General features: G+C 66.4%; 56 protein-coding genes (2 of these 56 running past the window's edge). 27 read left to right on the forward strand and 29 right to left on the reverse strand.

Annotation, left to right across the window (positions count from 1 at the left end):
• From LJ725_RS18680 to LJ725_RS18705, 6 genes are all read right to left on the reverse strand, one after another.
• Positions 1-1,932 carry the 5' portion of a DUF4114 domain-containing protein gene (locus LJ725_RS18680; protein ID WP_230552167.1) on the reverse strand. The gene continues 996 nt to the left of window position 1, outside the view, so only the first 1,932 of its 2,928 coding nucleotides appear in the window; the start codon lies at positions 1,930-1,932; the stop codon falls past the left edge of the window.
• A gap of 140 nt (positions 1,933-2,072) precedes the next feature.
• Positions 2,073-2,660 (reverse strand): DedA family protein, encoded by a 588-nt coding sequence (locus LJ725_RS18685; RefSeq protein WP_230552168.1) that lies wholly within the window; start codon positions 2,658-2,660, stop codon positions 2,073-2,075.
• 70 nt (positions 2,661-2,730) lie between these two features.
• Positions 2,731-3,402 carry an OmpA family protein gene (locus tag LJ725_RS18690; protein ID WP_230552169.1) on the reverse strand — a complete coding sequence of 224 codons (672 nt, stop codon included), beginning with the start codon at positions 3,400-3,402 and terminating at the stop codon, positions 2,731-2,733.
• A 137-nt stretch (positions 3,403-3,539) separates the two neighbouring features.
• Positions 3,540-7,559 carry a translocation/assembly module TamB domain-containing protein gene (locus LJ725_RS18695; RefSeq protein WP_230552170.1) on the reverse strand — a complete coding sequence of 1,340 codons (4,020 nt, stop codon included), beginning with the start codon at positions 7,557-7,559 and terminating at the stop codon, positions 3,540-3,542.
• A complete protein-coding gene (locus tag LJ725_RS18700; RefSeq protein ID WP_230552171.1) occupies positions 7,559-9,433 on the reverse strand; it encodes an autotransporter assembly complex protein TamA in 1,875 nt (624 codons plus the stop codon). The genes LJ725_RS18695 and LJ725_RS18700 overlap by 1 nt, the downstream gene beginning before the upstream one ends.
• Positions 9,434-9,520: 87 nt before the next feature.
• Entirely contained in the window at positions 9,521-10,090 is a 570-nt protein-coding gene (locus tag LJ725_RS18705; RefSeq protein ID WP_230552172.1) for a hypothetical protein, read from the reverse strand.
• Between the two features lie 316 nt (positions 10,091-10,406).
• Here LJ725_RS18705 and LJ725_RS18710 point away from each other — a divergent pair, with 316 nt between their 5' ends.
• The 4 genes from LJ725_RS18710 to LJ725_RS18725 are packed head-to-tail and all read left to right on the forward strand — an operon-like array spanning position 10,407 to position 13,417.
• Entirely contained in the window at positions 10,407-11,183 is a 777-nt protein-coding gene (locus tag LJ725_RS18710; RefSeq protein ID WP_068199917.1) for an SDR family NAD(P)-dependent oxidoreductase, read from the forward strand.
• Positions 11,184-11,237: 54 nt separating this feature from the next.
• On the forward strand, positions 11,238-12,227 hold the full coding sequence (locus LJ725_RS18715) for a Bug family tripartite tricarboxylate transporter substrate binding protein (protein WP_230552173.1): 990 nt from the start codon (positions 11,238-11,240) through the stop codon (positions 12,225-12,227).
• Between the two features lie 12 nt (positions 12,228-12,239).
• Positions 12,240-12,593, forward strand: a complete 354-nt coding sequence (locus LJ725_RS18720; protein WP_230552174.1) for a hypothetical protein — start codon at positions 12,240-12,242, stop codon at positions 12,591-12,593.
• Entirely contained in the window at positions 12,593-13,417 is an 825-nt protein-coding gene (locus tag LJ725_RS18725; RefSeq protein WP_230552175.1) for a DODA-type extradiol aromatic ring-opening family dioxygenase, read from the forward strand. Before LJ725_RS18720 ends, LJ725_RS18725 begins: the two co-directional genes overlap by 1 nt.
• Before the next feature lie 51 nt (positions 13,418-13,468).
• Here LJ725_RS18725 and LJ725_RS18730 read toward each other — a convergent pair whose 3' ends face one another.
• Positions 13,469-14,209: a 2OG-Fe dioxygenase family protein gene (locus LJ725_RS18730; protein WP_230552176.1), complete on the reverse strand. Its 741-nt coding sequence runs from the start codon at positions 14,207-14,209 to the stop codon at positions 13,469-13,471.
• 206 nt (positions 14,210-14,415) lie between these two features.
• Here LJ725_RS18730 and LJ725_RS18735 point away from each other — a divergent pair, with 206 nt between their 5' ends.
• The gene (locus LJ725_RS18735; protein ID WP_230552177.1) at positions 14,416-15,300 is read left to right on the forward strand and encodes an alpha/beta fold hydrolase; all 885 of its coding nucleotides are present in this window, start codon (positions 14,416-14,418) and stop codon (positions 15,298-15,300) included.
• Positions 15,301-15,377: 77 nt separating this feature from the next.
• Here LJ725_RS18735 and LJ725_RS18740 read toward each other — a convergent pair whose 3' ends face one another.
• Together LJ725_RS18740 and LJ725_RS18745 are read right to left on the reverse strand one after the other, a co-directional pair.
• A complete protein-coding gene (locus tag LJ725_RS18740) occupies positions 15,378-16,136 on the reverse strand; it encodes a glucose 1-dehydrogenase (protein ID WP_230552178.1) in 759 nt (252 codons plus the stop codon).
• Complete coding sequence (locus LJ725_RS18745) at positions 16,123-16,893, reverse strand: SDR family oxidoreductase (RefSeq protein ID WP_230552179.1); 771 nt, start codon at positions 16,891-16,893, stop codon at positions 16,123-16,125. Before LJ725_RS18745 ends, LJ725_RS18740 begins: the two co-directional genes overlap by 14 nt.
• An 83-nt stretch (positions 16,894-16,976) precedes the next feature.
• Here LJ725_RS18745 and LJ725_RS18750 point away from each other — a divergent pair, with 83 nt between their 5' ends.
• On the forward strand, positions 16,977-17,294 hold the full coding sequence (locus tag LJ725_RS18750; protein ID WP_230552180.1) for a hypothetical protein: 318 nt from the start codon (positions 16,977-16,979) through the stop codon (positions 17,292-17,294).
• Positions 17,295-17,302: 8 nt separating this feature from the next.
• On the forward strand, positions 17,303-17,629 hold the full coding sequence (locus LJ725_RS18755; protein WP_230552181.1) for a transporter family protein: 327 nt from the start codon (positions 17,303-17,305) through the stop codon (positions 17,627-17,629).
• Between the two features lie 76 nt (positions 17,630-17,705).
• Here the strand turns inward: LJ725_RS18755 and LJ725_RS18760 are convergent, their stop codons facing one another.
• The 7 genes from LJ725_RS18760 to LJ725_RS18790 all read right to left on the reverse strand — a co-directional run bounded on the left by LJ725_RS18760 (position 17,706) and on the right by LJ725_RS18790 (position 25,798).
• On the reverse strand, positions 17,706-18,902 hold the full coding sequence (locus LJ725_RS18760) for an ABC transporter substrate-binding protein (protein ID WP_230552182.1): 1,197 nt from the start codon (positions 18,900-18,902) through the stop codon (positions 17,706-17,708).
• Positions 18,903-19,100: 198 nt separating this feature from the next.
• The gene (locus LJ725_RS18765) at positions 19,101-20,303 is read right to left on the reverse strand and encodes an ABC transporter substrate-binding protein (protein ID WP_230552183.1); all 1,203 of its coding nucleotides are present in this window, start codon (positions 20,301-20,303) and stop codon (positions 19,101-19,103) included.
• Between the two features lie 59 nt (positions 20,304-20,362).
• A complete protein-coding gene (locus LJ725_RS18770) occupies positions 20,363-22,207 on the reverse strand; it encodes an AMP-dependent synthetase/ligase (protein WP_230552184.1) in 1,845 nt (614 codons plus the stop codon).
• Between the two features lie 16 nt (positions 22,208-22,223).
• Positions 22,224-23,000 (reverse strand): ABC transporter ATP-binding protein, encoded by a 777-nt coding sequence (locus tag LJ725_RS18775; protein ID WP_230552185.1) that lies wholly within the window; start codon positions 22,998-23,000, stop codon positions 22,224-22,226.
• Positions 23,001-23,011: 11 nt separating this feature from the next.
• Entirely contained in the window at positions 23,012-23,770 is a 759-nt protein-coding gene (locus LJ725_RS18780; protein ID WP_230552186.1) for an ABC transporter ATP-binding protein, read from the reverse strand.
• Positions 23,767-24,918, reverse strand: a complete 1,152-nt coding sequence (locus LJ725_RS18785) for a branched-chain amino acid ABC transporter permease (RefSeq protein ID WP_230552187.1) — start codon at positions 24,916-24,918, stop codon at positions 23,767-23,769. Before LJ725_RS18785 ends, LJ725_RS18780 begins: the two co-directional genes overlap by 4 nt.
• 4 nt (positions 24,919-24,922) lie before the next feature.
• Positions 24,923-25,798, reverse strand: coding sequence for a branched-chain amino acid ABC transporter permease (locus LJ725_RS18790; RefSeq protein ID WP_230552188.1), 876 nt, complete (start codon positions 25,796-25,798; stop codon positions 24,923-24,925).
• 141 nt (positions 25,799-25,939) lie between these two features.
• Between LJ725_RS18790 and LJ725_RS18795 the strand changes: the two genes are divergently transcribed.
• From LJ725_RS18795 to LJ725_RS18805, 3 genes are read left to right on the forward strand one after another with little or no spacing between them, the layout of a single operon-like run.
• Positions 25,940-27,112: an acyl-CoA dehydrogenase family protein gene (locus tag LJ725_RS18795; RefSeq protein ID WP_230552189.1), complete on the forward strand. Its 1,173-nt coding sequence runs from the start codon at positions 25,940-25,942 to the stop codon at positions 27,110-27,112.
• Positions 27,113-27,577 carry a PaaI family thioesterase gene (locus LJ725_RS18800; RefSeq protein WP_230552190.1) on the forward strand — a complete coding sequence of 155 codons (465 nt, stop codon included), beginning with the start codon at positions 27,113-27,115 and terminating at the stop codon, positions 27,575-27,577.
• Positions 27,574-28,035, forward strand: a complete 462-nt coding sequence (locus LJ725_RS18805; protein WP_068199910.1) for a PaaI family thioesterase — start codon at positions 27,574-27,576, stop codon at positions 28,033-28,035. The genes LJ725_RS18800 and LJ725_RS18805 overlap by 4 nt, the downstream gene beginning before the upstream one ends.
• 126 nt (positions 28,036-28,161) lie before the next feature.
• On the opposite strand, the gene LJ725_RS18810 is transcribed toward LJ725_RS18805, so the two are convergent.
• Entirely contained in the window at positions 28,162-28,659 is a 498-nt protein-coding gene (locus LJ725_RS18810) for an SRPBCC domain-containing protein (protein WP_230552191.1), read from the reverse strand.
• 38 nt (positions 28,660-28,697) lie between these two features.
• Between LJ725_RS18810 and LJ725_RS18815 the strand changes: the two genes are divergently transcribed.
• The 4 genes from LJ725_RS18815 to LJ725_RS18830 all read left to right on the forward strand — a co-directional run bounded on the left by LJ725_RS18815 (position 28,698) and on the right by LJ725_RS18830 (position 32,830).
• Positions 28,698-29,438 (forward strand): transglutaminase-like domain-containing protein, encoded by a 741-nt coding sequence (locus tag LJ725_RS18815; protein ID WP_230552192.1) that lies wholly within the window; start codon positions 28,698-28,700, stop codon positions 29,436-29,438.
• Positions 29,435-30,649 carry a multidrug effflux MFS transporter gene (locus tag LJ725_RS18820; RefSeq protein ID WP_230552193.1) on the forward strand — a complete coding sequence of 405 codons (1,215 nt, stop codon included), beginning with the start codon at positions 29,435-29,437 and terminating at the stop codon, positions 30,647-30,649. Before LJ725_RS18815 ends, LJ725_RS18820 begins: the two co-directional genes overlap by 4 nt.
• Positions 30,650-30,668: 19 nt before the next feature.
• Complete coding sequence (locus tag LJ725_RS18825) at positions 30,669-31,592, forward strand: SDR family NAD(P)-dependent oxidoreductase (RefSeq protein WP_230552194.1); 924 nt, start codon at positions 30,669-30,671, stop codon at positions 31,590-31,592.
• A gap of 77 nt (positions 31,593-31,669) precedes the next feature.
• Positions 31,670-32,830 carry a M20 family metallopeptidase gene (locus LJ725_RS18830; protein ID WP_230552195.1) on the forward strand — a complete coding sequence of 387 codons (1,161 nt, stop codon included), beginning with the start codon at positions 31,670-31,672 and terminating at the stop codon, positions 32,828-32,830.
• Positions 32,831-32,933: 103 nt separating this feature from the next.
• Here LJ725_RS18830 and LJ725_RS18835 read toward each other — a convergent pair whose 3' ends face one another.
• Together LJ725_RS18835 and LJ725_RS18840 are read right to left on the reverse strand one after the other, a co-directional pair.
• Entirely contained in the window at positions 32,934-33,548 is a 615-nt protein-coding gene (locus LJ725_RS18835) for an NAD(P)-dependent oxidoreductase (RefSeq protein WP_230552196.1), read from the reverse strand.
• Entirely contained in the window at positions 33,545-34,444 is a 900-nt protein-coding gene (locus tag LJ725_RS18840; RefSeq protein WP_230552197.1) for an alpha/beta fold hydrolase, read from the reverse strand. The genes LJ725_RS18835 and LJ725_RS18840 overlap by 4 nt, the downstream gene beginning before the upstream one ends.
• Positions 34,445-34,509: 65 nt before the next feature.
• On the opposite strand from LJ725_RS18840, the gene LJ725_RS18845 reads away from it, so the two are divergent.
• A complete protein-coding gene (locus LJ725_RS18845) occupies positions 34,510-35,475 on the forward strand; it encodes a fatty acid desaturase family protein (protein ID WP_230552198.1) in 966 nt (321 codons plus the stop codon).
• A 69-nt stretch (positions 35,476-35,544) separates the two neighbouring features.
• Here the strand turns inward: LJ725_RS18845 and LJ725_RS18850 are convergent, their stop codons facing one another.
• The 3 genes from LJ725_RS18850 to LJ725_RS18860 all read right to left on the reverse strand — a co-directional run bounded on the left by LJ725_RS18850 (position 35,545) and on the right by LJ725_RS18860 (position 38,119).
• Positions 35,545-36,102 carry a hypothetical protein gene (locus tag LJ725_RS18850; protein ID WP_230552199.1) on the reverse strand — a complete coding sequence of 186 codons (558 nt, stop codon included), beginning with the start codon at positions 36,100-36,102 and terminating at the stop codon, positions 35,545-35,547.
• Between the two features lie 113 nt (positions 36,103-36,215).
• Positions 36,216-37,517: an aspartate aminotransferase family protein gene (locus tag LJ725_RS18855; protein ID WP_230552200.1), complete on the reverse strand. Its 1,302-nt coding sequence runs from the start codon at positions 37,515-37,517 to the stop codon at positions 36,216-36,218.
• Positions 37,514-38,119, reverse strand: coding sequence for a 2-hydroxychromene-2-carboxylate isomerase (locus LJ725_RS18860; RefSeq protein ID WP_230552201.1), 606 nt, complete (start codon positions 38,117-38,119; stop codon positions 37,514-37,516). Before LJ725_RS18860 ends, LJ725_RS18855 begins: the two co-directional genes overlap by 4 nt.
• A gap of 92 nt (positions 38,120-38,211) precedes the next feature.
• Between LJ725_RS18860 and LJ725_RS18865 the strand changes: the two genes are divergently transcribed.
• The 4 genes from LJ725_RS18865 to LJ725_RS18880 all read left to right on the forward strand — a co-directional run bounded on the left by LJ725_RS18865 (position 38,212) and on the right by LJ725_RS18880 (position 41,424).
• Complete coding sequence (locus LJ725_RS18865; protein ID WP_230552202.1) at positions 38,212-38,976, forward strand: glutamine amidotransferase-related protein; 765 nt, start codon at positions 38,212-38,214, stop codon at positions 38,974-38,976.
• A gap of 79 nt (positions 38,977-39,055) precedes the next feature.
• Positions 39,056-40,015: an SPFH domain-containing protein gene (locus LJ725_RS18870; protein ID WP_230552409.1), complete on the forward strand. Its 960-nt coding sequence runs from the start codon at positions 39,056-39,058 to the stop codon at positions 40,013-40,015.
• 6 nt (positions 40,016-40,021) lie between these two features.
• The gene (locus LJ725_RS18875) at positions 40,022-40,465 is read left to right on the forward strand and encodes an NfeD family protein (RefSeq protein WP_230552203.1); all 444 of its coding nucleotides are present in this window, start codon (positions 40,022-40,024) and stop codon (positions 40,463-40,465) included.
• A complete protein-coding gene (locus LJ725_RS18880) occupies positions 40,462-41,424 on the forward strand; it encodes a Bug family tripartite tricarboxylate transporter substrate binding protein (protein WP_230552204.1) in 963 nt (320 codons plus the stop codon). Before LJ725_RS18875 ends, LJ725_RS18880 begins: the two co-directional genes overlap by 4 nt.
• Positions 41,425-41,502: 78 nt before the next feature.
• Here LJ725_RS18880 and LJ725_RS18885 read toward each other — a convergent pair whose 3' ends face one another.
• Positions 41,503-42,213 (reverse strand): hypothetical protein, encoded by a 711-nt coding sequence (locus LJ725_RS18885; protein ID WP_230552205.1) that lies wholly within the window; start codon positions 42,211-42,213, stop codon positions 41,503-41,505.
• Positions 42,214-42,315: 102 nt separating this feature from the next.
• Between LJ725_RS18885 and LJ725_RS18890 the strand changes: the two genes are divergently transcribed.
• Positions 42,316-43,524, forward strand: coding sequence for an MFS transporter (locus LJ725_RS18890; RefSeq protein WP_230552410.1), 1,209 nt, complete (start codon positions 42,316-42,318; stop codon positions 43,522-43,524).
• A gap of 83 nt (positions 43,525-43,607) precedes the next feature.
• The gene (locus tag LJ725_RS18895) at positions 43,608-43,892 is read left to right on the forward strand and encodes a hypothetical protein (RefSeq protein WP_230552206.1); all 285 of its coding nucleotides are present in this window, start codon (positions 43,608-43,610) and stop codon (positions 43,890-43,892) included.
• Between the two features lie 2 nt (positions 43,893-43,894).
• Here the strand turns inward: LJ725_RS18895 and LJ725_RS18900 are convergent, their stop codons facing one another.
• The 3 genes from LJ725_RS18900 to LJ725_RS18910 all read right to left on the reverse strand — a co-directional run bounded on the left by LJ725_RS18900 (position 43,895) and on the right by LJ725_RS18910 (position 46,456).
• Complete coding sequence (locus tag LJ725_RS18900) at positions 43,895-45,001, reverse strand: PLP-dependent cysteine synthase family protein (protein WP_230552207.1); 1,107 nt, start codon at positions 44,999-45,001, stop codon at positions 43,895-43,897.
• A gap of 69 nt (positions 45,002-45,070) precedes the next feature.
• Positions 45,071-45,517, reverse strand: coding sequence for a hypothetical protein (locus tag LJ725_RS18905; protein WP_230552208.1), 447 nt, complete (start codon positions 45,515-45,517; stop codon positions 45,071-45,073).
• Positions 45,518-46,456: an acetamidase/formamidase family protein gene (locus tag LJ725_RS18910; protein ID WP_230552209.1), complete on the reverse strand. Its 939-nt coding sequence runs from the start codon at positions 46,454-46,456 to the stop codon at positions 45,518-45,520. It lies immediately after the preceding gene.
• Between the two features lie 81 nt (positions 46,457-46,537).
• Between LJ725_RS18910 and LJ725_RS18915 the strand changes: the two genes are divergently transcribed.
• Complete coding sequence (locus LJ725_RS18915; protein ID WP_230552210.1) at positions 46,538-47,398, forward strand: 23S rRNA (adenine(2030)-N(6))-methyltransferase RlmJ; 861 nt, start codon at positions 46,538-46,540, stop codon at positions 47,396-47,398.
• A gap of 24 nt (positions 47,399-47,422) precedes the next feature.
• Here the strand turns inward: LJ725_RS18915 and LJ725_RS18920 are convergent, their stop codons facing one another.
• The gene (locus LJ725_RS18920) at positions 47,423-48,244 is read right to left on the reverse strand and encodes a polyphosphate kinase 2 family protein (protein WP_230552211.1); all 822 of its coding nucleotides are present in this window, start codon (positions 48,242-48,244) and stop codon (positions 47,423-47,425) included.
• Between the two features lie 95 nt (positions 48,245-48,339).
• Here LJ725_RS18920 and LJ725_RS18925 point away from each other — a divergent pair, with 95 nt between their 5' ends.
• The 4 genes from LJ725_RS18925 to LJ725_RS18940 all read left to right on the forward strand — a co-directional run bounded on the left by LJ725_RS18925 (position 48,340) and on the right by LJ725_RS18940 (position 52,092).
• Positions 48,340-49,470 carry an ABC transporter permease gene (locus LJ725_RS18925; RefSeq protein WP_230552212.1) on the forward strand — a complete coding sequence of 377 codons (1,131 nt, stop codon included), beginning with the start codon at positions 48,340-48,342 and terminating at the stop codon, positions 49,468-49,470.
• A gap of 98 nt (positions 49,471-49,568) precedes the next feature.
• Positions 49,569-50,321, forward strand: a complete 753-nt coding sequence (locus tag LJ725_RS18930; RefSeq protein ID WP_230552213.1) for an ABC transporter ATP-binding protein — start codon at positions 49,569-49,571, stop codon at positions 50,319-50,321.
• Between the two features lie 5 nt (positions 50,322-50,326).
• On the forward strand, positions 50,327-51,361 hold the full coding sequence (locus tag LJ725_RS18935; RefSeq protein WP_230552214.1) for an MlaD family protein: 1,035 nt from the start codon (positions 50,327-50,329) through the stop codon (positions 51,359-51,361).
• On the forward strand, positions 51,358-52,092 hold the full coding sequence (locus LJ725_RS18940; protein ID WP_230552215.1) for an ABC-type transport auxiliary lipoprotein family protein: 735 nt from the start codon (positions 51,358-51,360) through the stop codon (positions 52,090-52,092). Before LJ725_RS18935 ends, LJ725_RS18940 begins: the two co-directional genes overlap by 4 nt.
• A 109-nt stretch (positions 52,093-52,201) precedes the next feature.
• Here LJ725_RS18940 and LJ725_RS18945 read toward each other — a convergent pair whose 3' ends face one another.
• Together LJ725_RS18945 and LJ725_RS18950 are read right to left on the reverse strand one after the other, a co-directional pair.
• Positions 52,202-53,266 (reverse strand): phosphotransferase, encoded by a 1,065-nt coding sequence (locus tag LJ725_RS18945; protein ID WP_230552216.1) that lies wholly within the window; start codon positions 53,264-53,266, stop codon positions 52,202-52,204.
• A gap of 79 nt (positions 53,267-53,345) precedes the next feature.
• Entirely contained in the window at positions 53,346-54,905 is a 1,560-nt protein-coding gene (locus LJ725_RS18950; protein WP_230552217.1) for a fatty acid--CoA ligase, read from the reverse strand.
• 133 nt (positions 54,906-55,038) lie between these two features.
• On the opposite strand from LJ725_RS18950, the gene LJ725_RS18955 reads away from it, so the two are divergent.
• Positions 55,039-55,140, forward strand: the 5' portion of a protein-coding gene (locus LJ725_RS18955; protein ID WP_230552218.1) for a UDP-glucuronic acid decarboxylase family protein. It continues 870 nt past the right edge of the window; only the first 102 of its 972 coding nucleotides appear in the window; it begins with the start codon at positions 55,039-55,041; its stop codon lies off the right edge, out of view.

Consider the following 55,140-nt stretch of genomic DNA (forward strand, 5'->3'; position numbering starts at 1 on the left):
GCCGTAGCCGGTCGGCGTGATGTCGACGCCGTCGCTGGTGTAGCTGCCGCCATAGAGGAAGGACGAGGTGCTGTTGCCGATGCTGATGTCGCTGAACGAGGCCGGCGCGATCACCCCTGCGGTGTAGAGCAGGTCGTTCATGTAGCCCAGGTTGGGCAGGCCCTGGTCCGTGAAGATGGCATTGATCTGCGAGGCCAGCGTGGCCCACAGCGGCGTCGCCGCGCTGGTGCCGTCGTCGTTCTGGTTCGCGGTCATTTCCGCATTCGGCACGACGTAGAGCATGTTGCCGCCGGCATTCGCCGAAACGTCGGGGATGCCGCGGCCCGGCTGATGCGTGGGGTCGGACGTGATCGGAGCGAGACCGTAATCAACCTGGTAGGCCGGGGCCGGTTGGCTCGTATCGACGCCGCTCGCGCCGGTGTTGTTGTGGATGTAGCCGGTGCCGCGGGGATTGGCGATCGCGGTGCCGTCGACGTAGTAGCGGTTCCACACCGTCTCGACGAGCCGGTTCGCGTCGCCGGCGGCGGGCATTTGCGCCAGGCCGCCCGCGATCAGCTGCCAGAGCGTCGGCAGGTCGCCGGCGTTCGCGTCCGCGACCAGGTCGCTCAGCGTGCTGTCGCCCTGCGCGGCGGACCCGGTGCTGATCGATGTGCCCCCGACGATGACCGCGTACGGGCTGTTGTGGGTGGAGCTGGCGTTGGGCAGTCCGTTGCCGAAGGTCTCACCCGAGCCGCCGTCGCCGGCGTCGTTGAACACCGAGATGTTGCGCAGCGCGGCGTCGACATAGAGTCCGTTCGACGCGATCAGGAAGGGCGAACCGGGCGCCGACAGCGACGCATAGTTGAACGACGAGGTGATGACCGCGGGATTGTTGATCGTGTCCCAGAAGGCCGACTGGTAGGCGGTGAAGCCGTTGCCGTGCGCGCCGTTGGCCGTTCCGGACCCCGCATAGACGACCAGCGTGCTCTGCGGATTGATGGCCGTCACGACGCCGACGTCGAGCGAGCGTTCGCCGGCGGGATTGAAGGCGATGGGCGAACTGGGCGTCGGATATTCCTGTCCGCCGCCGGCCACCGAGATCACGTTGGCCGAGGTCGATATGCCGATCGAGGTGCGATAGGCGTCGATCGCCGCCTGGAAGCCCGAGCCGGTCGGATCGCCGGGCAGCGCCGTGCCGACGCCCGGCTCCACCAGCCCGATGGTGCCGGTCATCACCGCGTCGGGCGAGGTCGGATCCCAGAGGGAGCCGGTGAGGGGAAAGTTGTAGTAGTCCTGCGCGATCGATTGCGGATTGGCGTCGACGGACGCACTGCCCGCCGAATTGCCCGGGCTCTGCCAGCCCTGGGGCAGGGTGACGCCCGTCGTCGGCGGCGGGTCGTAGTCCGGATACTGACCGAAATCACCGCTGTCGAACCACAGGCCGGTGACGCCGTTGTCCGCCAGTTCCGACGGCAGGGAGAGGTTGCCGTTCCAGTAGCGGACGGTCACGGTCCCGGTGCCGGGAGACGGGGCCGGCACGTCGACCGTCATCAAGGTCGCGCCCGGACCGAACAGCGTCGTGAAGTTGTGTTCGTCGAGGGTGATCCAGATCGTCCGCGATTCGGGCGAAGAGACGTACTGGCCGTCGGCCGGAGCACCCGGCGTATAAAAAGTCGGGATGCCCAGCGTGGCGAGGTGGTTCACGACATTGTCGTAGGCCACCGGGTCGGCGCCGTAGGTCGACCAGGTCGTTGCCTGATCGGCGAGGGCAGCCTGTCGCGTCGCCCAGTTCGAGGCCAGCAGATCCGTCGGATCGTTCGCGCGGTCGAGGACCAGCGCCACGTTGATCGAGAAGGTCGACAGCGGCGTGCCGCCGCTCGGCGCATCGGCGTTGGTGCGCCAGCTGGCGTAGTCGAGAAAGCTCGAATTCGCCAATTCAACATAAGTGGTCATGATGTCGGCGTGCATCCAGCTTGAGTTCGAGGAGGGGCCGCCCCTTCAGCATAACCAGCGCGAGCACCTCGGCAATATGCGGCACCGGCGCACGGCGGAATCGCGCTGTGTTCGGCGCGTGACGAAAAAGAAGATTTCGCCTAGTCGCGCTCGATCACGCGTTCCAGCCGTCGTGTCAGGAACCAGCCGAGAAGCAGGAACGCGACCAGCATCGCGAGGCCGAAGGCCGACAGCGCATCGCTCATCGTCCGGTCGGAGACGTATCCGAAGCCATAGCCCGTCGACACGGCGATCCCGGCCCACAGGCCGGCGGCGATGAAGTTCAGTGCGAGGAAGCGCGGCCAGCCCAGCGTCGAGGCGCCGTAGGCGAAGCCTGCCACGTTGCGGATGATGCGCGGATAGCGGTGGATGAGGATCATCCAGACATGATGGCGGTCGGCGAGCCGCGCAGCCGTGTCCACGGCGCGCTGCAGGCGCGGAAAGGAGCGCAGCCAGCGCGTGCCGAAGCGGCGGCCCACCCAGAAGCGAACGACGTCGCCTGCGAACGTGCCCAGCCAGCATCCCGCCAACGCCTGCTCGTAACCCAGTGCGCCGGACTGCGCGGCGTAGCCCGCGAAGATCGCCAGCAGCAGGCTGTTGGCCATCGAATAGATCGTGAGGAAGGCGTAGGCGGCGTCGCCGTGCTGGCGGATGAACTCGAGGAAGGAGGCGAGGTCGCCGGAAAACATCGATCCTGCCTACAACGAAAAAGGCGGCCCCGCGAGGGGCCGCCTTCCGTCGTCTTTCAGCGCTCAGGCCTTAGCTCGGGCCGACCGGGCGGCCGGGCCAGCGATAGCCCGGGGCCGGCAGCGGGATCTTGGCCGACATCAGGGCCTCTTCGAGGGGCGGGATGCCGGCGGCATAGTCGCCGGCATCGCACTTCGCCATGGCAGCGGCCGCGCGCTCCTCGACCTGCGAGGTGCGATACTGGCGATACTTGTCGCTCAGCGCCTTGCAGTACGAAGCCGGATCCGAGAACACGGTGCTGACCGTGGTCTGGCCGCCCACGACGATCTCGACGCGACGGTTCTGCGGCTCACGGACGTTGTCGCCGGTCTGGACCAGCAGGCCTTCCTCGCCACGGCCGTTGACCGTGATCGCGGTCGCCGGCACGCCTTCGCGCACGAGCTGCTCCTTGACCGAGTTCGCGCGGCGCAGCGACAGCGCCATGTTGTACTGCGGCGAGCCCGACGTGTCGGTGTGGCCGGTCGCGACGATGTTGGCGGCGCCGCGGGTCTTGTAGGCCTGCGCAGCCTGGCGGACCGTGTCGACGGCCTGGCTGGTCAGGTTGGAGCGGTCCCAATCGAAGAAGACCATGAAGGTCTGCGCCTGGACCGGCGGCGGCGGCGGGGGAGGCGGCGGCGGCGGCTCCGACGCGCAAGCGCCCAACAGGAATGTCGCCGCGGCGACGACCAGGAGTTTCTTCAGCATGGAATGGTTTCCCTCGATTTTTCGGATCTGAGCCCACGGTGGGTTCGTCCGAACGCTTCAACGTGGGAAATCGCGGGAAGTTCCGTCTCCATGCACAAAGAAATCTTTCTGGCGTCCGGATGGCAATATCGGACTGCTCAGTAGTCCCACTCAGCCTTGACCCCGACCCGGCCGGTGGAGTTGGCGCCGATGTCGCCCTCGATCTTGATATTGTCGAAGACGTCGAGCTGGACCACGCCTCGGCTCGAATTGCCCGCGGCGCCCTGCCGTGCGCCCACATAGACACCCGGCGCCACGTAGCGGCCCGCTTCGAGGGAAACGCCATTGGCGCTGGATCCCGTGGGCTCGCTGCCGCGCGATCCGGAAGTTCCCACGCTCAGCTGGTCGAGGCCCAGCCCCTTGCGCAGGCGGCTCAGGACGCCTTCGCCGGGCGACTGCCCGGCCAGTTCGGCCATGACCTGCGCCACTTCCAGCAGTTCCGAGGCACCGAGCTGCGAGGCGGGCTTGCCGAAGATCAGCAGCGCCATCGCCTCGTCGGCCGGCATCGAGGGGCTCGAGGTGATCTCGATCTTGGGCTCCCGGGCGGTACCGGTGATGGCGATGCTGACGGTGGCCGACTGCGCGGGAACCGACGCGAGGAAGTCGAGACGGGGGTCGATCGCGTCGAGATTGTCGAGACTGACGATCCCCTTCGAGAAGGTGAGCCGGCGGCTGCCGAGACTGAAGGTGCCGCGCCGCAGGGTGAAGCCGCCGATGACCGCCGGCGCCGCGGGCGTGCCGCTCACGGTGAGCTGACCGCTCATCTCGGCGTCGAGGCCGCGGCCGCGCACGAAGATCGCCTGCGGCGCGCGCACGTCGAGGGCGAGCCTTATCGGCGTGGCGGTGGGCGGCGGCGGCGCCTTCCTCGTGGTCTTGCGGGCCGGCGTCGGCGGTGTGGCCGTCACGGCGGCGCCGGGCTTGTTGATCTCGCGCACCTCGACGGTCGGAAAGGAAGCCGTCTGTCCGCCGCCCACGGAAATCTCCGCCCGGTCGATCGTGACGGGGCCTGAAATCTCGATACCGGAGGAAGTCGCGCCGGTGATCCTGAGCGTGCTGCTGACGGTGGCGATGAGGTCGGGCCGGCTCACGAGCAGGGCGCGTTGGGTCGACAGGCCGACGTCGAGGACCAGCCCTCGCTCCGCGTCGAGCCGCATCGAGCCGCTGCCGCTCACCGTCCCGGTGCCGGCCTGGAAGGTGAGGCGCTGGATCTGCAGCGTGTCGCCCTGGAGGACGAGACGGCCCTGGCCGCTGCCAAGCCTGAGGCCCGACTCCGGCATGGCCACCGCACCGCCCTCGAAGTCGATCGTGCCGCTGCCGGTGATCCGCGGGCCGGCGACGCTCACCGTGAGGTTGGGCCGCAATCGACCGGTGATGTTACGGATGTCGTTGCCCAGCAACGGAGCGAAGGGGGCGATGTCGACAGACCCGCCCAGGGTGATCTGCGCCGCCATGGCGCCGCCGCCGCGCGGCAGGGTCGCGGTCCCCTTGGCCGTCAGGCTGGTGTTGGCGCCGGCCGAAAGCCTTGCGTCGAGGCTCGCCTGCTGCCCGACGAGCGAGCCGGTTCCCTGGATCGACAGCGACGGCACCAGCGCGGTGTCCGGTCGGCGCACGCGCACGCCGCTTGCGGTGTAGCTCGCTTCGACGCGCGGCGCGGCCATGGCGCCGGTTGCCCGGACCTTCGATTGCAACGTGCCCTCGAGACCCGTGCCGGGCGCGAAGGTGTCGATCAGCGCCAGAGGAAGTGCGGCGATCTCGAGCTGCAGGTCGCTCGCTACGGGATCGAGCGTTCCCCGGAGCCCGACCCGGCCCGCGCCGACGCGCAGGCTGGTGGGATCGATCGCGATGCGGGCGCCCGCCACGACGACCTTGGTCGGTGCGTTCAGCCCCATCGGGATGTCGAGATAGCGCCCGGTGAACCTGGACAGGCTCACGCGGACTTCCTCGGCCACCAGCTCGATCTTCGCCGCGAGATCGGCGCTCAATTGCGGACCCGAGCCCTGCAGGGCGACGTCGAAGCCGCTCACCCGATCGCCCTTTGCGGTTGCCTTGAGCGTCGAGAGCCCGCCGGCTCCCCGCAGGCGGGTCGCCTCGAGAGCAAGGTCGGACGCGGCGCGGCCGGCCGGATCGTCGATATGCCCCTTGAGGTCGAGTGAGCCTGCGCCGGCGCCCTGGCCAGAAAGATCGGTGCCCTTGACCGAGATGTCGAGGCGACCGCTCGGGGCATTGGGATCGGCGGTGACATCGGCAACCAGGGACCCTTCGAGTCCGAAAGCCTTCAGCGCCTCGATCTCCTTCAACTGGGAGACGGCCAGCCGTGCATGTCCTGTCGTGCGCGTCTGGGCGACGACCAGATTGGTGACGTCGAGGACGGCGCTCGACCAGCGTCCCTGGAAGGTGGGGACGGCGAGACCCGTCGTCGTGTCGTGCGCGAAGCGGCCGTTCAACGTCAGGGGCTGGCCCTGGACTTCGCCCTCGGCCTGTACCGTGCCGCCCAGCTTGCCGTCGGCCGCCAGCGACACGGTCGTGTCGAGGACGAGGCGTTGCGAGGCGACGCTCTGGCCGGCCGCCCGATAGACGACGTCGCGCGTCTCGACCTTGAGCTTCAGCGAGGTGTCTGGACCGCCGAAGCCGACCGTGGCGTTCGCGGTGGCGGCACCGGCCACGTCGGCACTGAAGGTGGTGAGGCGCGGCAGGTCGAGCGCGAGATCGAGGGTGCCGGTTTCCTCACGGCCGCGGCCGGAGACGGTCAGCGTGCCGCTGTCGCTTCCCAGGCGGGCGTCGCGCAGGATCCAGTCGCCGCTCGGCGCCAGCGTGGCGTTGCCCGCGAGGTTGACCGTTGCGACCAGCCCGGGCGGTACGCCGGGTGCGCCCAAGCCTTCCACCATGCCCTGCCAGCGCGCCGAAACGGTGCCTTTGTCGAGGGCGGCCGTAACCTGGATCTGCGCCTTGCCGGTGAGCGCGCGGCCGGCCATGGCCGACAACGGTTCGAGGCTCGGCAGGTCGACCGTGGCGCGGACCTCGCCCTTGTCGTCGGCCGGCGCATAGTCGCCGTCGCCCCTGGCACGCACGAGCGGCATGGCGACATCGAACGACCGCACCGTCACCTTGCCGCCCGTGAGGCCCCCCACCGTGGCATCGATCGTGACGGTGCCCGGCTGGGGCAGGCGCGGGTCGAGCGTCGCAAGCTTCAACTCCTCGACCTTGCCCTGGAGGCGAATGGCGTCGGTCAGCCTGCCGTCGGCCTTCAGGGTCAAGGCCTTCCAGGCGACACCCTCCGCCCGGACATCGATCGGCCCGCCCTCGAGCGTGGCCTGCAGGCCGGTTTCGGCACCGTCGGGCTGCCAGCGGACGCTGCCCTTTGCCGTCGCCTGGTCGCCGGCCTTGGCCGTCAGCTCCGCCGTGCCTTCGCCTGCGTCGCCCCGAGCCGATAGCTTCAGCGAGAGGCCCGGCAGGTCGGGGCGCTGCATCAGGGCGGCGACCATGCCGCCGGGATCCTCGTCCAGCGTGACGTCCGCGGAGATCGTGCGCGGCGAACGGTCGACACGCACGTCGGCGGTCAGCTTGCCCGTGGGCCCTTCGAGACGATCGGCCGTGAGCCTGGCGCGGAGCTCGCCCAGGTCGCGTGCGACGGTGCCGTCGCCGCCGACCTTCCAGTGCGAATCGAAGCCGCCGAGCGCCGCCGCCAGACGCAGATCGTCGATGCGCAGCGCGCGCAGGTCGACGTCGAACGGCAGCCGCACGCCGCCGGTGGCGGGCCTGGCATCCTTGGCCTCCGCCGGCGGCGGCGCGCGCAGCACGGCGATCTTCGCGGCGGACACGATTTCGACGCGCAGGTTCCGCCGCAGAAGCGAGCCGAGCGACCAGACGACGTGTGCATCCTCGACCTGCAGCCACGGACCGCCGCGGTCGGCGATCTCGACGCGTGCCACCCGCAGATCGGTCGGCACGAAGCCCTCGATGCCGGTGATCGTGATCTTCTGGTCGGGGGAGGAAGCGAGCCCGGAGGCCATGGACGCCAGCAAGCGCTTGCCGGGCCCGGTCTGTACGCCGGCGAAGGCGAGACCCAGCACGACGAGGAGGGCGCCGAGCGCGTACGCCGCGATGCGAAGCGCGCGCATCAGAAGGCCTGTCCCAGGCTGACATAGATGCCGAACGGCGGATCGGTCGGCCGGCGGTTCAGGGGCACGCCGACGTCGGCCCGGATCGGCCCGAAGTCCGTGTAGTACCGGATGCCGAGGCCGGCGCCGACGCGGGGCGGGAGCTGCGAGAAGTTCGGCAGGAAATCGGGGTAGGCGCTGCCGGCATCGACGAAGGCCACGGCGCCGAACGCCTTGCCGATCCTCTGGCGCAGTTCGACGTTGGCCTCGACCACACTCGCGCCGCCCAGCGGATTGCCCCAGGCGTCGAGCGGCCCGGCGGTCTGGTAGACGAAGCCGCGCACCGAGCCGCCGCCGCCGGCATAGAAAAGCTTGTCGGGCGGGATGCCGCCGATGCTGATGGCGGGCTCGGTGCCGAACGAGGCGCGGGTCGCCAGCACGGTGCGGCCGGGCTCGGCGATGTCCCAGTAGTGACGGCCGGTCAGCCGCAGGATGGTGAACATGTCGCCGCCGGGTCCTGTGTCGATCCACGGCTGGACGTTGAATTCGAGGCGATACCCGCGCGTCGGGTCGAGGTCGCTGTTGGCGCGATTGTAGAGCACCGTGCCCTGCAGGCCGAGCATGCGATAGCTCTGGGTAACGCCGTTGCGGGTGATGTCGGCGATCTCGGTCGCGAAGCCGACGCGGGCCTGCCAGCGGGGCGAGAAGGTGCGGTCGAAGCCGCCATAGAAGGTCGCGGCCTTCCTCGTATAGGCAGGAACCACTTCGCGCAGCGCGGCCGCTTCCAGTCGCAGGTCCTGTCCTGGCAGCCACCAGTCGGGCTTGCGGAAGGCGGCCCGAAACGCAAAGCCCGTGTCGAGGATCGCGTAACCCTGGCCGATATGGTTGATCTCGCCCGACAGCCTCAGGCTTTCGGCCTGGCCGAACAGGTTGCGGTGGACCCAGAATCCCTCGATCCCGAAGCCGAGCTGGGTCTCGTAGCTCGCGCCGAAGCCGATCGAGCGCTGCAGGCGGTCGGTCAATTCCACATCGACCGGCAGTTCGCCGTTCGCATCGAGTTCGGTAGCAGGCTTGATCCGCACGGCGTTGAACGTGCCCAGCGAGGTGAGTTTGCCGCGCAGGTCCTCGAGCTTGGCCGGGGAGTAGGCGTCGCCTTCCTTGTAGGGCACCCGCCGTTGCAGCCAGACGGTGTCGACCTTCTCGGTGCCGGAAAAGCGCACCGGCCCCATCCGCGCGAGCGGGCCGGGCTCGGCGACGAACGTCACCTCGGCTTCGCGTGTGGCGTGATCGACGACGACTTCCCGGTCCTTGATGGCGGCCAGCGCATGGCCCTGCTTGCGCAACTCGTCGAGCAGCTTGTTCTGAGCCGCGATGATCGCGGCGGCATCGGCGGGATCGCCCGGCGCCAAACCTATTTCCGCACGATCGATGCCGGGAAGGGACTGCTGGGCTCCCGGGGGCCGTATGGTGACCGACCCGATGCGATATCGCGGGCCGGTGTCGATGACGATGTTGACGTTGGTCGCATCGGTGTCGGGTCGGGACTCCAGCGCTTCCAGGGCCGAACTGTCGGCGATGGGCCGTCCGTCGATCGTGGCATTGAGCGTGGCGTCGTAGTAGCCGCGCGAGCGCAGGGCGGTGTTCAGCCGGGAGGCCACGGCCTGGGCACCCTGAAGCACGCTCAACGCGTCACCGGTGAGCGGCTGCTGCTTCTCGAAATCCGCAGCCAGTTCCCTGAGATCGGCGCTCATGCCCTCGTCTCCCGTCACCGTGAGAACGATCCTGCCCGTACGCGCCTCGGCGGCGCGCGAGAACGGGCCCGCTAAACCGACCACAGCCAGCGAGACGAGGCAGCTTATGCGCACCCAGCGCAGGAACTCGCTTTTCAAACGCACCATACCCGCCAAGCCATACAACGCGCGGCGGGTAAAAGGGATGCTTCTCTGGCGCGCTCTCCATCCCAAGGAGGGCTGGGAGTTGTGCTAGGGAATCAGCATCGGGTTCAACTCGGCGAAGCGCTGCTGCTGGTCGTTGAAGACGACCATGAACAGCTCGCGGAACAGCTGCTCGATGCGCGGATCGGCGGGGCCGCTCGCCTGTGTCCATGCGGTGGTAAACGACAGGGCCTGCGCGTTGCGGCAGTAGATCGCGTAGACGTAGAAGCGGCCGGGCGTGCCGGGCTTGAAGCGGGGCGGCTGGCCGGCGCACACGGGGTCGGCGTTCAGGTTGTTGGCGGGATCGAACACCAGCACCAGCCGGTAATCCGGGCTGGCCGGCGGGATCGGCCGGTCGTAGGTGAAGGTGAGCGCCGGCCTCGGCTTCGCGCGCTGCATCGCCGGCAAGAGATCGCGCGCCACGACGGCGGGATCCACTCCCGGGAAGGCATCGCCTGCCAGGATCACCGGGAAATTCTTGCCGTCGGTCGCGGCGAAGAACTCGCGATAGTCGTATTGCGGCGCATAGTAGTTGCCGCCGATCGTGGCGGCGACCGCCAGGGCCGGCAGCGCGACGAGGCTGGCGAGGACGGCGGCGATCCGGGTGGTTGCGCGCATGCGAAGCTCCTTCTGCTACGCGGGACGCTAGAGATTGCCGGGGTGCACGGGCAAATCAGGGCTGCGTGAGGCCTTCGTGTGCGGGCGCGTGGCCGAAGCACGGCTTGAAACCGTTCGTTCAGGATCGGCTTGAGCACCACGATTGCCGTAATATCGCCAGCCGCAACGGCCCGACTCAGCGGCAATCGTTCGATAAAATATATTGGCATCAACGATTTGATCCAATTTCCTGAACATCATGTTCGCTCACGCGAGCGTTTTCTGTTTTCCCCATTTCATGCGACACATGAGGCTGGATTTTCTGGAGGAACGTTCAATGGCATCGCCGCTTTTCGACCTTACCGGCAAGGTCGCCGTCGTCACCGGCTCGAGCAAGGGCATCGGCAAGTCGATCGCCCTGCACCTCGCGCTGCAGGGCGCCAAGGTGGTGGTATCGAGCCGCAAGGCGCCGGCCTGCGAGGAGGCCGCTGCCGAGATCCGGGCGGCCGGCGGCGAGGCCATCGTCATTCCCTGCAACATCTCCGACAAGGCGCAGTGCGAGAAGCTGATCGAGGAGACGCGCAAGCAGCTCGGCCCGGTCGACATCCTGGTCTGCAACGCCGCCTCGAACCCCTATTACGGGCCGAACGAGAAGCTGCCGGACGACGTGTTCATGAAGGTGATGCACAACAACATCCTGTCGAGCATGTGGCTGATCAATTTCTGCCTGCCCGACATGCGCGCCAAGAAGGACGGCTCGATCATCATCGTGTCCTCGATCGGCGGCGTGCGCGGCACGCCGGTGATCGGCGCTTACGGCATCTCCAAGGCCGCCGACATGCAGCTCGCGCGCAACCTCGCCGTCGAATACGGCAAGGACAATATCCGTGTGAACACGATCGCCCCGGGCCTGGTGAAGACGGACTTCGCCAAGGCGCTGTGGGACGATCCCAAGTACCTCGCCGTCCGCCTGAAGGGCGCCCCGCTCGGCCGCATCGGCGAGCCGGACGATATCGGCGGCATTGCGGTGATGCTGGCCGGCAAGGCCGGCGCCTTCATCACCGGCCAGACCATCATCGCCGACGCCGGCGTGACCATCGGCAGCGGCGGCTAGGAGGCCCGCACCCAGGCAGCGGCCGCCGAAGACAGGGCCGCAGGGGAGGAAACAATGAAGCGCACAAGCGTTCTCGTAAGCGTCCTCGGTATCCTCGGCGTCCTGCTGGCAACAGGCGCCGGGGCCCAGTCTCAAGTACCTGCGTCCTATCCCACCAGGCCGGTGCGCATCGTCGCGCCGTTTCCGCCGGGCGGCGTCGCCGACGTGCTGGCCCGCGCGATCCAGCCGGGGCTGCAGGAAGCCCTCGGCCAGCAGGTCGTGATCGACAACAAGCCCGGCGCCGGCGGCAACATCGGCGCCGAGATCGTCGCCAAGGCGGAACCCGACGGCTACACGCTGCTGCTGGCCTCGGCCGGCATCCTGACGATCAACGAGTTCCTCTATTCGAAGATGCCGTTCGACACGGCGACGGCGTTCTCGCCCATCACCGTGGTGGGGGACATGCCCAACATCGTCGTGGTCAGCCCGAAAACCGGGATCGGCACGCTGAAGGAGCTGATTGGCCGGGCGAAGGACATGCCCGGCAAGCTCAACTTCGGCTCGGCGGGCAACGGCACGACGACCCATCTCGCCATCGTGCTGCTGGAACAGGCGGCCGGCATCCGGCTGGCGCACGTCCCCTACAAGGGCGCGGCGCCGGCCGTCCAGGATCTCGTGGCGGGCCAGATCGACGGGCTGGTCGACAATCCGCCGCTGGTGGTCGGTCACATCAAGAGCGGCGCGCTCAAGGCGCTGGCCTGGGCGGCGCCGCAGCGCATGGCGATCCTGCCCGACGTGCCGACCGCGGCCGAAGCCGGGCTGCCGGGCTTCGAGGCCTCCTCGTGGTTCGCGTTGATCGCGCCCGCGGGTACGCCGAAGGAGATCGTGGCGCGGCTGAATGCCGAGACGGCAAAGATTCTCCGCGACCCGAAGATGGTCGAGCAGTTCGCCCAGCGCGGCGTGCGGCTGGTCGGCAATTCCGTCGAGGAGTTCGTGGCCTTCATACCCAAGGAACGGGCCCGCTGGGCAGATATCGTGAAAACGTCCGGCGTGAAGCTGGAGTAGGACGGAAAGCGCATGAGCCTCTACCAGGTCCAGAAACTGATCTACCAGCTCAACCGCGACCCGCGGACGAGGCAGCGCTATGCCGACGAGCGGGATGCGGTGCTGGGCGAGTACGATCTCACCCCGGAGGAGATCGGCGCGCTGGTGAAGCCCGACATCGGCCTGCTCTATGTGCTGGGCGTCAACGGCCAGCTCCTGATGCACTTCGCGGCGCTCCACCACATCGAATGGCCGGACTATCTCGAGCGGATGCGGCAGGGGCTCAAGGATCACGGCCCGGTGCGCGAGGGTGTCTATGCCGCCACCGGATACGAGGGCATCGAGGCCCACGACGCCCGCCTCAAGGCAGAACGGGAGATGCGCTGATGCCTCTGGTCTATTGTGGCGCCTGCAGCCACGCCCCCGGCATGACGGGCCGCGCCGAACGGGCGGATACCCAGACGCGCCAGGCGCTCGAGAGCGCGTTCCGGCGCATGGGCGACGACATCCGCGCGACCAGGCCCGACGCGCTGGTCGTCATCGCGGCCGAGCACTTCGCCAACTTCTTCATGAACAACATGCCGGCCTTCGCCATCGGTATGGCCGACGGCTACGAAGGCCCGATCGAAGACGAGGCATTCCTGCGGATCCGGCGGACGACCGTCCCCGGCAACAGGGACCTGTCGCGCCGGCTGATCGAGAACGTGATGCAGACGGTCGATGTGGCCTATGCCGAGGAATGGAAGTTCGATCACGGCATCTCGGTGCCGCTGCACTTCCTCACGCCCGACTACGACTTGCCGATCGTGCCGGCCAACATCAACTGTCAGGGCCCGCCGCTCGCGCCGCTGGCCCGCGCGTGGGCCTTCGGAGAGGCCCTGCGCCGCGCCGCCGACGCCGTGCCCGAGCGCATCGCGCTGATCGGCACCGGCGGCCTCTCGCATTGGCCCGCCACACCGGACTCGGGAAAGATCAACCGCGAATGGGATCTCGAATTCCTGCGGCGCTGGTCGGCCAACGACCGCGACGCTCTGCTGTCCTACACGGATGCCGAGACCTATCGCGAGGCAGGGCAGGGCGGTTTCGAGATCCGGACGTTCATCGCGGCGGCCGCGGCCGCGAAGGGCGCCAAGGGGACGGTCGATTTCAGCGAACCGGTCCCGATCTTCGCCGTCAGCTGTACGCTGGCCCACATGAATATCGGCACCTAGCGGCGATGAAAGCAAAAGGTCCTTCGTCGGCGGAAAAGCAGGCCGAGGGGCTTACTGCTTCTTCTTGAACGTCACCACCAGCACGTCACGGTAAGCGGGCAGGGCCGGGTTCTCGGGCTCCACGGGCGTCACACCGTGGTAGCAGCGGGCGTCGTCGACGAGTGCGGCATCGAGCGGATCGGTGAGGGTGAAGCTGCCCAGCGCGCGCTTGTCGAGGTCGTGCACCGTCGTGGTTCCGCTCGCGATGTTGCGGCGGTTGATCAGCAGCACCAGCACATAGTCGACGCCGTCGCGATGCATGCCCTCGGGCGTCGGCTTGCCGGCCACGCCGATCTTCGCCTCGATGCGGAACTGGTGGACCTCGATGTGCCACTTCGCGGTCTCGGGCGAGAGCCGGCCGAACAGGGCGCGGCAATACTCGAGAATGGTGCGCATCGAGGCACCGTCGCCGATCTCCTCTGTCACCGGCTTGAACCAGCGCTCGATGCCGCCGTTCAGATTGTTGTAGTCGAGGCCCTGATAGTGCGGTTGATGAGCGCCGCGCACGATCGGTCCCTGGCGCTCGGCGCCATAGACGCCGAAGCGGCGCTTCCGGTAGCGGCCACCGTCGCCCATGTAGGTGTCGACCTCGAGGTCGTTCCAGCTCTCGGCAAAGGCCGGCCAGTCGGCGAGCGTCCCGAAACGCGCCAGCGCCGTGCGCATGTCGGAGGCTTCGACGAAGGCATAGCCCGCGCGCTCGACGGAGGCGCGGATGCCAGAGGCGTTTTGCAGACCGGTCCCGATTTCGCTCATGAGTGTCATTGTAGCATCACATGTCCATCGTTCGGCAGTTGAGGCGCATGAAGGTTTCTAGGGATTGCACATCCGGTGAGCCCGCCGCGCTGCGGTCGACGTGAGGGTGGATTTGCCGCGACCGCGTACGTCACAATCGCCGCGCTTCGTCGCCCTGGCCCGTGAACCGCGGGGAAGAGACGGCGCACCGACAGGGAGATCGACCGATGCCGTATACGACCACAGACGATGGCGTGAGACTCTACTTCGAGGAGACGGGTGCGGGCGCCCCCATCGTGTTCGTGCACGAGTTCGCGGCAGACCATCGTTCGTGGGAAATGCAGATGCGCCATTTCGGCCAGCGCTACCGCTGCATCACCTACGGCGCGCGCGGCTATCCGCCGTCCGACGTGCCGGAGAAGCCTGAGAGCTACAGCCAGAACCGTGCCACCGACGATATCCTGGCGGTGATGGATCATCTCGCGATCGACAAGGCCCATGTCGTCGGCCTGTCGATGGGGGGATTCGCCAGTCTCCACTTCGGGTTCCGACACCCGACGCGGGCGCGCTCGCTCGTCGTTGCCGGCGTGGGCTACGGCGCGGAAAAGCACGAGCAGGCCAAGTTCAAGGCCGAGGTCGGCATCGTCGCCAGGTCTCTGAAGGAAGAGGGCATGGCCGCTTTTGCGGAGAAATACGCCTACGGTCCGACCCGTGTTCAGTTCGAGAACAAGGATCCGCGCGGCTTCGCAGAGTTCAAGGCGGCACTGGCCGAGCATTCGGCCCTGGGCTCGGCAAACACCCAACTCGGCTGCCAGGGCGAGCGGCCATCGCTCTACGACCTGATCGACAAGATGCGCGCCCTGACCGTCCCGACGCTTGTGCTGATCGGCGACGAGGATTGGCCGTGCCTCGCGCCGTCGATGCTGATGAAGCGCGAGATCCCGTCGGCGGCGCTGGCGGTGATGCCGAACTGCGGTCACACGATCAATCTCGAGGATCCCGACCAGTTCAACCGCATCGTCGGCGATTTCATCGTCCAGGTCGAAGCCGGCCGCTGGCCCAAGCGAGACCCGCGCGCGATCTCGGGATCGATCACGGGGATGAAGTCTTAAGCTTCATGTCTTCGTGGAGAGGCGCGGGCTCTCGCGCCTCTGAAGGCGCTGCCGCCCGCCGGCGCGTGTGAACGCGCTTAAGCCGTCAGCCCGCCGTCGCAAACGAATTCCGACCCCGTCGAAAAGGTCGATTCGTCCGACAGCAGGAACAGGATCATGTGCGCGACCTCGTCGGCTTGGCCGAGACGGCCGAGCGGGTGGAGCTCCTCGAGCGCCTGACGTCCGCTCATGTTGCCGACATTGGTGTCGAGCCGCGGCGCAATCATCGGCGTGTCGATGTAACCGGGGTGCACCGAATTGCAGCGGATATTGTACTTCTGCTGCGCGCAGTGGAGCGCCACGTTCTTGGTGAGCGTGCGCACGGCACCCTTTGAGGCGCAGTAGGCCATGGCATAGGACGCGCCGCGCAGGCCCAGTACCGACGAGATGTTCACGATCGAGCCGCCGCCCGCCGCCTTCATTGCCGGAATGGCGTGCTTGCAGCCGAGGAACGTTCCCAGCGAATTGATGTCGTTGACGCGACGGTACTCCGCCAGCGTGCAGTCCTCGATCGAGTTGCGCACGCCGACGCCGGCGGCATTGAGCAGCCCGTGCATGGCGCCGAATTTTTCCACGGTGGCGGCGACGGCTGCCTGCCAGCTCTCTTCGTTCACGACGTCGAGCGGCACGAAGTGCGCGGCCGCGCCCAGTTCGGCGGCGAGCGCCTGGCCCTTGGCCTCGTCGCGATCGGCCAGCACAGCCTTGCCGCCCTCGCGCACGACCATGCGTGCGGTCGCCGCGCCGATGCCCGACGCGCCGCCGCTCAGAAGGACGACCTTGTTCTCAAGACGGGGCAAGGAGCGACCTCCTCTGCAGTCCGGCGGTGACGCCGCCATCGGACGTGAACTCAGTGCCGGTGACGAAGGACGAACGATCCGAGGCCAGCCACAGCACCAGCTCGCCCAGATCCTGCGGCTCGGCCATGCGGCCGATCGGGTGACGGGAGCCCAGGAAGGCCTTGCCCTGCTCGCGGCCGACCGCCTGCCACAGCGGATTGAAGATCGCGGTGTCGACGCCGCCCGGATGGACCGAATTGCAGCGGATCCCGTACTTCTGCTCCGCGCAGTAGAGCGCGACGCTCTTGCTGAGCAGCCGCACCGCGCCCTTGCTGGCGGTGTAGGCCGTGGGGCCGGCGCCGCCGACCAGGCCGGCGATCGAGGAAATGTTGACGATCGAGCCGCCGGACGCGGCCTTGCCAGCGCCGAGATGCTTCATGCCCTGGATGGCGTACTTGCAGCCGAGGAACACGCCCTCGGAATTGATCGCCTGGACCTTCTGCCAGTTCTCGACCGTGGTGTTCTCGGGATTGCCCGGGCCGCCGGAGACACCGGCATTGTTGACCATGATGTCGAGCCGGCCCTCGCGCTGCAGGACATCTGCAAGCAGCGACTGCCAGGAGTCCTCGGATGCGACGTCGTGCGTGACGAAGCGGCCTGCGGAGGCCTCTTTGGATCCTTCGGCCAGGTCGGCCACGATTACGGCGGCTCCGGCTGCCGCAAGCAGGGTCGCCGAGGCAGCGCCGATGCCGGACGCTCCGCCGGTGACGACTGCCACCCTCCCGGAAAGTTCATCGCTCATATCGCCGCGACCATAGCGGCTAACCGCGCGCTGCGTTAGCGTATCGAGAGGAGGATCGCATGGCGAAGTTGACGCATGTTGTTGGACTGATGGTGGTGCCGCTGGCCTTGTCGGCCTGCACTCAGACCGCGGGCGGTCCGCCGCCCGGCATGACGGCGGCCCAGGGAGCGGCCTATTGCGCGAAGCTCACCACGGTCTACAGCGAGTATGTCGCGGGCATCAGCAGCTCGATGGGCGGCGTCGGCAGGGGCGGTGCGCAGGCCGACATCGACGCCCGCGTGGCCATTGCCCAGTGCCAGGACGGCAACACGGCCGCGGGCATTCCCGTGCTTCAGCAGAAGCTGCGCGAAAACAAAGTCGACGTGCCGGCTCCGTGATGTCCGGGGTGATCCGCACTTCGCGCGCGCTGGCCCGCCTCGGCGGGCTCGTTCTCCTGCCGCTGATGGCGGCGGCCTGCACCCAGACGGCGGGTGGCCCGCCGCCCGGCATGACGGTGGCCCAGGCGGCCGCCTATTGCAGCAAGCTCAGCTGGGCCTACGGCGAATATGTCGCCAGCGGATTGGGAGACACGGCGGGCGACGACGACAACACCAATGCCGACATCAATGCGCGCTTGGCGATCGCCCAGTGCCACGAGGGCCAGACCGGCGCCGCCATCCCGGTCCTGCAGCAGGAACTCCGTCGCAACAAGGTCCCGGTGCCGCCTGTCTGAACGGCGTGTTGCTTGAGACCAAGAAAAAGCCCGGACGGTTTCCCGTCCGGGCTTTCTTTCGAGTCGGATGCTCCGATCAGAAGCTCAGGCCTTCCTTGATCACGACCCAGCGGCCGTTCTTGACCTGCTGCACCTGCGTGATCGTGTTCGCGAGGTGGTTGGTCTTGGAGAACTTGCTCGGCGGCGAGCTGAAGATGTCGAGGTACGGGTCGCCCGATTCCAGGGCGTCCAGCATCTTCTGCCCCGTCAGGTCCTTGCCTGCCAGCTTGGCGTAGTGGGCGAAGGTCATGACGGCGTTGTAGCCGATCACCGACTGCGTGTTGGCGTCGGTGCCGAACATCTTCTTGTAGGCCTCGACCCAGTCCTTGACCTTGCCCTTGGCGGTATCGGCATAGGGCGTCTCGAAGGCGCCGGCGGCGTAGAAGCCCTCGACCACGTCCTTGCCGAGCGTGATCGTGTCGGGAATGTTGGTCGGGGTCGCGCCGAGGAAGGTCACGTCCCAGCCCAGCTTCTTGGCTTCGGCAATGGCGCCGATCGTCTCGCGCAGGATGGTACCCAGCACGACGAGATCGCAGCCGTCGGCCTTCATCTTGGCGATCTGGGCACTGAAGTCGGACGCGCCACGCTTATAGGTCGTGACGGATGCGGGCTTCAGCTTCATGGCGTCGAGCTGCTGGGTGAAGCCGTCGAGCACGTTCTTGCCGTACTCGTCGTCCTGGTACATCAGGCAGGGCTTCGTCGGCTTCTTCCACTCGACCATGTATTTGACGGCCGCGCGCGTGCTCTCGACATAGGGCAGCAGGTTGCTGAACTTCAGCCGCTCCTGCGGCTTGCCCGGATCGAACTTGTAGGTGAACTCCGCGGCGGTCAGCGGAAACAGCTGCAGGACGCCGGCATCGAACAGGATGTCCTGCGCGGCGATCACGGGCGCGGAGCCCATGCCGCCGATCATTGCGAACACCTTGTCCTTCTCGATCATCTTCTGGCTGGCGAGCACGGCCTTCTTGGGATCGTAGGCGCTGTCCTCGATGATCAGCCTGAGCTTGCGGCCGTTGATGCCGCCGGCGGCGTTGATCTCCTCGACGGCGAGCTTCATGCCGTTGGCGACCGGGACACCCCACGTCTTGATAGGGCCGGAGAGGTCCTGGTGGGTGCCGATGACGATCTCGGTCGGCGTGATGCCCTGGTTGGTGACCTTGGTCTGCGCGAGCGCAGGCATGACCGCCAGCGACGTCGTGCAGGCAAGCGTTACCGCGAATGCCTTGAAATGCATTTGTCCGTTTCCTCCACTGCTGCGCTCTTTGTCTCTTGGGCGGGTGGCGCAAACGACCCGGTCCGTCGTCGCTTTGTGCGACTTGCGCGGAATTAGAGCAGTTTCGCGGTGATTATGCACGGCGAAACGGAGGATTCCGGACGGCAAAAGAAAAGGCCCGGGGCTGCCCCCGGGCCTTGCCTTCGAGGATTCAGATTCCTAGTTCTTCAGGTCACGTTTCAGCACGATCCACCGGCCGTCCTTGATCTGCTGCAACAGGTAGACGGTGGCCGACAGGTGCTCGGTCGGGGAGAACTTGACGGGCGGGGAGTTGAAGATGTCCTGGAAGACGTCGCCCGACTCCATGGCGGCCAGGAACTTGGCCCCGGTCAGGTCCTTGCCCGCCAGCCTGGCGTAGTGGGCGAAGGTCATGACGTCGTTGTAGCCCAGCGCTGACTGGGTGTTCGGCTCCATGTTGTAGAGCTTGTAATAGGCCTCGGCCCACTCCTTGGCCTTGCCGGTCGAGGTGTCGCGATAGGGGATCTCCATGGCGCCCACGGCATAGAAGCCCTCGGTCACTTCCTTGCCCAGCGCCGGAACCTCCACCACGTTGGCGGCGGTGCTGCCGAAGTAGATCGGCGCGAAGCCGATCTTGCGGCCCTCGGCAATGACGCCGACGGTCTCGCGCACGATCGTGCCCAGCACGACGAGGTCGCATCCATCCGACTTCATCTTCGCGACCTGCGAGGAGAAATCCGAGGCGCCGCGCTTGTAGCTGGTGACCGAAGCGGCGGTCAGCTTGGCGTCCGCGACGGCCTGGTTGAAGCCATCCAGAACGTTCTTGCCGAATTCATCGTCCTGGTAGATCACGCAGGGCTTCTTGCTGCCCTTTTCCTGCATCAGGTGGCGGGCGCCGGCGCGTACACTCTCGGTGTAGGGCGGCACGTTGTTGAACTTCAGCCGGTCCTGCGGGTTCTTGGGGTCCATCTTGTAGGTGAACTCGGCCGAGGTGACCGGGAAGAGCTGTGGGATGCCGCCCTCGAGCAGGATGTCCTGCGCGGCGAGCACCGTGGGCGACCCGAGCGGCGCCAGCATGGCGAAGATCTTGTCCTTCTCGACCAGCTTCTGCGTCGCCAGTACGGCCCGCTTCGGGTCATAGCCGACATCCTCGACGATCAGCTTGAGCTTTCGGCCGTTGATGCCGCCCGCCGCGTTGATCTCGTCGACGGCCATCTTCATGCCGTTGGTAACGGGGACGCCCCAGGACTTGATGGGGCCGGAGAGGTCCTGGTGGGTGCCGAGAACGATCTCGGTGGGCGTGATGCCCTGGTTGGTGACCTTGGTCTGCTGTGCCGCCGCGGGCAGGGCGGCGAGACCGAACACGCCGCCCAGCAGGGCGGCACTTACGCCAAACGAACGCATGAGTACTTGTTTCCTCCAACTACGCTTTACTGAACTCTCTTGAACTCCGTGCGCCCGGCTCAGGCGGCCTGCGGGCGGTACATCGCGTCGATCTGTTCCTTGTACTTGGTGTTCACGAACGAGCGCTTGAGCTTCATGGTCGGCGTCAGCTCCTCGTCCTCCGGCGTGAGCTGCTGCTCGATCAGGAAGAAGCGCTTGATCGTCTCCACTCGCGCGAAGTTGGCGTTGACCCGCTCGATCTCCGACCAGATCAGGTCCTGCACCTCCTTGGCGCGGCACAGGCTGGTGTAGTTGGTGAAGGGCACGTCGAGATCCTGGGCGAACTTCTCGACCGTCTCGCGCTCGATCATCACCAGGCAGGTGAGGTAGGCGCGCTTGTCGCCGATCACGACGGCGTCGCTGATGTAGGGCGAGGCCTTGAGTTGGTTCTCGATCTCCGACGGCGTGATGTTCTTGCCGCCCGCCGTGATGATGATGTCCTTCATCCGGTCGGTGATCTTGACGTAGCCCTCCTCATCGATCACGCCGACGTCGCCGGTATGCAGCCAGCCGTCCTTGTCGACCGTCTCGGCCGTCTTCTCCGGCTGGTTCAGGTACCCCATGAACACCATGTCGCCCTTGATCAGGATTTCGCCGGCGGGCGAGATCGTGACCTGGCCGTAGGGCACCGACTTGCCGACCGTGCCGAGCTTGATGCCGTTGGCCGGCATCGCCGTCGCCAGTCCGCAATTCTCGGTCTGCCCATAGACCTCGTACATGTCGAGGCCGAGCGCCAGATACCAGCGGATCAGTTCGGGCGAGATCGGCGCGGCGCCGGTGAACAGCCAGCGGCAGCGGTCGAGGCCGATCATGCGACGGATGTTCTTCAGGACCAGCCAGTAGGCCGCCTGGAAGCGCAGCTTCTCCAGTGCCGTCGGTTCACGTCGCGCAAGTCGGGCGTCCGCGATGGCGTTGCCGGCCGAAATCGCGTGCCGGTAGGCCCATTGCTGCAGCGGCGTGGCGTCCTTCAGCGCGATCGTGATGCCGGCGTAGAACTTTTCCCATACGCGCGGCACCGCGCCGAACAAGGTCGGCTGCACCTCGCGGATATTGTCGGGCACGGTCTCCGGGCTTTCGGCAAAGTTGCTGCAGACCCCGGTCGCCACCGAGTAGTAGCTTCCGGCGACCCGCTCCGCGACGTGGCACAGCGGCAGGAAGGCCAGTCGCTCGTCGCCCTCGTGCCAGGAAAGGGAGAGCTCCGGGTGCATGCAGTTCTGCATCGTGTAGACCACGTTGCGATGGCTGTGCATGGCCCCCTTGGGCGGCCCGGTGGTGCCGGACGTATAGACCAGAATGGCGAGGTCGTCGGGCTTGCGCGAGGCGACCAGCTCCTCGAACAGGGCATCTTTGCCCTGGCCGTAGTTGCGGCCGGCCGCCATGAATTCGTCCAGCGAGACGACCATGGGATCGCTGAAGGTGCGCAGGCCTTCCATGTCGAACACGACGATCTTGCGCAGGGTGGGACAGCGCTCCCGCACCTCCAGGGCCTTGTCGAGCTGCTCGTCGTCCTCGACGAACAGCACGGAGGTCCGGGAATCGTTGATCAGGTACTCGACCTGCTTGGCCGAGTCGGTGGGATAGATGCCGGAGGAAACCCCGCCTGCGCAGAGGATGCCGAAGTCTGCGTAGTTCCATTCCGGCACGGTATTGGCCAGGACCGAGGCCACGTCGCCGGGGCGGAAGCCCAGCTGATGCAGGGCGAAGGCGATGGCGCGCGAGCGATCCAGCCACTGGTTCCAGGAGATGGCATTCCAGATCCCGTAGAGCTTCTCGCGCATCGCCGGCTTGTCGCCCCGCGTCCGGCAGGAAAGGAGAAAGCTCTTGGGAAGGGTTTCGGCAACCGTCAGCGTCGCGTTGGTGGGCATGTTTCCTCGCTTCCCGTCAGCGCCAGTTCTTCTTCTTCTTCCAGCGGCGTTCGCCGCGGGCGCTTTCTTCCTTGGCGCCGAGATAGAATTCCTGGATATCCTTGCTGTTCATCAGGCGCTCGCAGGTATCGTCCATCACAACGCGGCCGACCTCGAGCACGTAGCCGTAATGAGCCGTCTCCAGCGCCATCTTGGCGTTCTGTTCGACCAGCAGGATCGAGGTGCCTTCCTCGGCGTTGACCCGGCGGATGATGCTGAAGATCTCCTTGACCAGCAGCGGCGACAGGCCGAGCGACGGCTCGTCGAGCAGCAGCAGCTTCGGCCGGTTCATCAGTGCCCGGCTGATCGCCAGCATCTGCTGCTCGCCGCCGGACAGCGAGCCGGCCGGCTGCTCGATCCGCTCCTTCAGACGCGGGAAATAGGTAAAGACCCGCTCGAGGTCCTTGGCGACACCGTCGCGGTCCGTGCGCAGGAAGGCGCCCATCGCCAGGTTCTCGCGCACGGACAGGAACGGGAAGACCTCGCGGCCCTCGGGCACGTGGCTCAACCCCAGGCGCACGATCTTGTCGGCATCCATGCGCTGGATCGGCCTGCCCTCGAACTCGATCGTGCCCTTGAGCGGGTCCAGTACGCCGGAGATGGTCTTGAGGATCGTCGTCTTGCCGGCGCCGTTGGCGCCCAGCACGGTGATGATCTTGCCGCGCGGCACGGTGAGGCTCACACCGCGGATCGCCATGATCGGGCCGTAGTAGCTCTCGATGTTGGAGACCTTGAGGATCGGATCGTCGCTCATGTCTTCTCCGCTCAGGTGCCGAGATAGGCGGCGATGACGTCGGGATGCGCCTGCACCTCGGCGGGCGTGCCCGAGGCCAGCACCTTGCCGTAGTTGAGCGCCAGCACGCGGTCCGACACGCGGTTGACCAGGCTCATGTCGTGCTCGACCATCAGCACCGTGACTCCGAGCTCCGTCCGAATGTCGCGGATCCAGAACGACATGTCGTCGGTCTCCTCGACGTTGAGGCCGGAGGAGGGCTCGTCCAGGAGGATCAGCTTCGGCTCCGAGCACAGCGCGCGCGCCACCTCGACCACCTTGCGCACGCCGTAGGGCAGGCCGGCGATCAGCTTTTCGCGATAGGGCTGGAGGTCGAGGAATTCGATCACCTCCTCGACCTTGCGGCGGTGCTCCTTCTCGGCCCGCCGCACGGAGGGCAGGAACAGGATCTCCTGCCAGAGCTGGGTGGTGGCGTGGCAGTGCCGGCCGACCAGCAGGTTGGCCAGCATCGTCGCGTTCTCGAACAGCTCGATGTTCTGGAAGGTGCGGGCGATGCCGAGCTTGGCGATCTGGTGCGCCGGGATCTCGGTGATGTCGCGGCCCTCGAAGAACAGCTTGCCCGACGTCGGGTCGTAGAGGCGCGAGATGAGGTTGAAGATCGAGGTCTTGCCGGCGCCGTTGGGGCCGATGATGGTGAAGATCTCGCCCTTCTCGACGCTGAAGCTGACGCTGTCGACCGCCTTGAGGCCGCCGAACTGGAGCGAGATCCCGTCGACCGTGAAGAAGCTCATCGGTTGCGCTCCGACTTCACGTAGGTCTTCTGTCGCTTGAAGGTCGCCTTCTTGTAGAGCGGGAAGAGCTGGAAGAAGAGCTTCACCTTGAGCCAGCGGCCGTACAGTCCGTAGGGCTCGAACAGAATGAACATCATGATGATGAGGCCGTAGATCGCGCCCTTGAGGCCGGCGGCCGAGCCGATCGAGGACATGGTTTCCCGCAACTTGCCGGCTCCCTCGGGCGACATGCCGAGCGAAGAGGCGAGGCTGGCGCCCAGCACCGGCACGTCGTCCTTCAGGGCCGTCAGGAACGGATCGACCATGACGATGAAGATCGCGCCCAGCACCGCGCCGTGCACGCCGAACGCGCCGCCGATGATGATCACCATGATGAACTCGATCGAGAGCAGCAGGGTGAACATCTCGGGCGAGATGAAGGACATCTTGTGAGCGAACAGGACACCCGCCATGCCGGTGAGGGCGGCGCTGATGGCGAAGGACTTCACCTTGTAGCCGGCCAGGTCGATGCCCATGCTCTTGCCCGCGGTCTCCGAATCGCGGATCGCGATGAAGGCGCGGCCGGTGGGCGAGCGCAGCAGGTTCAGCGCCAGCAGGATCGATCCGACGAGGACCAGCAGGCAGAGGAAGTAGAAGGCATCGCCGTCGCGCGGGATCGGCTGGCCAAGGAGATCGATCGTGCGGACCCGCATGCCCTCGTTGCCGTGCGTGACCGATTCCCAGCGCGCCAGGATTTCCTCGACGATGAAGGCGAAGGCGATGGTGGCGATCACGAGGTAGATGCCGCTGAGCCGCAGGGCCGGGAAGCCGACCATCGCGCCGACCGCGCCGGTGATGATGGCGGCCGCAGGGAAATAGACGATGAACGGTATGCCCTTGCTCTGCATGAAGCCGGCGGTGTAGGCACCGATGGCGAGGAAGGCGGCGTGGCCAAGGGAGGCCTGCCCGGTGAAGCCCGTCAGGATGATCAGCGCCACGCCGACGATGGCGTAGATGAAGACGAACACCATCTGGCTCTGGAGGTAGCTGCCGACCAGATAGGGCGCGGCGATCATCACCGCCAGCAGCACGCCGTAGGACCACCAGTAGCCGCCGTGCTTCAGCAGCTTGATGTCCTGGTTGTAGTCGGTCTTGAAGACGAAACGCATGGGCTCAGACCTTCTTGCGCATGCTGGGACCGAACAGCCCGTGCGGTCGCACCAGCAGGACGATCAGGAGCACGACGTAGGGGGCGACGTCCTTCCAGCCCTGCGGCAGGTAGAAGCCGGCCAGCGTCTCGATCACGCCGATGATCAGGCCACCGATCAGCGCGCCGGGGATCGAGCCGAAGCCGCCCAGCACGGCCGCCGGAAAGGCCTTGAGGCCGAGGGCGAGGCCGACGTTGGAATGGATGAAGGTGATGGGCGCCAGCAGCACCCCCGCCGTCGCCGCAACCGCGGCGCTGATCGCCCAGATCAGCGAGACCACGCGCTTGACTGGGATGCCCATGTAATAGGCAGCCAGCATGTTCTCCGAGGTGGCGCGCATCGCGGTGCCGAGCCGCGTGTAGTTGAAGAAGGCATAGAGCACGACACAGAGGATGACGGTGGCCACGATCACGGAGAGCTTGTCGTGCGCGATCACGAGGTCGCCGAGCTTCAGAACGCCGGTCGAGAAGGGGGTCTCGATCTTGAGGTCGTCGGTGCCCCAGATCATGCCGGCCACGGAGCGCAGGAAGTAGCCGAGACCGATCGTCGCCATGACGATGGAGAATTGTGGGTAGCCAAGTATGGGCCGGATCAGGATTCGCTCGGTGGCCATGCCGAACACGGCCATGCCGCAGACGGCAAAAAGGAAACCGAGCCAGTAGTCGAGGCCGACGAGCCCGATGAAGGTAAAGACGAAGAACCCGCCCAGCATCATCAGGTCGCCCTGGGCGAAATTCACGACTTCCGTCGCCTTGTAGATGAGCACGAAGCCCAGCGCGATCAGGCCGTAGACGCAGCCGAGAGCGATTCCGCTCACCAGCTGCTGGATGAAATCGAGCATTCCCCTACCCTGTAAACCGGCCGTTTAATGGCTTCGTGTTCAACTCGAATCATAAGACATGGCCGCCCTGAGGAGAGTCAATGGATTTTCGCTCAGTGCAATGTACTGTTCGCAGATCAAGCGCTGTCACCGGAGATTACCATGTCGCTCGCCGAGCAGGCCCTTCCGTCGGGGAGGCCGCCGTCGCCGTTCTATACCGAGGAGCACGAGGCCTTCCGGAGCACAGTCCGCCGGTTCGTCGAGCGCGAGATCATGCCCCATGTCGACCAGTGGGACGAGGCGGAGGAGTTCCCGCGCGAACTTTTCCGCAAGGCATCCGCTGCAGGGCTGATGCAGCTCGGCTTCCCGGAGGCCTATGGCGGCGTCCCGACCGACCCCTTCTTCGGGATCGTCAAGGCCGAGGAGATGGCGCGCCATGGCAGCGGCGGGCTCAATGCCAGCCTCAACAGCCACACGATCGGCTCCCCGCCCATCGCCGCGCTCGGCCCGGAATGGATGAAGCGCAAGGTGCTGCCCGAGGTGCTGGCCGGCGAGAAGATCAGCGCGCTCGCCATCACCGAGCCCAGTGGCGGCTCCGACGTCGCGAACCTCAGGACCACGGCGCGGCGCGAGGGTGACCACTACGTCGTCAACGGCTCGAAGATGTTCATCACCTCCGGGATGCGCGCCGACTACTACACGGTCGCCGTCCGCACCGGCGGGCCGGGCGCGGGCGGCGTCTCGCTGCTGCTGATCGAGCGCGACCGCGAGGGCTTCGCCCGCTCCAAGCTCAAGAAGATGGGCTGGTGGGCCTCCGACACCGCCCAGCTCTTCTTCGACAATGTCAGGGTTCCGGTCGAGAACCTGATCGGCGAGGAGAATCGCGGCTTCATCGGCATCATGCTGAACTTCAACTCCGAGCGGCTGGGCATGTCGGCCGGCGCCTGCGGCTACGCCAAGGTCTGCCTCGACGAGGCGATCGCCTACGCCCGCGAGCGACATACCTTCGGCAAGCCGCTGATCGCCAACCAGGTGGTGCGCCACCGGCTGGTCGACATGGCGATGCGCATCAACGCCGTGAAGTCGACGCTCGAACTCCTTGCCTACAGGGTCGGGCAGGGCGAGAAGCCGGTCGCCGAGATCTGCATGCTGAAGAACCTGGCGACCTCGACGATGGAGTTCTGCGCCAACGAGGCGATGCAGATCTTCGGCGGCGCGGGCTACCTGCGCGGGGCCAAGGTCGAGCGCATCTATCGCGAGACCAAGGTCATGTCGATCGGCGGCGGCTCGACCGAGATCATGAAGGATCTCGCCGCCCGCCAGATGGGGCTCTAGATGGACAAGGACGCGCGCATCGCGCTTTTCCAGCAGTGGTTCTCGGACAATATCCCGCACAGCAAGGCGCTGGGACTGAAGGTGATCGGCGCCTCGCGTGGCTTCGCCTCGATGCAGCTCGAATGGCGTGAGGAACTCGTGGGCAATCCCGAGACCGGCGTATTGGCGGGCGGACCGCTCACCGCCATGCTCGACGGCTGCTGTGGCATGTCGGTCGCCACCATGCTGAAGGCGCCCGAACCCTTCGCGACCCTCGACCTGCGCATCGACTATGTGCGGCCGGCGGAGCCCGGCAAGCCCGTGATCGCCGAGGCCGAGTGCTATCGCATCACCCGGTCGGTCGCCTTCACGCGCGCCTTCGCCCATCACGGCGACGCCAAGGATCCGATCGCGGCCGCGGCCGGCACCTTCATGCTGGGCACCAAGGGCAAGCCGACGCGGCCGCCGCTGGGAGACAAGTCATGAGCGCGCTGCTCGAACGTCTTGCCGAGGCCCGCAAGGAGGGTAACGTCGCCCGCCTGGCCGAGGCGATCCCCTATGCGCGCTGGATGCAGATCGCGCCGGAGAACGGTACCGGCGAGCTGCTGACCCGCATGCGCTTTCACCCGGAGCTGATCGGCAACACCTTCCTCCCGGCGATCCACGGCGGCACCCTGGGCGCGATGCTCGAGATGGCGGCGATCTTCCATCTCCTGTGGGAGACGGAGACCGAGACGGTGCCGAAGATCGTCAACATCACCGTCGACTACCTGCGCTCGGCCCGCCCGGTGGACGTGATCGCCTGCGCCAAGGTGACGAAGCAAGGGCGGCGAATGGTGAATGTCTTCGCCGAAGCATGGCAGGAGGACCGCTCCCGACCCGTGGCGACGGCCAACGCCCACTTCCTGGTAAAGTCCGACGCCGACGCTCCGCCGTCGCTTTAGGTGTCGCGGTCGTTCTGAGAGAAGCGCCGAAGGTCCTGTCCTGGCTTCAACGCTTTCTGCGCTGGAAAAGAGGTCCTTCGACTGCGCCGCCCTCGGGGCGGCTCCGTTCAGGACCACGGATGCAGGTCACCCCAGCGGGTTGCTGAGATCCACACCGTAGTGCCGGGCACTACTCGCCATGTAGTGGTCGCGTCCGTGCACCGGCTCGCCGCGGACCGCGGCATCGACCATGTCGATGAAGGTGTGCCAGCCCATCGCGTTGAGCTTCACGAAAGACTCCAGGACCGGCAGGTGCTCCAGGGTGAAGACAGTGCCCTCGGCCGCCGCCGCGAGAGTCAGGATCACGTAGGACTCGGGGTAGGGCGACATGGCGTCACCCGAATTGTACACGTTCCATGTGTAGGCCAGCCGGCCCGGCGGCTGCCATTGCGTGACGACGCCGCGAATGTGACCGCCCATTAGCGACACGGCGCCGCCCACTCTGGGTTCGATCCGCCCGTCGCCGTACCAGCCGGGCAGTCGGCCGGGGTCCGCCAGGAAGCCCCAGGCCTGCGCCGGCAGGCAGGGGAGGAGCCTTTCGAAGCGCACCATATGCGCATGGGTGAATTGCGCGCCGTCGCTCATGGACTTTCCCGCCTCTTGCCTTAAAGGAATTGCCGCAGATGGATTACGATTCCCTCAAGACCGTGAGCGACGACGTCGTTCGCGACGGCGCCAGCTTCGAGGCCTATCGGCAATCGGGTGATCTGATCGATTCACAACACCCGACAATCGTGGCCTATGCAAGGCGCGTGGCCGGCAATGGCAGTGACCGTGAGAAGGCGCTGCGCCTCTATTACGCCGTGCGCGACGAGCTGCGCTATGATCCCTACAACACGCCGATGCGGCGGGAAGCCTATCGCGCCAGCGCAACCGTCGAGGCGGGGCACGGATACTGCGTGAACAAGGCGGGCGTGCTGGCCGCGGTCTGTCGCGCCGCCGGAATTCCCGCGCGTCTGGGCTATGCCGACGTGCGCAATCACATGACGACGCAGCGGCTCTCGGAACTGATGGGCAGCGACGTCTTCCACTATCACGGCTATACCGACGTCTGGCTGGACGGGCGCTGGATCAAGGCGACGCCCGCATTCAACCGCGAGCTCACCGACAAGTTCGGCCTGAAGCCGCTCGACTGGGACGCCGTGGGCGATTCGATCTACCACCCGTTCGACCTGAGCGGGCGGCGTCACATGGAATACCTCGCCTATCGCGGCGTCTTCGCCGACATCCCGTTCGACGAGATCCGGGACGCCTTCCGCCACTACTACCCGCGCCTGTCGAAGGCGCAGGAGGAGATGGCGCCCGGGGGAGATTTCGGTGCCGAGGGCGCGGCAGAATCAGGGATCGGGGCAAAGACCACGTGAACCTCGCACCGCGGTCGCCCGCCTACATTGCCCTGCTGGTGGCGCTGGGCAGTTTCGGCCCGCTCACGATGAGCATCTACACGCCGGTCATGCCGTCGGTCGGTCACGAACTGCTGGCGACGCCGGAGAACGTTAAGCTGACGCTCACGACCTACATGCTGGGCTTCGCCGTGGGCCAGCTGTTCTACGGGCCGCTCAGCGACCGCTTCGGGCGGCGGCCGGTCCTGCTGGGCGGGCTGCTGTTCTTCACGATCACGAGCTTCGCCTGTTCCTTCGCTCCCTCGATCGGCGGGCTGATCGGCCTGCGCATCCTGCAGGGGCTGGGCGCGGCGTCGGGATCGGTGCTGGGCCGGGCGCTGACGCGCGACGCCTACACGTTCAAGGAAATGCCGCTGGTCATGAGCTGGATCTCGCTCGGCCAGAACATCGCACCCTCCCTGGCGCCGACCGTCGGCGGCTTCCTCGGCGAATGGGCGAGCTGGCGCGCGACCTTCTGGTTCGTGGGCGGCTTCGGCTCGATCCTGTTTCTGGTCACGCTCGCGGGCCTTCGCGAGACCAACAAGTTCCGCAGCGAGCGCATCGACCTGTCGAGTCTGCTGCGCGGATCGGGGGAGATGCTGCGCGACCGCCGCTTCCTCGGCCACATCCTGCCGCTGGGTTTTGCCTTCGCGATGAACTTCGGGATGCTGGCCGGTGTGCCCTTCGTGCTGCAGGAGAGCATGGGATTCAGCCCGCGCGAGTTCGGCCTGATCGTGTTGCTCTCGGTCGGTGGCTTCACGCTGGGCACCTTCGTGAACAACCGGCTGGTAGGCCGCGTCGCACCGGTCGATATCATCATGTTTTCCGGTTGGTTCCACGTTGCGGCACTGGTCGGCATGGCGGCTCTTTCGCTCTCCGGCATCGTCACCTGGTGGGCCATCGTCGGGCCCCACATGCTGTTGAGCTTCGGCACCGGCATGATCGTGGCCAACGCCAATGCCGGTGCCGTGGGCATGTATCCGAGACTGGCGGGCACGGCCTCGTCGCTGGCTGGCCTCGCCCAGATGGGCATGGGCGCGATGGGTACCGTCGCCGTCGCGGCGCTCTCGGTCGTCGGCAGCCGCTACATCGCGATGCCGATGGTGATCGGACTGGCGCCCTTCGCCGTCGCGACGGTGCTGAGCGCGCGGTTGTTGCGCGGCGAGCCGCGGACACCGAAACTGGATCAATAGAAGAGGGAGAGAGAAGACAATGGCGAACATGCTGAAGGACAAGGTCGTGCTGGTCACCGGCGCGGGCGGCGGCATCGGCCGCGAGATGGCGCTGCTGGCGGCCAAGGAAGGCGCCAAGGTCGTGGTCAACGATCTCGGCGGCGCGGTCGACGGCGAGGGCAGCGGCAGCGCGACGGCGGCCGAGAAGGTCTGCGCCGAAATCGCGGCGGCCGGCGGCCAGGCCGTGCCGAATGGCGACAGCGTCGCGGATCCGGCCGGCGCGGAGCGCATGGTCAAGGCGGCGGTCGAGAATTTCGGCCGCATCGACGGCGTCATCAACAATGCCGGCATCCTGCGCGACCGCATCTTCCATCGCATGAGCCACATGGACTGGAAGATGGTGATCGACGTCCATCTCAACGGCTCGTTCAACACCAGCCGCGCCGCCGCCAACTACTTCAAGGAACAGAAGTCGGGCGCGTTCGTGCACTTCACCTCGACCTCCGGCCTCGTCGGCAACTTCGGCCAGGCCAACTATTCGGCGGCCAAGATGGGTATCATCGGCCTGTCGCGCTCGATCGCGCTCGACATGGCGGCGTTCAATGTCCGCTCGAACTGCATCTCGCCGTTCGCCTGGACGCGCATGATCGGCACCATCCCCGCCGACACCGAGGCGCAGAAGGCGCGCCTGGAGCGCTCCAAGAAGATGACGCCGGCCAAGATCGCGCCGATGGCCGTCTACCTGCTGTCCGATTCGGCGCAGGAGCAGGGCATCACCTCGCAGATCTTCGGTGTGCGCATGAACGAGATCATGCTGTTCAACGCCAACCGCCCGGTACGCTCCGTGCATAACTCCGAGGGCTGGACCCTTGAGGACATCGCCGAGCACGCCGTGCCGTCCATGAAGCCCTACTTCACCGACATGAAGCGCTCGCCCGAGTACTTCACCTGGGATCCGATCTAGGTCCCAGACGCCAACAGCCCCTCATCCCGCGAAGGTAACGCCTTTGCGGGATGAGGTTCGCCAACCGGAGTTGAGACATGGCCGCCGAGAGCATGAAGAACGAGCCCAAGATCGATCCCAAGGAGATCCTCGAAGGGATCGTCGAATGGATCGAGATCGAGAGCCCGAGCCACGACGCGAAGGCGGTCAATCTCATGGTCGACAAGGTCGAGGGCCAGTTCCGCGACCTCGGTCTCAACCTCGACCGCACGCCGGGATGCGACGGCTTCGGCGACATCCTTGAAGCCAGGACCCCGGCCGAATGGAGCACGGGGCAGGGCAAGGGCATCCTGGTCCTCGCCCACCTCGATACGGTGCATCCGCTGGGGATGAAGGAGAAGGAGCTGAAGATCCGCCAGGAAGGCGACAGCGTCTTCGGCCCCGGCATCTATGACATGAAGGCGGGCGGCTACATCGCCTACTACGCGCTGCGCCACCTGATTCGCCAGGGCAAGCGCACCAAGCTGCCGGTGACCTTCCTGTTCATTCCCGAGGAAGAGGTCGGCAGCCCGACCTCGCGTGCCCGTATCGAGGAAGCCGCCCGGGGCCACAAATACGCGCTGGTCATGGAGCCGGGCCGCGACGGCGACAAGGTCGTGACCTCGCGCAAGGGCGTCGGCCGCTTCACGCTAACGGCCAAGGGCCGCGCCGCCCACGCTGGCGTGCGCCACGAGGACGGCCGCAGCGCCATCCTCGAGATCGCCCGCCAGATCGTGCGCATCGAGGAGAAGACCGACTATGCGCGGGGCATCACCTGCAACGTCGGCCTGATCCGCGGCGGCTCGGGCGTCAACGTGACGCCGGCCGAGTGCTCGATCGACGTCGACCTGCGCGTGCCCAGCATGCAGCTCGCCGAGGAGATGACGCACTGGTTCCTGAACCTCGAGCCGATCGGCAAGGAAGTCGAGCTGACGGTCGAGGGCGGCATGAACCGGCCGCCCTATCAGAAGGATGCGGGCATCACCGCTCTCTTCCAGAAGGCGCAGGCGATCTATCGCGAACTCGGCAAGGAATTGAACGACGTGCCGCTGACCGGCGGCGGCAGCGACGGCAACTTCACAGCGGCACTCGGCATTCCGACGCTCGACGGTCTCGGCGCCGACGGCAAGGGCGCCCACGCGATCACTGAGCAGATCTATTTCTCGTCGCTGCAGCCGCGCACCTACCTGTGCGCGCGCCTGCTGGAGACGCTGGAGTAGGGCCGCACGTCTTCCCGAGCCGAGCGAAGGACCTCGCCTGGCAGGCAGCCGACTGCGTTGCGAACGGGAGATTCCTCGCCGCGCTCAGGATGACGGCACTGCCTCAGTATGCCGCCGTGAAGCGCTTGCGGAGATGCTTGGGCTTCTCGATCTCGTTCACGATGGCGACCGCGAAGTCCTCCCGGCTGATCCGGCTCTCGCCGTTCTTGTCTTCCAGCAGCTGATCCTTGCCGAGCCGGAACTTGCCGGTGCGGTCGCCAGGCTGGATCGAGGCCGGCGGCGAGATCGCCGTCCAGTCGAGGTCCTTGATCTTGCGCACCTCCTCCAGCGCCAGGGATGCGGGCTTGGAGGTCGGCGGCTGGATGCCGCGATCGGCCATGTGGTCGAGATGGGTGCGGCCGTCGGCGCGCAGAAGGCTTCCGGCGCCGACCACGAACAGGACGCGCTTCACGCCGCTCTTCCGCACCGCGTCGAGAACATGATGGACGCTGGCTTCGTTCCACTTCACGGAGGCGACGACGATGTCGTGACCCTTCAGGATCGCCGCCATCGACTCCGCGTCGGTGGTGCTGCCCTGCTTGACGGTCATGCCCGGCCGCGGCTTCAGCTTCGAGGCGTCGCGGGTGATGGCGGTGACGCTGTGCTTTCGGGACAGCGCCTCGTCGAGGACATGGCTGCCGATGTTGCCCGTGGAGCCGATGAGGGCGATGGTGGTCATTGTGGCGTTTCCTTCATGAGATCGCGCAGAGCCGCGACCGTCTCGGCCGGCGCCTCCTGGGGGACGTTGTGGCCGATGTGCGGCAGCATGCGCCGCTCGTATCCGCCGGTAAACTTGTCGGCCTGCCCGTCGCGATCCGACGCGGGGCCGACGCCGTCCGCCGCACCGTGCAGGTTGATGGTGGGCACCCGGATGACCGGCTGCTTCGCCAGCTGTGCCTCGAGTGGCTCCAGCAGCGGATCGCCCTTGGCATAGCCGTAGCGGTGCCGATAGGACTGGATCACCACGTCGACGAAGTCGGGATTGTCGAACGACGATGCCGTCCTCTCGAATGTCGCCTCGTCGAACGTCCATTCCGGCGACCACAGCTTCCACAGCAGCCGGCAGACGTCGCGGCGGTTCTTGGTGAGGCCCGCGCGGCCGCGCTCCGTGTTGAAGTAGTACTGGTACCAGAGCCGGTGCTCGGCGGCCGCCGGTGCCGGTTCCACCGACGCGGCGATGTTCTGCAGATTGTAGCCGGTGCAGCTCACGAGGCAGCGCACGCGCTCGGGCCAGAGGGCGGAGACGATGCAGGCCGCCCGGCCGCCCCAGTCGTAGCCTGCCAGCGCCGCGCGCTCGATGCCGAGGGCTTTCATGAACTGGCGCAGGTCGTGGCCGAGGGCCGCCTGCTCGCCCGAGCGCAGGGTGTCGGGCGACAGGAAACGCGTGGGACCGTAGCCCCGCAGATAGGGGACGAGGACACGGTTGCCGTCGGCCGCCAGCGCCGGCGCGACCTCGTCGTAGGCGCGCACGTCGTAGGGGAAGCCGTGCAGCAGGATCACCGGCGCGCCGTCGGGCGGGCCGTGCTCCTCGTACGTGACGTCGAGGACGTCGGTGCGGACGGTATTGCGGTGCATGTGCTGACATATAGCCGTCCCCGCGCGGCGTTGACAGTCGCCCGTGCCGCGCCCAGCCTTTCGGGATGAGCCGGATCGGCGATTTCCTCACCCTGGAACAGATGCGGCGCCTCGGGGCCAGATCGAACCTCATGGGCGCGCTGCTGGTCCTGCACGCCTGGGCGCTGATCGGGTGCGGCATGGCGCTGTTCGCCTGGTGGCCCAATCCGTTCACCTTCCTGCTCGGTGTGATGGTGATCGGCGGCCGCCAACTCGGCATTGCGATCCTGATGCACGACGCGGCGCACGGTCTGCTGTTCGCCGACCGCCGCCTCAACGACTGGGTCGGAAGCTGGCTCTGCGCGTTCCCGGTGTTCACCAGTCTCACGCTCTATCGGCCCTATCACCTGCAGCATCACCGCTTCACCCAGCAGCCTCAGGATCCCGATCTCGGCCTGTCGGCGGCTTTCCCGACCAGCCGCACGAGCCTGCGGCGCAAGATCGTGCGCGATCTCACGGGACAGACCGCGTTCCTGCGGCGCGGCGAGCAGCTTCGTCGTGCGCTCGGCCCCGCGGACGCGCCGATCGCCACTCAACTCGGCAACCTGTGGCGCCGGGAGAAGGGGCCGCTGGTCGCGAACGCCGTCCTGCTCGTGGGGCTGTCGGCCATCGGTTACTGGTGGCTGTATCCGGTGATGTGGCTGCTGCCGCTCGCCACCTGGTACCAGCTCGTGAGCCGGATCCGGAACATCGCCGAGCATGCCGTGGTGCCGGACAACGACGATCCTCTCCGCAACACCCGGACGACCCACGCCAACCCGTTGATGCGGCTGCTGGTGGCGCCCTATTGGGTGAACTACCACCTCGAGCATCACCTGTTCATGTTCGTGCCGTGCTGGCGCCTGCCGCAGGCGCACCGGGCCCTGATCGAGGCCGGTCGCGGCCCGTCGATGGAGTTGAAGCCCGGCTATCTCGCCGTCCTGAAGGCGGCGACGACAGGCGCGTCGCCGGGTGGCCGCGGCTCCGGCGAGCGAATGGCCCAGCACATCTGATCGATCCGTCAAAGAAAAAGGCGGTCCCTGGGGACCGCCTTTCGATTCTTTCCGTTTCGCCCGTCTTCTCTACTGAGCCGGGCAGGGGAAGATGTTCATCTCCGGGCCCAGATCGTACGGCGGCGGCACCTGCGACAGCGCCGTGACCTTCGGGTCCATCGCCCAGTCGAAGGCGCGCTTGCCGCGCGAGCAGAATTCCTTGTCGGTCGGGGCGCGCTGCGCCGTGCGGTTGGCGATCTCGGTCACCAGCACGTCGGTGTTGAAGCGCTTGCGGCCGGCCATCTGCGAGAGCGAGCGGGCATTGGTCGCGAACTCGGCTTTGAACTTGTTCACGAAGTCGGCGTAGACCGTCTCGTAGGCGCGGCGTCCGCCGGGGCCCTGGCACTGCAGCGTCACGACCTGCAGTTCCTGCTGCACCATGCGGGCGCGAACGATCGACAGGTCGGCTTCATTGTAGCAGATGGCCCGGATCTGGCCCGCCGGAGGCGAGGGCGGAACGGGCGCCTGGTAGTCGGCTGCCGGGGGCTTCACGGGCGCCGCCGCGGTCTTGGTCTGGCCAAGCGTGCAGCCTCCCAGGGCCAGGATACTGCCCGCAAGAATTGCCGCCTGTGTAAGCCTCTTGAACATCCGCAAACTCCCAACGCCGTTGGCCCGGAAACCGCAGCGGGTACAACAGTTAGACGCCCGTTTCAAATCCAAATACCAGTTGCGGGAGCGGAAGCGCCGAATTGGCTCATTTTTCACTGTAAAGCTTTGGTGAGCGCCCGGTCGAAGATTTCGAGGCCGAGGTCGATTTCCGCTTCGTCCACCGTGAGAGGAGGCGCGATGCGGAAGATGCCGAAGCCGCCTCGAACGGTGCTGGTCATCATTCCCAGTTCCAGGCAGGTGCGGGCCACCTTCTGTGCCAGTTCCGGGTCGGGTGTCCGCGAGCGTCGGTCCTTGACCAGATCGAGGCCCAGCAGCAGCCCTCGTCCGCGAACGTCGCCGATGCAGTCGTAGCGCTGCTGCAATGCCATCAGCCCATCCTTGAGGCGCTTGCCGAGGGTTGCCGCGCGTTCCGTGAACTTATCGCGCAGGATGACCTCCATCACCTTGAGGCCGACGGCGGCGGGCAGGGGATCGGAGGCATGCGTCGTGTAGAACAGGAAGCCGCGCTCGGCCGCCACGTCCTCGATCTCTGGCGTGGTCAGCATGGCGGCGAGCGGCAGGCCGGCGCCCAGGGTCTTGGAAAGGGTGAGATATTGCGGCACCACCCCGTCGCGTTCGCACGCGAACAGTGTGCCGGTTCGGCCGAGGCCGGTCTGCGCCTCGTCGAAGATGAGATGCATGTCGCGCTCGCGGCACTTTTCGGCGAGCGCCGCCATCCAGCCTTCGGGCGGTTCAAGCACGCCGCCGGAACTCAGGATCGGCTCGACGATGCAGGCCGCCAGCGCGCCGCTCGACTGGCGATCGACCAGTTCGAAGCCGAAGTCGAGCTCGCCCTGCCAGTCGTAGGTGCCGCGGTCGTCGATGAAGCGGGAGCGATAGGTGTCGGGGGCGGGCAGGACCAGCGCGCCGGGCTGCAGCGGGCCATAACCCTTGCGGCTCGACGAGTAGGTGGCCGCGGCGGCGCCCCCGGTGACGCCGTGCCAGGAGCGGCTCATGGCCACGATCTCGTGCCGGCCGGTCACCAGCTTGGCCATGCGGAGAGCCGCCTCGTTCGACTCGCCGCCGGTCGAGACCAGCAGCACGCGGTTGAGCCTGCCGGGCGAAACCTTGGCGATCAACGCCGCCAGCTCGACCACGGGCCGCGACAGGATCGTCGAATAGAGATGGTCGAGTTCGCCGATGTAGTGGCGTGCCACCGCGACGATCTCGGGGTGGCTGTGACCCAGGATTGCGCTCATCTGGCCCGACGTGAAGTCGAGGATCCTGCGCCCGTCGGCATCGGTGAAGTAGTTGCCCGCCGCGCTCTCGGCGATCAGCGGCGAGAAGGCGCCGCCGTAGCGCACCAGGTGGGCGTTCGCCTTGGACCAGAAATCGGGATCGGCGTTGCGGCTCATGCGGCCTCCAGGGCGGCCCTGACCAGCGGCATGCGGTCGTTGCCGAAGAACATTTCGTCGCCGACGAAGATCGTCGGGCTGCCGAAACCGCCGCGGGCGATCAGCTCGTCGGTGTTGGCGCGCAGCCGTGCCTTGCAGGACTCCGTTTCGATGCCGGCGAAGAACTGCTGGCGCTCGATGCCGGCGCGCTGGGCGATGTCAGCGAGCACATCTTCGCGGGAAAGGTCGCGGTCGCCGCCCCAATAGGCCTCGAAGGCGGCGGCGGCATAGGGCACGAGCTTGTCCTCGTCGAGCGCGACGAAGGCGCCGCGCATGCATTTGACACTGTTCACCGGGAAAATCGTCGGCGGGAACTTGATGGCGAGCCCGTAGAGGCGGGCCCAGTCCTGCATGTCTTTCAGGGTGTAGGCCTGTTTCCGCGGATTGGGCTTGGCCCGGCTCTCATAGACCGTCTGGTTCACGGCGTTGAACACGCCCCCCACGAGGATGGGCTTCCAGACGATCTCGGCTGCCGTTTCCTGCGCCATGGGCTGGACGGCGTGAAAGGCGAGATAGGTCCACGGGCTGGAACAATCGAAGTAGAAGTCGAGTTTCCGCGCCATTTCGTCTCCCTGGAAGCCGTTCGCCTTGTCGTTGCCACACCTGGCGCATATCTTGCAAATCCATGACGGAACCGGCTGGCCAAAGTAGAGAAATGGGCCCTAAAAAAATTGCCATCGTCGTGCATCAGCAGCATTCGCGGCCCGGACGGGTCGGCGCCCTGCTCGAGAAGCGCGGATACGAACTCCATCGTCTTTGTCCCAATCTGGGCTGCAACCTGCCCGAGGACATGTCCGACTATGCGGGCGTGGTGATCTTCGGCGGACCGATGTCCGCCAACGACTGCGGCACCCTGGCCGGCATCAAGTGCGAACTGGACTGGATTCCGAAGGTGGTCGACGCCGGCGTCCCCTTCCTCGGGCTCTGCCTCGGTGCCCAGCTGCTGACCCGCGCCGCCGGTGGCCGGGTGGGGCCTCACCCCGAAGGCCTGGTCGAGATCGGCTATGTCGATGTCGAACCGACGGAAGCGGGCCGGGCGTGGTTCAGGGGACCGATGAAGGTCTACCAGTGGCATCGGGAAGGCATGACCATTCCGGACTGCTGCGAGTTGCTGGCCACGAACGACCGTTATCCGGTGCAGGGCTTCCAGTGCGGCCCCAACGCCTTCGGCTTCCAGTTCCATCCCGAAGTCACACTGGAGATGAAGAGCATCTGGACGTTGAGCGCGGCCGAGCGGCTGAAGATGCCGGGCGCCCAGCAGCGCGGCGTCCATCTTTCCATGCACGCGCTCTACGATCCGCCGCTCGATCGCTGGATCAACGGCTTCCTCGACCGCTGGCTTGCCACCGATCAGCGGATTTCCGCGCCGTCCGCGAAAGCAGCCGTCTCGTCACCCGAGTTCGCCGCCGCCGCCGACTAGCGGCGCTGCCGGCGGCAGGTTGGTCCCGCGCGCCGGCATGGGCTAGGGTCCCTGTGAAATCCAGGGAGACGCTCAAATGTTGTCCGGTGCGCTGATCTTCGTGTTGGCCGTCGTCCTCGTGGCGCTGGTGCTGGTCTTCGCCGGGGTGAAGACGGTGTCGCAGGGCACCAACTGGACCATCGAGCGGTTCGGCCGCTACACGCGCACCCTGGCGCCCGGCCTGCATTTCATCGTCCCCTTCGTCGACACGGTCGGCCGCAAGATGAACATGCAGGAGAACGTTCTCGACATTCCGGGACAGAAGGTCATCACCAAGGACAACGCCACCGTCCAGGTCGATGCTGTCGCGTTCTACCAGGTCGTCGACGCGGCGCGGGCCGCCTACGAAGTCCAGAACCTCCATCTCGCCATCACCAATCTGGCGCTGACCAACATCCGCTCGGTCATGGGCAACATGGCGCTCGATGAAGCCCTGTCGAAGCGCAACGACATCAACAACACCCTGCTGGCCGTCATCGACCAGGCGACCGGCCCTTGGGGCGTCAAGGTCCTGCGTATCGAGGTCAAGGACATCGCCCCGCCCGACGATATCGTGGTGGCGATGGGGCGGCAGATGAAAGCCGAGCGCGAGAAGCGCGCCACCATCCTCGAGGCCGAGGGCATCCGCGAATCGAGCATCCAGCGCGCCCAGGGCGAGAAGCAGTCGGCCATCCTGACCGCCGAGGGCCGCCGTGAGGCCGCGTTCCGCGACGCGGAGGCTCGCGAGCGCATGGCCGAGGCCGAGGCCCGGGCGACCTCGGTCGTCGCCGCCGCGATCGCCGGCAACGGCGTGCAGGCGACCAACTACTTCCTGGGCACCAAGTACGTCGAGGCTCTGGCCAAGATGGGTTCCAGCACGAATTCCAAGGTGTTCTTCCTGCCCGTCGAGGCGACCGGCGTCATGGCCTCGATCGCGGGCATCGGCGAGCTCGCCAAGGAAGCCCAGGCGCGCGGCGTCGAAGCCACGCGCGCGCGCGGCTCGGTTCCCAACGCGGGCTAGGCGGCCATGTTCAAGATCCTCTTCTGGTACTGGTGGGCGGTCGCGGCGGTACTGCTCGTCTTCGAGATGATGCTGCCGGGCGTGGTCTTCCTGTTTCTGGCCATCGGCGCGGCGGCGGCGGGCCTGTTCCTGCTGGTCGTGCCGGACCTCTCGCTCGAACTGCAGCTCCTCACCTTCGCCGTGATTTCCGTCGCGGCAGCGGTCGGGCTTCGCCGCACGCTGCGCCGGCTGCAGCATGCCGACAATCCCGCGACCTCGACGCTCAATGCGCGGGCCGATGCGCTGATCGGCCGGATCATCGTCCTCGACGAGCCGATCCTGAACGGGCGGGGCCGGGTAATCCTGGGCGACGGCAGCTGGAGCGTGACCGGCCCCGACATGGTGAAGGGCGCCAAGGTGCGCGTGAAATCGGTGAGCGGCACCGAACTGGCCGTGGAGCCGGCGCCATGAGACGCAGGCTCCTGCTGGCGTTGCCCGGACTGCTGGCGGTCGAGGCCGCGAGCGCGCAGACGCCCTATCCCACGAAGACCGTCCGCCTGATGGTCGGCGCCAATGCCGGCGGCGGCACCGACATCGTGGCCCGCATGCTGGCCGAGAAGCTGGCCGAATCGATGAAGGGCACCTTCGTCGTCGAGAACAAGCCCGGCGCCTCCAACACGATCGCCGGCGATCTCACCGCCAAGGCGCCACCCGACGGCCACACGATCCTGGTCGCCACCAACACCGGCCAGGCCATCGCGCCGCATCTGCTGAGGCTCGGCTTCGATCCGATCAAGGACCTGATCCCGATCGGCCTCGTGGTGAACGTGCCCAACGTGCTGGTGGTCGGCGCCTCGGTGCCCGTCAACTCGGTGGTCGAGCTGATTGCCGCGATGAAGGCGCGGCCCGGCGAGTTCAAGTACGCCTCCTCGGGCGTCGGCAGCACGCAGCACATTGCGGGCGAGGCGTTCGACGCGGCGGCCGGCGTGAAGGGGATGCACGTGCCCTACAAGGGCAGTGCGCAGGCCCATCTCGATATCATCGGCGGCAATGTGCAGATGATGTTCGACACGACCTCGTCGGCGATGGGCCAGATCAAGGCCGGCAAGTTCAAACCACTGGCCGTCACTTCGGAGCGTCGCAGCAGCGAGTTGCCCGATGTTCCGACGCTCGCCGAGGCGGGCCTGCCGGGTTTCGACATGACGACCTGGTACGGCGTCTACGTGACGGCGGGCACGCCGCCTGACATCGTCACGAAGCTGCAGGCCGAGCTGACTCGCATCGTGGCGCTGCCCGACGTTCAGGCGAAGCTGCGCGGTCTCGGCGGCGAGCCCGGTACCATGAGCGTGGAGCAGTTCGCGCGCTTCAATGCCCAGGAATACGAGCGTTTCGGCCGCCTGATCCGCGAGGCCAACATCAAGCCGGAGTGATGGCCGAGCAAAGCTCGGCCGTTGAGCGGCAGGACATTGCCTGGCAATGTCCGAGAGCGCCGAAGAAAGGTCGTTCACTCAAGACTTGGCGATCCACGCCTTGATCTTGTCGATCGTTGCCCGCTCGATGCCATTGTAGCCGTGATGGGCGCGGGCCTCGCAGTCGTCGCCGGTTGACGTGCCGCCCGCCACCTCGATCGTCTCCGCGCCATTGCTCCTGGCTGACGCCGAGGCGGAGGGCTTGGTGACCCGGCACGCATCCATCGCGTGATAGACGACGAGGTGCCGGCTCTTGAATCTCCTCGTGTCGAAGCTCGCGATCCGGTTCATCGACGAGGTATGGACGAAGCCCGCGACCATACCGTCGAGGGCCGGCGACAGGGTCATCGTCGAATCGGTGCTGCGGCTGGTGCCGATGACGTAGACCGGGATGCTGCCGTAGCGGCGCTGGAGGTCGCGTACGATCGCCAGGATACGATCGGGTGTCGTGGTCGCGTCCGTCGATGCTGCAACGAACGGTCCTTCCGCGAATATCTCCCGCGATCGGATGAGGAAGTTGCCGGCGAGGGAAAGCGTGAGCTTGCCGTCGATCAGGCGCGGATCGAGGTTGCCCGACCCGCCGGGCATCAGGATGACACCGTAGCGCGGTGTGCCGCCGCCGGTCGTGAGCACGTAGGGAATATCCTTGCCGTCCGGCAGTCGGGCGCTCACCAGCTCGTCCCGTGCGGACGCGGTGCTCGCGGCCGTGATGCTCAGCAGAACGGCAAGACAGACCAGTCTCTTCAGCATTATTTGCGCCTCCGGACCGAGTAAGACCCTAGTGTCCGTGCAAGAGGGTTGCAAATATTTAACCCATAGGTTAACAAAAACCGTCAGACATGGAGGATCGCGATCGAACGGTCTTACGGCTGGGTCATCGTCGGTGCCGGCGCCCTGATGGGATGCGTCGCCATCGGTGCGCTGTTCTCTCTGGCGGTCTTCCTCCAGCCCATGTCGGACGATACCGGCTGGTCGCGCACCGGTATCTCGAGTGCCATGACCCTCGACTTTCTCACGATGGGCGTCGCGGCATTCGGGTGGGGCGCACTGAGCGATCGCTTCGGACCGCGCGTCGTCGTGCTGTCGGGTGCGCTCCTGCTGGGGCTCGGTCTTGCGCTCGCCAGCCGCGCCACGAGCCTGCTCGAATTCCAACTCATTTACGGGGTCGTCGTCGGCATCGCCGCCGGGGCAGTGTTCGCACCAATGATCGCGACCGTGACCGGTTGGTTCGACCGGCATCGCAGCCTTGCCGTGTCGCTGGTGTCGGCCGGCATGGGCGTCGCGCCCATGACCATCTCGCCCTTCGCCCAGTGGCTGGTCTCCGCATACGACTGGCGCACGGCACAGATGACGATCGCCATCGCGGCCTGGGTGCTGCTGGTTCCGGCGGCCCTGCTGGTCCGCCGCCCGCCGGAAGTCACGGCGGCGTCGCCCGGAATGCCGGCGGAGGGCGGGGAGGGGATGACCGTCGGACAGGCGCTGCGCTCGCCGCAGTTCATCGTGCTTTCGCTCACCTTCTTCTGCTGCTGCGCGGCGCATTCCGGCCCGATCTTCCACACGGTGAGTTACGCACTCGCCTGTGGCCTGCCGGCCATGACGGCCGTGACGATCTACAGCGTCGAGGGACTGGCGGGGTTGGGCGGCCGAATCCTGTTCGGTCTCCTGGGCGACCGGTACGGCGCTCGGCGGATCGTCGTCCTCGGGTTGATGGTCCAGGCGGTCGGAGCCGGCAGCTACTACTTCACCCGCGATGCCGGGGAGTTCTACGCCGTCGCGGTCCTGTTCGGCATGGCCTATGGCGGCGTGATGCCCCTATACGCCGTGATCGCCCGAGAATACTTCCCAATGCGCATCATGGGCACCGTGTTCGGCGGCGCAGCGATGATCTCCAGCCTGGGGATGGCGCTGGGGCCCGCGGCCGGCGGCTGGATCTTCGATACCTTCCACGGCTACGGTTATCTCTACATTGCATCCTTCGGCATCGGCCTCGCGGCTGTCGCGGTGGCCCTGGCCTTTCCACCTGTCCCATCGCAACGTGAAGGGGCTGTGCGGCCCGCCTGACGGCACCTCCACAATATTGCGCCCCCAGCGCAACGCCGGGGCTCTTCTGCGGGTTGATCGGGTAACGGAACCCGGAGTCTTCGATGAAACTGGCCTTGCCTGTGCTGCTGATCCTCGCAACCGGCGTCGCCCACGCCCAGCCGCAGCGCTTCAATTCCGACTTCAGCACAATGCAGGAGTCCGGGCCGCCGGTGGCCGGCGGCAGCGGCATGACGGCCGGCCCGAACTGGAAGAACCAGGCGACGCTTCCGATGCCGGGTTCGCAGGAGATCAGCGAGCTGCCTCGCTACCCGCTTACCGACCAGCCGGTCCCGTCCAGATCGGTGGCGCCCCCGGTGCAGAGGGCTGCGCCGCGCGCCTTACGCTAAGCCTAGATGATGGCCTCGCCGTCCTGGAGGAACGCTTCCAGCGCGCGCTCGTGCGGCGCGAGGTCGAGGCCTTGGGCCGCGATCCAGTCGTCGTTGTAGTAGGTGTGCCCGTAGCGCTCGCCGCCGTCACAGATCAGCGACACCAGGGAGCCCTTGCGGCCTTCCGCCTTCATCCGCGAAGTCAGGATGCACAGCGCGACGAAGTTCGTGCCGGTCGAACCGCCGACCTTGCGGCCGAGCAGTCGTGACAGCACCCGCATGCCGGCCAGCGATTGCGCATCCGGCACGCGCATCATGCGATCGATCATGTTGGGCATGAAGGATGGCTCGACCCGCGGGCGGCCGATCCCTTCGATGCGCGAACCGCGATCGCAAGTCGCCTGGAGGTTGCCCTTCGAGAAGGCTTCGAAGAAGGCCGAGTATTCGGGATCCGCGACGCAGAGGCGGGTGGCGTGGCGCATGTAGCGGATGTAGCGGCCGAGCGTGGCCGTCGTGCCGCCGGTGCCGGCGCTCATCACGATCCAGGTGGGGACGGGATGGGGCTCGCGGCTCATCTGCTCGAAGATCGATTCGGCGATGTTGTTGTTGCCGCGCCAGTCGGTGGCCCGCTCGGCATAGGTGAACTGGTCGACGTAGACGCCCTTCAGGTCGGCGGCGAGCTTCTCGGCGGCGGCATAGATGCCGCTTCCGTCGGCGATGAGATGACAGGTGCCGTGCCGCCGCTCGATCTCGGCGATCTTCTCGGCCGAGGTCGAAGCCGACATCACGGCATGGAAGGGCAGGCCGAGCAGTCGCGCGAAATAGGCTTCGGAGATGGCCGTCGAGCCCGACGAGGCCTCGACGATCGGCGTGTCGTGCCGGATCCGCCCGTTGCAGATGCCGTAGAGGAACAAAGAGCGCGCCAGCCGGTGCTTCAGGCTGCCGGTGGGATGGGTCGATTCGTCCTTGAGATAGACGTCGATCCCGTCGAGCACCGGCAGGTCGAGGCGCAGGAGATGCGTATCGGCCGAGCGGCGCTGATCGTTGCGGATCAGCTCCAGCGCCTGCCGGGACCATTCGGCATCGTTGTGACGGGCTACCGCCTCGTCGAGAAGCTGCAGGTGCGTCATGGTCCGCTCGTCCGTTTCCCGGTTCGTGCTGTCAGTCGCGACGATCTTCGCGGACGAAGGGCTCGCAGCTCAATATCTTTGGCAAGAAAATTCAAATACTTCCACCGACGTGTCGCCCTCTCCGAGCATGCGACCTTCAAGGTCGAATGGGCCGTTAGGACCTTTTGCCTTGTAGAGAAATCTGAAAGCACGGCCGTCGGACAGCAGGATCGACATCGCCGGATTGGTCGGTGACCCCAGCGGGTAGGTTTGAAAGGCTCTGCCTTTGATGTCCCATGCTCCCCCCTGGCCACCCGGAGTGACCTTGTCGCGGCGGAAGTCGATCTTGAAATTGGCGCCTCCGGTACTCACCGAACACCCGCCCTTGAGTGTGCAGGTGTATCTGAGGGTTTCCTTGCAGGCCACTCGGACCGCTTGATCCCAGACAGGCTTCGTCGGAACCCAATCCTGCGCGAAAGACTCAGTCGACAGGATCAGGAGCGCAACACCGCCCAGTATCTTTGCGGCTGCCTGCATCTAGCCGCCGATGATCTTCTTCTCGATCATGCAATGGATGCCCTTGTTGCCGTCCACCGTCTGCGTGACGTGCAGGTCGGCTTGCAGACTGCAGAGCATGTAGGCGTCCTCGGGCTTGAGGCCGGTCTTGGCGGTGATCAGCCGGATCATGTCGCGCAGGGCTTCCTTGGCGGCGTCGTCGAGATCCTGGTCGAAACCGTGGGTGATCCAGTGCGTCGCGGTCTCGGCGCGCGGGTTGTTGAGCTTCATGCCCTTGTGCAGGGTGAACTTGAAGGTGCCGCTGAGGCTGGTCTCGAGCGCCGTCAGGTTGACCTCGCCGTCGCCCTGGACTCCGTGGCCGTCACCGGTCGAGAACAGGCCGCCGTCGGCGAAGACGGGGAAATAGACGGTCGTGCCGACGCGGAAGTGCTTGTTGTCGATGTTGCCGCCGAAGGCGCGCGGCTCGACCGAGCTGCACTGGCCCCATTCCGGCGGCGGGGCGACGCCCATGATGCCGAAGAAGGGCTTCAGTTCGATCTCGGTGCCCCACGGCATGGTGCAGACGCCGCGGTTGGAATCGATCGGAATGTGGGTCAGGCGGAAGAAGGGGAAGTCCTCGGGCAGGGTGCCCATCAGCGGCCGCTGCACGTTCCAGCCCCAGTTGGTGCGGAACTTGATGTCGAGCACCTCTACCGCCAGCACGTCGCCGCGCTCGGCGCCTTCGACATGGACCGGGCCGGTCAGGATGTGGCGGCCGATATGCGGCTTCAGCTTGGCCAGGATTTCGCGATGCTCTGGCAGGACGTTGAACGGTTCGCCCGGCAGGATTTCGGCGGCGCCGGAGACGCAGTGGATGGTGGCCGTGTCGCCCGACTTGATGCGAAGCTGCGGCTCCAACTGGCTGTCGAAATAGCCCCAGTGGCAGGTCTCGGGCGAAGAGTGCAGCTCGTGGTTGGCCATTTCGATCCTCAAATGTAGTGTCCTGCGCCCGAAGCACATACCGTGCCCGGGGAATCATCTCAAATCCGGGCCCAGTCTTCCGTGAACTACCGCCACGGCTTTCACGCCGGCAATTTCGCCGATCTGCTCAAGCATACCGCGCTCTGCGAGTTGCTCCGGCTGCTGACGGCCAAGGACAAGAAGCTGTTCGTGCTGGATACCCATGCCGGCGCGGGCGGCTACGATCTCGCCGGTTCGCAGGCGCGCCGCACGGGCGAGGCCGAAGCGGGGATCGGGCGGCTGATAGCCGAGCCCAGGACCGGGATGCCCGACGCGGTCGCGCGTTATCTCGCCGCCGTCCAGGCCTACGATCGCAAGTTCGGACCGGCTGGCGGGACGCTGCATCGCTATCCCGGCTCGCCGCGCCTGATCCGGGCCGCCCTGCGGCCGGGCGACCGGTTCATCGCCTGCGAAAGGCACCCCGAGGAAGCCCTCAAGCTCAAGCGCGAGTTCGCCGGAGACCGCGCGGTCGAGGTGCGCCAGTCTGACGGCTACCACGCGGTGAAGGAGTTGCTGCCGCCGGTCGAGCGCCGGGCGCTGGTGCTGATCGATCCCCCGTTCGAGGCCAACGACGAGTTCGAAGTGCTCACGCGGGCGGTGCGCCACGGCCTGCGTCGCTTCGCGACCGGCTGCTACGCGATCTGGTATCCCATCAAGGACGAGGCGCCCGTGGCGGGGTTCCTTGAATCCCTGGCGGGGGTCAAGTGCCTCGACATGCGGCTCGACCTCGGGCCGCGTACGCCCGAAGGCAAGCTTGCGATGTGCGGCCTCGTCGTGATCAACCCACCCTGGAAGTTCGAGGAGGCGATGCGCGAGGCGCTGCCCTGGATCGCCGCGCGCCTCGGCGACGGCGTCAGGCCGACTTTCCGCGTGCCGGCTCTCGCGGCTGCGCCGCAGGCCTGAGCGGGCGATCGATCGGATGAATCGTCACTTTTTCTTCGTTGCCTTGTCGGCGGATTCGGGGCGCCAGCCCCAGGCCTCGTAGGCCGCTTCGGCGATCCTCGGATCGAGCGCGTGATCCTCAAGCGTGACGCCTTCGCCCAGCGCATCGGCCACGATCTGCAGGCCCGCCAGCCGGGCGTGCATCTTCTCGTCGCTGGCCAGGAGATGCCAGGGCGCGTGCACCGTGTCGGTCTTTTCCAGCATGTCCTGGTAGGCGTCGAGATACTGCTCGCGCTTGGCGATGTTGCGGAAGTCCTCCAGGCCGATCTTGTAGTGTTTGCTGGGTTTGCTCAGCCGCTCGATCATGCGCCGCTTCTGTTCCTCGGCGCTCACGTGCACGAGCAGCTTGACCAGACGCACGCCGTCGTCGGTGAGTTGGCGTTCGAACTCGTTGATCTCGCGATAGGCGCGCTTCCAGGCGGCCTTGTCGCACAGGCCTTCGATGCGCTCGACCAGCACGCGGCCATACCAGGTCCGGTCGAAGATCGCCCAGTTGCCGGGCGCCGGCAGCCGGTTCCAGAACCGCCAGAGATAGTGCTTGCCCTGTTCCTCGGCCGTCGGCGCGCTGATCCGGTGGACCTGCACCGATTTTGGTTCCAGTCCGGCAACCAGCCGCTCGATCAGTCCGCCCTTGCCGGCGGCATCCCAGCCGTCGATGCAGATCATCACTCGTCCGCCGGTCCGCAGATGGTGGATATGGAGGTCGAGGAGCCTCTGCTGCAGGCCCTTGAGCTGCTTTTCGTAGCTGTCTTTGTCGATCGGACCGTCGATCATCTCGATCTTGTCCAGACGCGGCCATTTGCCCATCGAATCCTCCGGTGCGGATGGTGACAGCGCCGCGGGGGCGAGGCAATGCGCTCGGAGATTGACAGCAGGAACCCGCGCGACGACTAATCTCGCGGATGGCCGAAGCGGAACCCACAATTCGTTACACGGAGCGCGCGGGCAAGTCCGTCGTCGAGGTCGGCGGGACGTGGACCGTGTTCAGCGTGCGCGGCATCCGTGAAAAGGCCGAGAAGGCGCTTCAGGCTGCCGGGGCCGGTGCGAAGGGCCAGCGCACGGTCGACGCCACCGGGCTCGAGAAGGTCGATACCGCGGGCGCGCTCGAGATCCTGGAACTGGCCGGCGGCGGTCCCGAGGCCGAGGTGAAAACCCGCGACGAGGCGCAGGCCGCGCTGTTCAAGATCGTGCGCGAGAACATGTGCGACGCGCCCCCCGATCGTCGCGTCAACTGGTTGGCGCACTGGCTCGAGGAGATCGGGCGCGGCACGATCGATTTCTACAAGCAGGTCATCAAGCTCTGCGCCTTCTTCGGCGAGATCCTGGTCGTCGTCGTCGAGGCGATCCTGCAGCCCAAGCGTTTCCGGCCGAGCGCCGTGGTGCGGCAGATGTACGAGGTCTGGATCCGGGCGCTGGTGATCGTCGGGGTGCTCTGCTTCCTGATCGGCGTGGTCATCGCCTACCAGGGCGTGCAGCAGCTCAAGCAGTTTGGCGCCGAGACCTTCACCGTCGAGGCGGTCGGGATCGGAATGTTCCGCGAACTTGGACCGCTGCTGACGGCCATCATCGTCGCGGGCCGCTCGGGCAGCGCCTTCACCGCCCAGATCGGCACCATGCAGGTCAACCAGGAGGTCGATGCGATGCGCACGATCGGCCTCAACCCGGTGGAATGGCTGGTGCTGCCGCGCATCACCGCGTTGCTGATCTCGATGCCGCTGCTGGCCTTCTGGGGCGACATGGCGGGCCTGCTGGGCGGCGCCGTCGCCTGCACGGTCTATCTCGATTTCACCTTCGTGCAGTTCTTCGACCGTTTGCGCGACACCGTCGGGCCCTGGCATTTCTACACCGGCATGATCAAGGCGCCGGTGTTCGGCATCGTGATTGCCGTGATCGGCTGCTTCGAGGGGCTTCAGGTCAGCGGCAGCGCCGAGAGCGTCGGCCAGCTGACGACCAAGTCGGTGGTCGAATCCATCTTCTGCGTCATCGTTCTCGACGCGATCTTCTCGGTCATCTTCCTGCTCGCGGGCGTGTGATGGCCGCGGTAGCCCCGGCCAACAGCGAGGATCTGCCGCCGAAGGCCCCGCTGGCCGAGGGCGGGCAGATTTCCGATCACAGGGACGGGCGCGACGTCGTGCTGCGCCTGCGCGGAATCCGCACCCAGTTCGGCGACAAAGTCATCCACGACAATCTCGATTTCGACTTGTTTCGCGGAGAGATCGTCGGGCTCGTGGGCGGCTCGGGCAGCGGCAAGTCCGTCTTGCTGCGGACGATCATCGGCCTCATCCAGGCGCGCGCAGGCACGGTCGAGATGCTGGGCGTCGATACCGGAACCCTGCACGGAAAGGCCAAGCGCCAGATGCTGGCCCGCACGGGGGTGCAATTCCAGGATGGCGCGCTGTTCTCGTCGCTCACTGTGACGGAAAACATCATCGTACCGATCCGCGAGCATGCCGGGCTCGAAGAACAGACGATGCGGGAGATTGCCGCCCTGAAGGTCGCGCTGGTCGGCCTGCCCGGGGATGCGGGGGACAAGAAGCCCTCGGAACTTTCGGGAGGCATGCGCAAACGTGCCAGTCTGGCGCGGGCGCTGGCGCTCGATCCCGAACTGTTATTCCTGGACGAGCCCACCGCCGGCCTCGACCCGATCGGCGCTTCCCACTATGACGAACTCGTCAAGGGCCTGTCCCGCAACCTGGGGCTCACGATCCTGATGGTCACGCACGACCTCGACAGCCTCAGCGCCATTTGCGACCGGATCGCGGTCCTCCTCGACAAGCGCGTCGTGGTGGGTACCATGGCGGAATTGCTGGAATACGATCATCCCTGGGTCCGGGAGTATTTCCATGGACCGCGGGGTCGCGCAGCGCGGCAGGAGCATAAGTAGAGTCGATGGAAAGAAAATCGCCCTATGTGCTGATCGGCGCGGCGATGATCCTGTTCGTGGCGGCGGTGGCCGGCTTCGTGATCTGGAAGCTGCGCGCCGGCGATCGCACCTCCTACGCGTACTACGACATCCTGTTTTCCGGGGACGTGCAGGGGCTGACCAACGATTCGCCCGTGTTCTATCGCGGGTTGCGGGTGGGACGCGTCGCCAACATCCAGCTCACGTCGCGGGTCGATACCCAGCGGTCGACCGGTCGGGAGCGGCTCACGGAAAAGATCGAGGTCACGGTTGCCGTCGATTGGTCGATCGATATCCGCGACCGGTCGTATGCGGTGTTCGAGAAGCCGTTCATCGCCGGTGCGCCCTTCATCCAGATCGTCGGTCGCCTCGACGTCGATCAGGTGAAGCCCAAGAAGAAGCTGGGCGACAAGCCCTATCCCGAAATCCGCGAGGGGGCCTCGTTCCTGCAGGCAACCTCGACCTCCGCGCAGGAACTTCTGACCAAGGCGAGCACGACGGTCGACCGGCTGAACGATCTGTTGAGCCCCGACAATATCGGTGCGGTCACGGACTCGCTGAAGAACCTGCAGACGGCGACGAATGCGTTCGCCAAGTCCGACGTCGCGATCCAGACCACCCTGGCCGAGCTGCCGGGCGCCATCGCGGAGTTCCGCAAGACCTTCGCCAAGCTGGACAGTCTCACCACCTCGCTGACCCTGATCGCCCAGGAGATCGGGCCGCAGGATGCGGAGACCCGAAAGGCGCTGGCCGGCAAGGACCCGGGTGAGTTGCGCAAGACGCTGAACGAAACCCGCGCGGCCCTGGCCAACATCAATTCCGCCGCAGGGCAGCTCAGCAAGCTCGTGACGGACAACAGCCGTCCGATCAAGAATTTTACCGAAACCGGCCTGACCGAGTTCTCGCTCGCACTACGCGACCTCCGCCAGCTCACCGCCAATCTCAACGTCATCGCCACACGGTTGGAGCGAGATCCCGCGAACTTCGTGTTCAGCGGCAAGCAGGGATACACGCCGAAATGATCCGTTGCCTGGCCTGCGTGGCCGCCCTAGCTCTCCTGTCGAGCTGTTCGTTCGTGAGTGCCGTCGATTCGGCGGGGGAGCCGACCGACCTCTACACCGTGTCGCCCAAGAGCACGTTCGATTCGGACCTGCCTGCAGTCTACTGGCAGCTGGCGGTGGAGGTGCCGGCGGCGGCGGCCAACCTCAATACCGGCCGCATCGCCATCGCCATGACGCCGACCTCGACGGACTACTACGCCAAGGTGGCGTGGACCGACCGGGCGCCGCTCATGGTGCAGACCCGCATCGTCGATTCCTTCGAGAACACCCGCAAGATCGTCGCCGTTTCGCGCGAGTCGATCGGCCTGCGCGCCAATTACGTGCTGCAGCCCGACCTGCGCAATTTCGAAGCGCTGTACTATTACGGCCAGCCGCCGATCGTGAAGGTGCGGATCATCGCCAAGCTGGTGCGCATGCCCGACCGCCAGATCATCGGCGTCGCGTCCTTCGAGCGCTGCGTGCGGGCGCGTGCCGACAAGGTGCCGAAGGTCGTCGAGGCTTTCGACCAGGCGCTGGGCAGCGTGATCAAGCGGCTGGTGTCGTGGACCCTGCGCACGCCGCCGGCGCGGCCGCCCAGCGAATCCGCGCCCTACGACATCGAGCGCTTCCGCAACCCGGCGAATTCCGTGGTCGACAGCGAGAACTGTCCGAGGGGCAACGACGCCTCGATGGTGCCCTACACCGACGAGTGACGCTATTCTGTCGTCCCGAGCGCAAGCGAAGGCCCTTGCGGAACGATTAGCGCACGCCGTAGCGAGCGAGAGATCCCTCCCTTCGCCCGGGATGACAAGAGCGAGCGCCTCAGGCGCGCTTCTCGACCATTTTCCACGCGAGATCGGCCATCGCACGGGCGCGGTTGCCGTACTTGGTGGCCGTCTCCGACGAGGCATTGCCGTCGAGGCCGCGCTTGTAGACGCCCTGCACGATGGCGGCGAGGCGGAACAGCGAGAAGGCCAGGTAGAAATCCCAGGCCGGCACTTCCTTGCGGCCGGTGCGGCGCGCGTAGGCCGCCAGGTACTCCTGCTCGGTGGGAATGCCGAACTCCTTCAGGTCCTTCCCGGCGTAACCGCCGGACGCGCCGAAGCCCTCGCCGAAGTGATACATCATGCAGTTGTAGCCGAGGTCGGCGAGGGGGTGTCCCAGGGTCGACAGCTCCCAGTCCAGCACGGCGATGACCCGCGGCTCGGTCGGATGGACGATCGTGTTGCCGAGGCGATAGTCGCCATGGTTGATGCGCGTCTCGTCGCCCGGCGGGATGTTCTCCGGCAGCCACTTCTTGAGGGCTTCCATCGATTCGATGTCCTCGGTGCGGGCAAGGTCGTACTGGCTCGACCAGCGCGCCAGCTGGCGCTGGATGTACTGGCCCTCGCGGCCATAGTCGCCGAGGCCGACCGCGCGATAGTCGACGTTGTGCAGGCGCGCGAGCACATCGTTCATCGAGTCGAATATCTTGCCGCGATCGGCCGGCGAGATGCCCGGCATCTTCACGTCGGCCAGGACGCGCCCGGGCAGGAACTGCATGATGTAGAAGGCCGTGCCGATCACGGAATCGTCCTGGCAGAGCGCGTAGGGCTTGGGCACCGGCACGTCGGTGTGGTCCGCCAGCGCCTTGATCACGCGGTATTCGCGGTCGACCTGGTGGGCCGACGGTAGCAGCTTGCCCGGCGGCTTCTTGCGCAGGACGTACATGTTCCCGGCCCCGTCCGTGACGTGGAAGGTCGGGTTGCTCTGGCCTCCCTCGAACTGCAGGACGCTGATCGGACCGCGAAAGCCCTCGACATGGGCCTTCATGTAGTCGGCGAGCCTGGCTTCGTCGAAGACGTGGGCCGCGCGGACGGGCGTGAGATTGTCGGGCAGATTGGACATGGGACTCTTCTAGAACCGTGGCTTCGGGATTTCGAGGCGCGTTTGCAGGCGGGTCCGCAGGGCGGTCGAGCAGGGCCGATCAGTTGATGTTGCGGTCGCGGCCTTCCCAATAGGGCTTGCGCAGCTCGCGCTTCAGAATCTTGCCGGTGGGATTGCGCGGCAGGACGTCGATGAAATCGACCGACTTCGGCAGCTTGTAGCCCGCGATGCGCTCGCGCGCCCAGCCGATAAGCTCGCCGCCCGTCACGTCGGCGTCCGGTTTGCGCACGACGACGGCCTTGACGGCTTCCCCCCAGCGTTCGTCGGGGACGCCGATCACCGCCACGTCGGCGACCGCAGGATGGCCGAACAGCGCGCTCTCGACCTCGGCCGGATAGATGTTCTCTCCGCCCGAGACGATCATGTCCTTCACCCGGTCGTAGATGAAGAGATAACCTTTTTCGTCGAGATATCCGGCGTCGCCGGTGAAGAACCAGTCGCCGTGAATTGCGCGCTTCGTGGCGTCGGGAAGGCGCCAGTAGCCGCGCATCACCTGCGGCGAGCGAATGGCGATCTCGCCGACCTGTCCGGCGGGAAGGTCGGCGCCGGCATCGTCGACGATGCGCAGTTCGACCCCGACCTGGGCATAGCCGCAGGACAGGAGCTTCTTCGGATCGGACGGGTCGTGATCCTCCGGCGGGAGGAGGGTGATGGCGCCGGTGGTCTCGGTCAGACCGTAGACCTGCTGGAAGCCACATCCGAAGGTCGCCATCGCCTGCTTCAGCAGTTCGGCCGGGATCGGAGCCGCGCCGTAGACGATCAGGCGCAGGCTCGACAGGTCGGTTTCGCGGATCTGCGGCGCCTGCACCAGAAAGAGGATCATGGCGGGCACCAGCAGCATGACCTCGATCCGGTCCCTTTGGATGGTCTCCAACACCCGCGCCGGCACGAACTCGCGCAGCACGTGGTTGGTGGCCCCGGCAAAGAGTCCGGCGATGGCCCAGCCGGCGCCGCCGATGTGGAACATCGGCAGGCAGACGATGTTCTGCGTGCCGGGTTTCATGAGCCAACTCCCCGTCCACTGCTCGAACATGCAGGCGAAGTTGGCGTTGGTGAGTTCCGCGCCTTTCGGCAATCCGGTTGTGCCGCTGGTGTAGAACTGGACGGCCGTATCCTGCGAACGGACGGGTACGCGGGGATCGGTGTCGGGGTGCCGGTCGCGCCATTCGGCGAAGCCCTCCCACGCGCCGTGGCGGGACCCCAGGCTCACGATCCGGCGCACGCTCTTCAGCTGGTCGCGGATCTTCTCGACGACAGGGAAATATTCCTCGCCGACGAACAGGATCTCGGCCTCCGCGTCGTTGACGATCTGCAGGACCTCGGGCGGCGCCAGCCGCCAGTTCACCGAAACCATCACCGCACCGGCCTTGGCGACGCCGAACAGCAGCTCGAAGAAGACGTCGCTGCTCTTGTCGAGATGGGCCACGCGGACCTGGGGCCTGACGCCCTCAGCGACCAGACCCGAGGCGATCCGGCTCGAGGCACGGTCGAGGGTGCCGTAACTGGTCTGCTGCCCTTCGTAGACGATCGCCACCGTGTCCGGCCGTGCCGCGCCATGGATGCGCACGATGTCGGCCAGGCCCACCATCTCGATACTCATAGAACGCTTCCCCCTGCCAATCGCCCGTCCGTCGTTGCAGCCGGGCAGCATCATCCTTCGGCGGTTTTGAAGTGAATTCAAGAGCTTGATCGCCTAGTGTCGGCCGCGAAACACGGCGATTTCACGAGGCACCATGGGCAAGCGGATTCTGGTCACCGGCGGGGCAGGCTTCCTGGGCTCCCATCTGTGCGAGCGCCTGCTCGAGGCCGGCCACGACGTGCTCTGCGTCGACAAT

The organism is Reyranella aquatilis (assembly GCF_020880995.1).
GTDB lineage: Bacteria > Pseudomonadota > Alphaproteobacteria > Reyranellales > Reyranellaceae > Reyranella > Reyranella aquatilis.

Bases quoted from the DNA above. Each gene is read 5' to 3' on its own strand.
- LJ725_RS18690 (WP_230552169.1), bottom strand. From the start codon at position 3,402: ATGCTGAAGAAACTCCTGGTCGTCGCCGCGGCGACATTCCTGTTGGGC.
- LJ725_RS18715 (WP_230552173.1), top strand. From the start codon at position 11,238: ATGAAGCGCACAAGCGTTCTCGTAAGCGTCCTCGGTATCCTCGGCGTC.
- LJ725_RS18840 (WP_230552197.1), bottom strand. From the start codon at position 34,444: ATGCACCGCAATACCGTCCGCACCGACGTCCTCGACGTCACGTACGAG.
- LJ725_RS18810 (WP_230552191.1), bottom strand. From the start codon at position 28,659: ATGAGCGACGGCGCGCAATTCACCCATGCGCATATGGTGCGCTTCGAA.
- LJ725_RS18765 (WP_230552183.1), bottom strand. From the start codon at position 20,303: ATGCGTTCGTTTGGCGTAAGTGCCGCCCTGCTGGGCGGCGTGTTCGGT.
- LJ725_RS18855 (WP_230552200.1), bottom strand. From the start codon at position 37,517: ATGAGCCGCAACGCCGATCCCGATTTCTGGTCCAAGGCGAACGCCCAC.
- LJ725_RS18945 (WP_230552216.1), bottom strand. From the start codon at position 53,266: ATGTCCAATCTGCCCGACAATCTCACGCCCGTCCGCGCGGCCCACGTC.
- LJ725_RS18895 (WP_230552206.1), top strand. From the start codon at position 43,608: ATGAAACTGGCCTTGCCTGTGCTGCTGATCCTCGCAACCGGCGTCGCC.
- LJ725_RS18785 (WP_230552187.1), bottom strand. From the start codon at position 24,918: ATGCGTTTCGTCTTCAAGACCGACTACAACCAGGACATCAAGCTGCTG.
- LJ725_RS18725 (WP_230552175.1), top strand. From the start codon at position 12,593: ATGCCTCTGGTCTATTGTGGCGCCTGCAGCCACGCCCCCGGCATGACG.
- LJ725_RS18730 (WP_230552176.1), bottom strand. From the start codon at position 14,209: ATGAGCGAAATCGGGACCGGTCTGCAAAACGCCTCTGGCATCCGCGCC.
- LJ725_RS18825 (WP_230552194.1), top strand. From the start codon at position 30,669: ATGGCGAACATGCTGAAGGACAAGGTCGTGCTGGTCACCGGCGCGGGC.
- LJ725_RS18905 (WP_230552208.1), bottom strand. From the start codon at position 45,517: ATGCAGGCAGCCGCAAAGATACTGGGCGGTGTTGCGCTCCTGATCCTG.
- LJ725_RS18850 (WP_230552199.1), bottom strand. From the start codon at position 36,102: ATGTTCAAGAGGCTTACACAGGCGGCAATTCTTGCGGGCAGTATCCTG.
- LJ725_RS18805 (WP_068199910.1), top strand. From the start codon at position 27,574: ATGAGCGCGCTGCTCGAACGTCTTGCCGAGGCCCGCAAGGAGGGTAAC.
- LJ725_RS18720 (WP_230552174.1), top strand. From the start codon at position 12,240: ATGAGCCTCTACCAGGTCCAGAAACTGATCTACCAGCTCAACCGCGAC.
- LJ725_RS18790 (WP_230552188.1), bottom strand. From the start codon at position 25,798: ATGCTCGATTTCATCCAGCAGCTGGTGAGCGGAATCGCTCTCGGCTGC.
- LJ725_RS18710 (WP_068199917.1), top strand. From the start codon at position 10,407: ATGGCATCGCCGCTTTTCGACCTTACCGGCAAGGTCGCCGTCGTCACC.
- LJ725_RS18830 (WP_230552195.1), top strand. From the start codon at position 31,670: ATGGCCGCCGAGAGCATGAAGAACGAGCCCAAGATCGATCCCAAGGAG.
- LJ725_RS18885 (WP_230552205.1), bottom strand. From the start codon at position 42,213: ATGCTGAAGAGACTGGTCTGTCTTGCCGTTCTGCTGAGCATCACGGCC.
- LJ725_RS18950 (WP_230552217.1), bottom strand. From the start codon at position 54,905: ATGAGTATCGAGATGGTGGGCCTGGCCGACATCGTGCGCATCCATGGC.
- LJ725_RS18910 (WP_230552209.1), bottom strand. From the start codon at position 46,456: ATGGCCAACCACGAGCTGCACTCTTCGCCCGAGACCTGCCACTGGGGC.
- LJ725_RS18685 (WP_230552168.1), bottom strand. From the start codon at position 2,660: ATGTTTTCCGGCGACCTCGCCTCCTTCCTCGAGTTCATCCGCCAGCAC.
- LJ725_RS18920 (WP_230552211.1), bottom strand. From the start codon at position 48,244: ATGGGCAAATGGCCGCGTCTGGACAAGATCGAGATGATCGACGGTCCG.
- LJ725_RS18875 (WP_230552203.1), top strand. From the start codon at position 40,022: ATGTTCAAGATCCTCTTCTGGTACTGGTGGGCGGTCGCGGCGGTACTG.
- LJ725_RS18925 (WP_230552212.1), top strand. From the start codon at position 48,340: ATGGCCGAAGCGGAACCCACAATTCGTTACACGGAGCGCGCGGGCAAG.
- LJ725_RS18940 (WP_230552215.1), top strand. From the start codon at position 51,358: ATGATCCGTTGCCTGGCCTGCGTGGCCGCCCTAGCTCTCCTGTCGAGC.
- LJ725_RS18935 (WP_230552214.1), top strand. From the start codon at position 50,327: ATGGAAAGAAAATCGCCCTATGTGCTGATCGGCGCGGCGATGATCCTG.
- LJ725_RS18770 (WP_230552184.1), bottom strand. From the start codon at position 22,207: ATGCCCACCAACGCGACGCTGACGGTTGCCGAAACCCTTCCCAAGAGC.
- LJ725_RS18705 (WP_230552172.1), bottom strand. From the start codon at position 10,090: ATGCGCGCAACCACCCGGATCGCCGCCGTCCTCGCCAGCCTCGTCGCG.
- LJ725_RS18865 (WP_230552202.1), top strand. From the start codon at position 38,212: ATGGGCCCTAAAAAAATTGCCATCGTCGTGCATCAGCAGCATTCGCGG.
- LJ725_RS18695 (WP_230552170.1), bottom strand. From the start codon at position 7,559: ATGCGCGCGCTTCGCATCGCGGCGTACGCGCTCGGCGCCCTCCTCGTC.
- LJ725_RS18775 (WP_230552185.1), bottom strand. From the start codon at position 23,000: ATGAGCGACGATCCGATCCTCAAGGTCTCCAACATCGAGAGCTACTAC.
- LJ725_RS18815 (WP_230552192.1), top strand. From the start codon at position 28,698: ATGGATTACGATTCCCTCAAGACCGTGAGCGACGACGTCGTTCGCGAC.
- LJ725_RS18780 (WP_230552186.1), bottom strand. From the start codon at position 23,770: ATGAGCTTCTTCACGGTCGACGGGATCTCGCTCCAGTTCGGCGGCCTC.
- LJ725_RS18750 (WP_230552180.1), top strand. From the start codon at position 16,977: ATGGCGAAGTTGACGCATGTTGTTGGACTGATGGTGGTGCCGCTGGCC.
- LJ725_RS18860 (WP_230552201.1), bottom strand. From the start codon at position 38,119: ATGGCGCGGAAACTCGACTTCTACTTCGATTGTTCCAGCCCGTGGACC.
- LJ725_RS18900 (WP_230552207.1), bottom strand. From the start codon at position 45,001: ATGACGCACCTGCAGCTTCTCGACGAGGCGGTAGCCCGTCACAACGAT.
- LJ725_RS18880 (WP_230552204.1), top strand. From the start codon at position 40,462: ATGAGACGCAGGCTCCTGCTGGCGTTGCCCGGACTGCTGGCGGTCGAG.
- LJ725_RS18760 (WP_230552182.1), bottom strand. From the start codon at position 18,902: ATGCATTTCAAGGCATTCGCGGTAACGCTTGCCTGCACGACGTCGCTG.
- LJ725_RS18845 (WP_230552198.1), top strand. From the start codon at position 34,510: ATGAGCCGGATCGGCGATTTCCTCACCCTGGAACAGATGCGGCGCCTC.
- LJ725_RS18795 (WP_230552189.1), top strand. From the start codon at position 25,940: ATGTCGCTCGCCGAGCAGGCCCTTCCGTCGGGGAGGCCGCCGTCGCCG.
- LJ725_RS18735 (WP_230552177.1), top strand. From the start codon at position 14,416: ATGCCGTATACGACCACAGACGATGGCGTGAGACTCTACTTCGAGGAG.
- LJ725_RS18800 (WP_230552190.1), top strand. From the start codon at position 27,113: ATGGACAAGGACGCGCGCATCGCGCTTTTCCAGCAGTGGTTCTCGGAC.
- LJ725_RS18835 (WP_230552196.1), bottom strand. From the start codon at position 33,548: ATGACCACCATCGCCCTCATCGGCTCCACGGGCAACATCGGCAGCCAT.